Origin of the sequence: Desemzia sp. FAM 23989 (assembly GCF_045528345.1) — a bacterium.
GTDB lineage: Bacteria > Bacillota > Bacilli > Lactobacillales > Carnobacteriaceae > Desemzia.
This window is the reverse complement of the sequence record NZ_JBGQQT010000011.1, coordinates 1-57,671: the sequence shown is the minus strand read 5'-3', so window position 1 is coordinate 57,671 and position 57,671 is coordinate 1. Positions and strand designations below refer to the sequence as shown.

The window sequence follows — 57,671 nt, the reverse complement described above, 5'->3', positions numbered from 1 at the left end:
TGAACCACACGGATGAAGCACAAACTGTAGCAAATAGTTTTGTAGGATATGAGGATATTTTGTCCTCAGCTGAAGGAACAGAAGAGTTGCTGCTTGAACCTTTTGGAGTGCGTATTTATACGAAATAAACAATAGGAGACAAGAACTGGTATCGGTTCTTGTCTCTTATTTTGGCTCTTCATCTTCTGGCGTTGGTAAAGAACTCTCCTGCGACCAATGAGAGTTAGAGTAAAATCTGATTTGTGGGAGTGATTTTTTATGTCAAAGTATAGTGAAGAGAAGAATAGGGTTTGAACATCAAGGAAAAAATTGCCATGATGAAAAATGGAGTTTGAACATCAAGGAGAAAATTGTCTTGATGAAGAATGTAGTTTAAACATCAAGGGGAAAATTACCATGATGAAAAATGGAGTTTGAACATCAAGAGAAAAATTGCCATGATGAAGAATGGAGTTTGAACATCAAGGAGAAAATTGTCTTGATGAAGAATGTAGTTTAAACATCAAGGGGAAAATTGCCTTGATGAAAAATGGAGTTTGAACATCAAGAGAAAAATTGCCATGATGAAGAATGGAGTTTAAACATCAAGGGGAAAATTGCATTGATGAAGAATGGAGTTTGAACATCAAGAGAAAAATTGCCATGATGAAGAATGGAGTTTGAACATCAAGGGTAAACCCGCCATGATGAAAAATGGAGTTTAAACATCAAGGGGAAAATTGCCTTGATGAAGAATGTAGTTTAAACATCAAGGGGAAAATTGCCATGATGAAAAATGGAGTTTGAACATCAAGGGGAAAATTGCCATGATGAAAAATGGAGTTTGAACATCAAGAGAAAAATTGCCATGATGAAAAACGAAGATCTCTTTCACACTATTACTCTAGTAATTTCTCAATAGGATACATCTTAATTTTTACTTACCAACGTCAAATATTGCAGACACCCTATTTTCAGTTTTTTATGAATTGTTCGTACAAAGACTGAACCCGACCTCGGAAAAATTGCATTAAGAGATCTAAGAAAAAAGCGAGAATGAGGGTATTGATGACTAAACGTAGCATTAAAGACAAACCCGCCTATTGATACGTATAAGATATTTAGGACAATTCGGATTATTTGAAGGAAAAGCGTTCGTATGAGTTTTCTTCTATAATGAGGTGCTTAATGAACTCCTTATAGCTTAAACTGTTGCCAAATAGTAATCGGATACAACTTATTGCAGGAGATTTTATCTAAGGTGATAAGAAAACTAAGGACCAAACAGATTCATCAGGAACGAAAAAACAACTTGTAATTTTCCCCACCAGGTGGTATGATTCTATACATGCGATGAGTTGACCAGCAATCAGGTGATTTTGTCATTTCGCTGCGGCGACTAGTGATTGCTAAGAAATAGGCAGGGCACAAGTGCGTAAGCACACTGCGGGATGCAGGTGTTTGGATCCCTCTGTTTTGTGGAATTCATGGAACCTATTGAATGTAAATTCAATACTGTCGGAAAAGCTCGAGATATTGCTTCTTAGGAAGCGATTATCTCGAGCTTTTTTTGTTTTTTTATGTAACCGTTAGATTTTAAAAATGTAGATTTCCCATACGGCACAGCTATTCTTCTAATAGAACAGTATCTACTTTTCTGATTACATCAATAGCCAACTTAAGATCTCGCAAATTTTGTTCTGTAGGGATATTTTGGATGCAAAACACTTTTTTATCTAAAAGATAGTCAATAGAAGTGGTAGAAATCAAGATATCATAGTCCATATTTTTTAACAGCTTTAATGATAATCTAGGTTCCATATAAAGTTCTGAAACAACATCACCGCCATATTGAATGTTGATAAGGTCACGCAACATTTTTGCATGTTCTAAATCATACGTACTAATAATCAGTAATTTGGCTTTTCTGCGTTGCTTGTGTAACGCAACGAGTAAATTATCCCAGTGGATGACTAGGGTATATATTAATTCATCTATTGAATGACGACTGAAAATCAAATCCATTTCCTGTTGGTAATGACGGATCTGCTTTGTTGCTGAATGAATAAAAGTTGGAACATCTTTTTCAAGTGAACGGACAAAATATTCTTTTTGATCAAAAAGAATATAAGGTGTTTTTCGTATATGTTTATTTGGCCTCGAAACAATCTTCGAAAGGTTATAAAGATCAAGCAGAAGATGTTCTTTATTGGGTATGGGTACTTTAAATTGGTTGGAGAGACTATCTAACATATTTGATAGTAGAGCGATTGATTTTTTTAACACTGGCTCTGTTTCTGCTTCTTTGATGAGTTGGTCATATGTAAAAGCAAAACTATTCGTCAAAAATACAGCAAAAACTTGTTCAATAAACTCCGGTTGAAAAGAAATGTTCATTATATTTTCAAGAGGTTTCAAAATAAAACGAAATTTTGTTAAATCAGGGATATATTTTGCCAAGTTATTTGGTTTTATATCCATATAGTGTTCCTTTTGCGTTCGAATCAAACTAACAGCGATCCAGTGTTTTACACGTTCAAAATCTGAAAAATTCAAGGGAGTATGGATGAATTTAGCTGAGAGCACTATGAAATTCTCGAATATTTTTCTATCCATAGTAGGGTATGGCCAGTCAACATGAGTGCATTTCTCCATAAAATAGGAAATATAAAATGAACGTATAGTGGATTCTGGCCCCTCTAACCGGCAAGGATTCGTTAGGATTTTAAGGGGATAATCTTCAAACACGAGATTGATTTTTTTGATTGTCCTGGCTAGTGTAGAAGAACTGATGTATAAGAATTCAGCCATTTCATCAAGAGATTTTGTCTCATCATGAAATAAACTTTCAAGAAATAAAAAATGAGTACTCTCTTTTAAGATGAGACGATAAACCATTTCAATACTCATATTTGTAGGTAAAAATAAGCAAACCCCTCTGTAAGAAGTTTGAAGATAGTCTTTAGCTAACAATTCTTTTAAAGAGAGCACATCTTGTTTGAGTGTTTTCTCAGAGCAATGCAACGTCTTAGCAAGAACGGGGATCGGCATCCAATCTTCATTAGCATAAAGGGTTTCGAAAAGCTTCAGTTTTCGTTCTTCATATTTTTCTAAAATTTCACGCATGGGTATCCCTCCAAAGTTGTCGCTTACTATTGAAGATGCAGGTTGAATCAATGAGTCATTTATTATACCATTTGTTTTTATTTTTAATTACTGTATAAAAGAAACTAAGAAGATTAAAAAAATAGGAACGGTACAAGTCAGCATCTTTTGGATATATCGTTTTGAACGAGTAATTTTTTTATTGAGGCGCAGAGAATTCTTTTAAGGCACCTACTTGATAACTTAAATAAGTATAATTTTGTTTTACATACATATCTTTTGGGGTATCTTCCGCGTCAGCAACTAAAATAACCGTCCGGGATCCTGCCATGTCCATGACAAAATGTTGGATTTCTGTGCCGATGCCTTGACGTTGGTAGTCCTCTAACACAAAAAAGTTATCTATTTCTACAGTATCTTCCCCTAACAGCAAATCAACTCCGCCAACAGCTTGCTGACCTAGATAGGCGATGACTTGCTGCACCTTTGGATCATCAAAATCTTGTTCATAGAGTTCTTGTTTTTGACGAGCAAAGGTTTCACTGATTTGAATATCTTGAGTGCGATTGAGCTGCTTGAACACTTCTAGAGTATCTTCTGTAACAAGTCCAACAGTAACAGCAGAGTTTCTTTTTGTAGCTAAGAAATCTTTCGGATCGATAGCGTATAATTCTAAAATTTCTATTCCGTAACCATTACTGGATAGGTAATCAATAATGGGCTCTGTAAATCCATAGTCTTCTGGCCAATAGAATTTCACATGGTCCATTTTCATATCTTCATGGAATTCCAACAGTATTTTTTCAATTAATCGGAATTCTTCTAAAGTGGGCTGGTACTTTAAACGCATAAAATTATAATCATACATGAATAGTGCATCGTGATTGTGGTACAGCTTATAAAATTCATTTTCTTCAATTAACGTTGTTTTTGAAGTGATGTTATCAAAAGTAATCATAGTAGACCCTCATCCATTTATATTTTGTTATGTTTAGTATACCGCCACATGAGAAGTAGATAAAGACATAATTAGACGGCACAAAAAAATAAAGACGAATTAACCGTCTTTATTCAATCAATAAAAAAAAGATTTATTGTGGATTAGTTGCTGCATCGATAACTTCTTGTGGAATTGTCATATCGTTCGTTTCATTCAATTACCGTATTCATGCTCAATGTTCATCACTGAATCATGACCTTCTTGAACGCCGGATAAATGACTGTTCAATTCTTCAATAATTGAAGTCTTTCCTTAACAGAAACAAAATAATTAGTCGCTTTCTTTAATAGAGAAGCTTATGGCATAATATAAGAAAACAGGTTAGTGGAGGGAAAATATGAAGAAACAACGAATGTACATCATTTCTTTAGATGCTTTTGGTGCAAATGACTTAACATACGCTAGAACATTGCCTAATTTTAAAATGCTGTTGGAAAGAAGCGCACTAGTGGAGAAAGTAGAAACGGTGTACCCTTCTTTAACTTATATGGCTCATACATCAATTATGACGGGCGTTTATCCCAATAAACATGGGATTACGAATAATACATATGTACAACCAGGTCGTAAGTCTCCAGATTGGCACTGGTACGCGAAAGATATTCAAGTTCCAACTCTTTTTGATGCAGCACATGAAAAAGATTACAAGACAGCCAGTTTTCTTTGGCCAGTAACTGGAAGAAGTAAATCGATCGATTACAATTTAACAGAGATTTTTCCGAATCGTCCTTGGCAGAATCAAGTCTTGGTCTCTCTTTATTCTTCTACGCCTAAATTTATTCTCGAGTTGGAGCGGAAATTTGGCCGATTGAGAAATGGGATTCAGCAACCAGAACTGGATGAATTTTTAACTGCCAGTATACTAGAGACCATCGACACAAAGAACCCTGATTTAATGGCGATCCATTATGTTGAATTAGACAGTATGCGCCATCATTTTGGCGTACATTCCTCTGAAGCACAACAAGCGATTCGAAATATGGATAAGCATTTAGGACAGATCATTGAAGTGATGAAGCAAAAAGGTATTTTTGAAGAAACCGTCATAGCGATTTTAGGAGACCACTATCAGATAGATACCCATACAGTGATTCATTTAAACAGCTATTTCCAGCAATTAGGTTGGATCAAGACGGGAGAAAAGGAACAGCTTCTCGATTGGGAAGTTATGGCTAAGGGAGCAGAGGGAGCGACTTACATTTATACAAAACCAGAAACTGATTTAGAAAAAGTTCGTCAAGCACTTGAAGAGTTTCCAAAGGGAATCGAAACGATCTACACTCAAGCGCAAGCTGAACAATTGGGTGCTGACGGGTCTTGCAGTTTCTTGGTTGAAGCCGAAAGAGGGTACTATTTCGCAGACGATCTGGGATCTTTAATTGAACCAACGGAAGGCAGCGACTACCATAGAGCAACACATGGGTTTTCACCTACTAAAGAGAGTTATGAAACCATGTTGTTTCTTTCAGGACCAGGAATCGATTCAACAGCACTAGTGCCATTTGCACGTTTAGTGGATGAAGGTCCTACTTTCTTATATGCGATGGGATATGAATTCAATCATCCTACAGATGGAAGAATATTAACTGAGTTGTTTCTAGAAGGGAAAGGGGAGGTTAATCGTGCAAGAAACCAGTAAGAAGTTTACGTTTACTAAGCCGGAAAAAAGCTGGATTATGCAGGACTGGGCAAATTCTGTTTATTCAATTATGGTCACAACAGCCGTTTTTCCTTTGTACTATAAAGCTATTGCGGAGGGAGCAGGTGTTTCAGAAGCTGATTCAACCGCTTATTTAGGTTATGCGAACGCCATTGCTACACTGATTGTCTCCCTTTTATCGCCTATTTTGGGGGCGCTGGCAGACTATAAAGGGTTTCGGAATCCTTTATTTACTTTTGGGACATTGTTGGGGATTCTATCCACATTAGGTTTTGTCTTTGTTCCAGAAGGTCAGTGGGGAGTGCTGCTCGTATTGTATGCTGTTTCTTCTATCGGATTCAGTGCAGCAAATATTTTTTATGATGCTTCTATTATGGATGCTACCACATTAAATCGAATGGACCGAGTGAGTAGTGCGGGATTTGGCTTTGGATATATAGGCAGTTCGATTCCTTTTATTATTTTTATTCTATTTCAATTAACTGGCGTACTGCCTATTTCACAAACAGCATTGATAAAAGGCGGTTTTTTTATGACAGCTGTGTGGTGGTTTATGTTCACGATTCCGTATTGGAAAAATGTGGAGCAAAAACATTATATTGAAAGACAGCCTCATGTGGTGCGCAATAGTTTTAAACGACTATGGGACACATTTAAAAATATCAAAGAATATAAAAATGCTTTTCTATTTTTACTGGCTTATTTCTTTTATATCGACGGTGTAGGGACTATCATTAAAATGGCTACTGCAGTGGGTGCGGATATAGGGATTGCGGGTAATTCTTTGATTGTTATTTTATTGGTCGTTCAAATTGTAGCCTTTCCATTTTCAATCATATATGGAAGGCTGTCTAAAATATTGGGAAATAAAAAAATGCTTTATGTTGGGATTGCCACCTACATCTTTATTTGTATTTTTGCTTTAACATTAGATTCGTTAACTAAATTCATCATCCTGGCTGTTCTAGTTGGAACGGCTCAAGGTGGGGTACAAGCCCTAAGCCGTTCTATGTTTGGACAATTGATTCCAGGAGAAAAATCGAATGAGTTTTTTGGTTTCTACAATATTTTCGGCAAATTCGCTGCAGTTATGGGGCCTTTCCTGATGGGGATAATCACCCAGCATACGGGCAATTCTTTAAATGGTGTCTTTGCACTGATTATCCTCTTTATTATTGGAGGTGTTTTATTGTATTTCGTAAAAGACCCAAGAATAGCACAAGAATGAAAAGAGCGTGGAGCAGGGCGTTTAGCTAACCGAATATAAGAAAATCACTAACAGTTAGGTGGTTTTTCCTAACAGTCAGTGATTAGCTTATAGTCGCGTTAGCTGCCATGCGCAACGCGTCTAAAATCAGAGCGTGGAAAAAGTCGTTTAGCTTATCTTAAAAAGCAAAAAAATAAGCGCAAGGACGATTTATCCCCGCACTTTTGTTTAATTTGCTTCTAAAGCTAATTCTTGTTGTATGCGTTGGAATTCTACTTTACGGACGTCTCTTGGTAAGAAACAACGGATCTCATCTGAATTGTATCCCACCTGAAGTCGTCTTTCATCAGTTAAAATAGGTCTTCGTATAAGTTCCGGATTTTTATGTATCAAATCCAAAAGACATTCCAGCGACAATTCCTCAATATCAACCGTTAAATTTTGATAAGCATGGGAACGATAAGAAATAATTTCTTCTGTTCCTTCTTCGGTTAATCTTAAAATATTTTTTAATTCATCAATAGAAAGCGGACTGGCAATAATGTTTTTTTCAATATATGGAAGATGTTGTTCATCTAACCATGCTTTTGCTTTTCTACATGAAGTACAACTTGGGGTAACATAAAGATTAATCATATTTATCTCTCCTTTTACTATGTAGCAATTAGGGATAAAGCGATTTCACACTTAATGATAACTAGTTTATTAGAAAAAAGCAAGAAAAACGACTTTTTTATTTATTTTTTCTCATAATGAGTGTAGAAATGTTGACTTTCGATGGTTGTATAGGTAATGAAATTAGGTGAATAGATTGTGGTTGTTAGTGGATTTAAAAAATTAAGAGAAATACGGATTTGTTCTTAAGATGATGTTCAAGGGAAAGCTAAAAGGCGTCAGGGTGTATGGGAATAATAGTGATGGTTGTGGGATATGTCTAAGAGAAGGATGAACAGAAAAAATCGAAGATGCAACAAAAGGTGTCTTTATAAAGGTTAAGATCATTTTATCTTATTTAATACAAAAACACAATGGGGAAATCGTCATTGTGTTTTTGCTGAGTTAAGAACAATTATTTATTTCCAGACATCCAAGTATTTCTTTTTATATTTAGGTTCGTCAACCGATTCAATGAGTTCAAGAGAAAGATTCTTCAAGTTTTCATCAGATTGAACAAGGTATAGTTTTTTTAAATCCTCGATAATGTCAAATCTTGTTAAGGTATAGTTCTTTTCAACAACACAATCTCTAAAACGATTAGTTAAATATTGTAAAACAAGACCCTTTTGTTCTTTACCCGCTAAAGCAATTTTCCAAATGGATTGTAGGGCATGACGAGCAGTAACAAATTTTTCGTCATAAGTTACTTTCCACACATCAGAAAAATCTGTGAGCATACGATTTTCGGGATCACTAATGGCCAAACTAGCTAAAAACTGAGCCGCTCTGGATCTTCGATGATTGTTTTTATGCTTCAAATCACTTTTTAGATTCTCCCATACTTCGTATGCCCAATCTACAGGTTCTTCAGTTATTTTGAGAATAGCGTGATAAGCTGACAATTGTTTTTCTTTGTCAGTAGACGATAAGTCTTTAAAGTAAGATTGAATGGTTGTATCCATATTTGTTTCCTCCTCATAGAGATTAGAATGGTAGAGATGTATATAGAAGATAGATAGCGTTGTTTCTTCTCTTCTGTAGGATAACATGTTTTTCTTCCAGATTGATCACTAATTAAAAAAAGTTGATGTAATAGAATGAAAAAAGCAGAGTTGTTGTAATAGGAACCTAAAACTATAAGGAATAAGTGTATTTTTTTTACTTCGTTAAAATTCGCGTTATAATGAATGCAATGAAAATAACCCTATTTCATTGCATTCATTTAGAAGGAAAGGAAGTGTAGAGATGGCGGACACAGAATCGCTCTTTGAGTATCTTTCTTATTTTAAGGAGACCGATCAATTATTCGCAGAAGAGATTCCGCAAGAAGAAATAGAAGGGGAAGTCATCCCGGGTTTCATTAAATACGATAGCAGAATCATTGATTTTGCAAAGAAGTATAGAGACTTATCTCTAGAAAAAGGAGATTATACGGATTATATTCATGATTTTTTGGTCTCTGAGCCTTCTAGTGAAGAATGGGAAAATTTCATTGCACATGCAGACTTGGAAACCATTCAATCTTTCCTAACATATTTTATTCGAAAAGAGCATTTTAAAAACGGTAAAATGAAATGGGCTGTTGAAAATGGTGTGATGTATCAATTACTTTATCGTTTAAAAAATGTTCTTTAAAACGCTTTCTCAATTTAGTGATATAATATATCTAAAGAATTGATTCATTAAAAAGCAGTTCAATTTGAAAGGAGAAGATAGAGATGAATGATTTGAAAAAAATGATATTAGCAGGTATTGGCGGAGCTTCAATGTCTTATGACAAAGCAGAAGAAATGGTTGAAAAATTAGCCACTAGAGGTCAGATCACTGTTGATCAAGGAAAGAAATTGAGTGAAGAATTGATTCGCAAAGGCAAAGGGAAAATGAAAGACGACACTCTTGATAAAGATGAGATACAAGCAATCTTACTTCAAATGAATGTGGCTCAACGAAAAGACATTGAAGATTTAGAGTTAAAGATTGCTGCTCTAAATGCTCAAATGCATGAATTGATAGAGAATAACAAATAGGGGTGATTTTGTGCCTTCAAGTGGAGAAAGATTACGGGAAATAGTGAGTATTCTGGGCAAGTATGGTTTTGGTCATTTATACAATACGCGCGTGCGCTCACAAAAAAAAGAACAAGACCCTAAAAATTTACGAAGAGCATTTGAGGAACTGGGTCCCGGATTTATCAAAATCGGCCAAATTTTGTCTACCCGTAGAGATATTTTGCCGATGGAATACATTGCGGAGCTATCCAAACTGCAAGATGAAGCACCTTCTTTCCCATTTGAAGAAGCAAAGGCGATTTTTGTGGAAGAATTTGGTCAAGATATTGAAACAGTTTTTGAAACCATTGATGTAAAACCGTTAGCTAGTGCTTCGGTAGCTCAAGTCCATCGAGGAAAATTAAAAACCGGCGAAGAAGTTGTGCTGAAAGTTCAACGACCAGATATCGAGACCAGTCTGTTGCAGGACATTGAATTATTCATCCGCATCGTTGACCGGGCTCCAAATGTGTTCAAAGATTTCTTGGTGAATCCCAAAGAAGCCTTTGAAGAAATACGGCAGACATCTAAACGAGAGTTGGATTTTCGCAATGAAGCCAATGCTATCATGCAATTTCGGGAGTTGAACAAAGAAATTGCTTGTGTCAGTGTTCCAAAATTGTATTTACCGTACCATTCAAAACGTGTCATTGTGGAAGAATATATTGAAGGGTATAAAATTTTAGACTCTGAAGGGTTAACAGCAGCTGGGTATGTACAGGAAGATATTGCCCAAAAATTGTTGTTGTCATTTTTATCGCAAGTTTTTCGAGACGGTTTTTTCCATGCAGATCCTCACCCAGGTAATTTGATTATTAAAGAAGGCCAAATTTATTTTATTGATTTTGGGATCATGGGCTACCTTTCTGTTGAAAATAGAGAAAGTTTAAATCATTTGTTAAAAGCGATCGTCTTTAAAGACTTAAATCAGTTGATGAACACTCTTTTAAAAATGGGGGTACAACGGAAACGAATCGATCGTTCGCGTTTTTACGAAGATTTGAGTTATCTGGTTGAAACCTATTTAGCAGCTAATTTCAGCAGTATTCAATTTGGGACACTGATTGCAGATGTTTTAGATGTTACACGCAAACACGGATTATCTATGCCGAGTGAATTCACGTTATTGGTTCGCGCATTGACGGTATTGGAAGGACTGATAACAGAATTAGCTCCCAACTTGAATATCGTACAAATTGCAAAAGGGTATTTGATCGAAAGCGATAACTTTAAACTGTTTGAGCCCATAAGCAAAGAAAAATTATTATTATCTTCGCTGCAAATGACAAAAAGTCTAGTGGGTTTGCCTAATCAAATAAGCACATTGTTTGAGAATTTGAACAATGGTCGAACGAAAGTAAAATTAGACTTGATTAATATGGACGATAAATGGACCGGTTTAAACAAGATGGTTAACCGCGTTGTTTTTGCCCTTATTGTTTCTGCACTAATATTGGCGTCAGCATTGATTATCTTTGCAGCTGAAGGAACTGGCACATCGTGGTTAGGGATTATATTTTTCCTGGGAGCGGGTTTTTTAGGAATGTGGTTGCTGATTTCTATTATCCGATCAGAGAGGTTATGACAGGCTATTTGCCAGATGGATTTTATCTGGTCAATAGCTTGTTTTTGTCTTCTTTAAATTTGGGCTCTTCATCTTCTAACGTTGGCAAAGAAATTTCCTCCGGCCTATGGGGTTGCTTATGGAAAGCCATGGGACCCCTGAGCCAACCATGTCTCAAGGCTTACAAGCGTCAAACTAAGCGTAACGGCTAAAGCCTAACGCTTAATAATTCTCATTGCATCCTTTTTCATGGCTATAAGCAGCCCCATATTCCTCCTGAAATTTCTAGAAATGCGTTTCTAAAAGGTTTAGCATTAAAAAGAAATGTATTTTCTACTTACCAACGTCAAATATTGTAGAACCTAAATTTGTGTTTAGTGTGATCGGAAAGTCATTTTCTAAAATGAACGGAATCAAAAGATGTCTTTTTGGATACCTCGCTAAACTCCCATAATTGTGTATAATAAAGAATGAGAGTGAGGAATTAAAAAATGAAAAAGATATCTAAGAACACAAAGAATGTAAAGAACACAACAAAGAGCAAACAAACGGCTATGCAATTTGTCATTAAAGAAGAAAAAGAATTATTGGATTTTCTATTGGAGAACAAAGTGAAAAGCAGCCGAAACTCCATCAAATCTGTTTTGAGTAGAGGCCAAATAACGGTAGACGGTAAAACTGTGAAACAATTCAATTATCCTTTGAAGCCTGGTCAAACCGTTAAAATAGCGGACAATAAAACAGCTCAAATCCAAAGTGAATTGATGGGAATTTCTATTTTGCATGAAGATGAGGATATTATTGTGATCGATAAAGAAGCTGGCGTTTTATCTATTGCGGCTGGCCGTCAACAAGAAATGACAGCTCATAGACAATTAAAGATTTATGTCCAACAAAAAAATCCAGCTAACCGTATTTATGTTGTTCATCGTTTGGATAGAGACACTTCTGGAGTCATGATCTTTGCTAAAAGTGAAGAAATCAAACAAAGATTGCAAGACAATTGGAAGACGATGGTTAAAGAAAGAATCTACACTACGTTAGTTGAAGGAGAAGTCAAAGATGAAACAGGAACAATCGAATCTTGGCTGACGGAAAGTCCTAAATCGTATAAAGTTCATTCGAGCCCTAGAGACAATGGCGGGCAACATGCAGTTACTCACTACAAAAAAATTAAATCCAATGGTGTGACCAGTTTATTGGAAGTACAGCTAGAAACCGGAAGAAAAAATCAAATTCGCGTTCACATGTCTGACATTGGGCATCCTGTGGTAGGAGATAGAAAATATGGTTCTACTACAAATTATTTGAAACGGTTAGGATTGCATGCTACAACAATTGCTTTTCATCATCCAACTTCGAGAAAATTAGTCCGATTTACTTCACCGGTACCAAAAGTATTTAATACCAAAATAAAATAATCAGTCTAAAGTTGGAAGAAATAATTCCAGCAGTTCGCTAAACTAAACCAAGGAGGTTAGAAAACATGAAACATACATTAAAAAAACTTGGAATGGGTCTACTTGTAACCACGGGATTGATTAGTGGCACATTAGCCGCATCGGTTCCAGTACAAGCTGCTGAAACTGGTATAGATACAACAGTAGTTAATGAAAAATGGGGTAAGCCAACCTTTGTTTATGGTGGAGGTTTGTCTGAATCTGAAGTAGCAGAAACAGAAGAGTTGATTGGGATAGAGAACCCTGAAAATGTGGCTAGTGTCAATGTCACAGGAGAAGAATTAGTAGAGTATTTAGGATCCGGTTCTGCGAATACTTCCAGTTTGATTTCATCTGTATTAGTAGAAAAAGAAGATGAAGGACATGGAGTTGTAGTCAATATTCAAACACCTGAAAATATCACACAAATCACTCAAGAACAATATGCCAATGCAGCTATCACAGCAGGCGTTGCAGATGCCACGATCGTTGTTGCTAGTATTCGACCAGCTACAGGAGAAAGTGCGCTGTCTGGTATTTATAAAGCTTTTGATGTCAACGGTGAAGATTTAGACCAAGAGCGCATGGAAGTAGCGCAAGATGAGTTGGAAACGACCAATGAGATTGCTCAAGAGAATGCAGAAAATGCGGACTTTGATACTTCCAAATTAGATCAAGCTATTATCGAAATTAAACAATCTCTAGCGGAATTAAAAGAACAACAAGGTGAGTTAGCTACAAAGGAAGACATTGAACGTATTATCAATGAAGCATTAGCTAACAACAATTTAGAAAATGTAGTTACACAAGAACAGATTGACCGCTTAATGAGTCTGTTTGAAAAATATCAACAAACAGCAGCGATTGATTCAGAAGCTGTAAAAGAACAATTAAACAATTTATCAGAACTCGTTCAAAACAAGATTGGTGATTTTATGGATGATGCAGAGGCAAGCGGCATATTAGATCGAATCAGCAGCTTCTTTCAACAAATCTGGCAAGCTATTACGGGTCTATTTAACTAGAAAATAGGGAGATGTTTGTCATGGCTAGGGTCGCAGATCTACTATAAGATGCGAAGTACTTTATCTTGACCATGTCTCGAGTAGAATAAAAAAGCTGTTTCGGTTTGAATCCGAAACAGCTTTTTTATCATTTTACAGACAGATTATAAGTTCACGTCAATTTTGATGAAGTTTTTGAAACGTCCAATGATTGCATTGATAAATTGAGCAGTCAATTCATCCGTCAATTTGCCGTTTTCGTCAAATTTTTCGTGAACAGCGCCAACAAATACATCATTACCACCAGCAGCTGGCATAACGTATGCAGCAACTCCTAATGTATCTAAGATATCACGTAAGTGAATTTGAGCTTTAACTGTTCCTAGGTTACCCATTGAAGCACCCATAATCAAAACTTTTTTGCCTTCCATTTCTCTACCTGCACGAGAAACCCAGTCTAAAGCATTTTTCAATACTGCTGGAATAGAAGCATTGTATTCAGGAGTAGCAATAACTACTGCATCAGCATCTTTTACTAAAGCTTGGAAGTCACGAACTTCTTGACCTGGATCAGCTTCGATTTCTTCATTGAAGAAAGGCAAGTTGCCGATTTCTGCAACCTCGATACCTAATTCTGGATATGTTGTTGCTAAGTGGTTTACTAATTTTAAATTGTATGAATCTTTTCTTAAGCTACCTACTAATGCTACTGTTTTCACTAAAACGACCTCTTTCTTAAGCTGATTTAAGTACATTAATAATATACCATCATTGTATTACTTTTAACAAGAGTTAATACTATCCTAAAAGAAGAAAACATAATAAAAGTAATTAGAAAAGTTGGATGGATAAAAAATAAAACTTGATAAAGATCAAGTTTTAATCAAAAAAGGACGAGTATACTAACAGAGTAAAAGAAATGAGTTATACTAATCTTAAGTACATAGAAAAGAGGGACTCTATTATGAATTCAAATTGTCATGACCATTTGTTTGGAACTCACAAAGCTTGTATTCAATTAGTACCGATATTTAATCATTTAGAAGATGAACAAATGGATGAAATTATGCAAACTACTCAATCAGTATCATTTAAAAAAGGAAGTATGGTTTATCGCGCAGAGGAAGAATCCGATACATTATACATTGTAAATAAAGGGAGAATCCGTATTTATCGTTTGGCTGAATCTGGGAAGGAACAAGTGGTCCGTATTTTGGAACCAGGAGATTTTACTGGTGAAATGGCTTTGTTCAGTCCCGAAAACACGAAACACGAGTCCTATGCTGAAGCTATGGTGGATACAAAAATATGTCAGATCAGACGCTCTGATCTGCAGGAATACTTGTTGAAATATCCTTCCATTTCTTTAAAAATTTTAAATGAATTGTCCCAGCGATTGGAGAAGTCTGAAGAACAAACGACACGATTTGCTACCGAAAAAGTGGAAACCCGTCTTGCTTTATTCTTAGCAGAATGCCTTGATTCAGAAACGAATACCACGGAATTTGTCTTACCTATGACTAAAAAAGACTTAGCTTCTTATTTAGGAACGACTCCAGAAACCATCAGCCGTAAATTAAGCGATTTAGAGGATTCGGGTTTGATCAAGCAGAAACCGAAAAAGAAAATCCAAGTTTTAAATTTAGACGGATTGTTGTTAGTCTAAAAATTATTGATTTACTTTAATGGAATTCTGTTTTATAGTGAAATAGTAAACAAGGAAAGGAGAATAAGATGCAGATATATACGAAACGCGGCGATTTTGGAAATACCAATCTCATTGGCGGCCGAACGATTCCTAAGGATTCGATAGGTGTAGAAAGCTACGGTACTATTGATGAGTTGAATTCATTAATGGGGTATATTGTTAGTCAACTGGATGATACTGACATTAAACAAGAACTCATCAAACTCCAATATGATTTATTCGACTGCGGAACAGATTTAGCTACTCCAGATGGACTGAAAGAATATAAAGTCCAAAAAGAACTAGTGGAGTGGATCGAATCGAGAATTGACATCTATGCAGAAGAACCACCTGCGATTGAAAAGTTTATTATCCCTGGCGGACACCCGGTTTCCAGTTTACTGCAAGTTGCACGAACAGTTACTCGAAGAGCGGAAATAATCATTGTTGCATTAAGTAGAGAAACAACTATCAATCCAATTGTGCCGATTTTCATCAATCGTTTGTCCGACTATTTCTTTGCTATTGCTCGAGTGGTCAATCATCGTAAAGGAATTGAAGAACCGTTTTACGAAAGAGGAGGAGTCGTTTTTCATACAGATTTGAAAAAAGAGGCTATTCCTAAAACTAAATACAACTCTTGAAAAATGGAAGTTGGTGTAAATCCAACACGGTCCCGCCACTGTGAAAAGCGAACAGCTTTAAGTCAGGTCTTTTTTTCAATTGTTTATACACAATGAGGCTTCGAGGCAAAGCACTCTATTGTTCAATTAGAAGTTCTAATAAGACATTTGCGCCTTGTTGGGGCATTTTTTTTGTCTTTAAAACTAATGGAATTTATCAGGAGGAATAAAAATGGTTAAATCATTCAAATTAATGCTTTTAGTATCATCAGCTGTTTTGGTCACTGCTTGTGGGAGTAACAATCAAGAAACTGAATCATCATCTGCAACATCTAGTGAAGTCAGCTCAGTTGAAACAGCTATTACTGTCTCATTTACCTTTGAAGAAGACGATAAGGAAATAGCTGATTTAGCACAAGAATTTGACATTGAAGAAGGCCAAACGGTATTGGAAGCTTTGAAAGAGAATTTTAAAGTGGTCGAAGAGGGTGGTTTAGTCAGTTCTATTGAAGAGCATGAGCAAGATGAGACAGAAAGCAAATACTGGTTGTACACAGTCAATGATGAACAACCAACTGTTGGAGCAGCCGATTATGTGCTCAAAGACGGAGATGAAGTGAAGTGGAGCTTGAATGGCTATTAAACGCTCTTCAAAAAGGTATCAAGTTCAACATATAGCGTTGTTGGGTATACTGACAACTTTATGCTATATCAGCCGCTTGCTGTTTCAGTTTTTGCCAAATGTACAACCTGTAACAGTCATCTTACTGCTGATTACTCTTACTTTAGGAACAAGGGATGGACTGATTGTAGCTATTTTGAGTATTTTGATATCAAATATTAACCTAGGTTTAGGTGTCTGGACAATAGCACAGATTGCCTCTTTTACCGTTATTATCTTGTTAACAGGATCTCTTACAATTCTAGTTCCTCGTATTCCGTTTGTAGGGATGATTCTTTACGCCGGATTGACTGGATATATCTATGGTTTTGTCATTTCAGCAGTACAAGCACCATTTTTTGGCATCCAAAATTTTTGGGCCTATTATCTAGCGGGTTTGCCGTTTGACACCATGCACGCATTAGGGAATAGTGGGTTCTATTTTATACTAGCTCCTATTTTGGTTCCTATTATGAACAAATTTCTAAAGAAGTATTATCGTTAAAATAGAAATAGGATGTTCTTTAAAGGAAGTTGAGGCGTCTCTATCTCAACTTCCTTTTTTACATTTTGTGAAATGAAATGAAAACTGAACAGGTTGAAAGACTAAATATCAACCGTATTAGTTGAAAACAATAAAGATGTAAAGATATACTTTGAATAAAAAATGAAAACGTTTTACTGATTTACAGATCGGTAAAACAAATTTCTAAACAATTATATTAAATTGGAGGAGAATAGGATGAAGAAAAAATTTGTCTTTTCTGGTTTAGCCATTCCTTTAGTGTTTGGTCTAGTAGCTTGCGGTAATAACGATAATGCCGAAGACACAGACGGAGCAAGTGGGCAGCAAGTCTTAAAGGTGAGTTATCCGTCTTGGTGGGAGGATTGGTTTGCGGACTTAGAAGCTGATTTTGAAGCCACGCATGACGATGTCGATGTGGAATTGATACCATTATTTGATGACACAACTACTCGCCAAGCATTAATGATGCAATCGGCAGAAACTTCCCCAGACGTAGCTGTAGAAGATACTTTTATCTTGAATTCAGATGTAAATGCTGGGTATTTGGAATCTATGGACGATGTGGTAAATGGATGGGAGGATTGGGATTTAATAGAAGAGACTGTTAAACAAGGGGTTACTGCTGAAGATGGACAAATTTATGGAGTCCCTTTTAGTACTGATGTCCAAGGTCTCTGGTACAACAAAAATATTTTTGAAGAAGCAGGTTTGCCTGTTCCATTTGAACCTGCATCTTGGGAAGAAATTTTAACGGCTGCTGAGACTATTAAAGGCAGTAATAGTGAAACCATACCGTTATTTATGTATTCTACCAAGGCAAATGGAGAAGCAACAGCAATGAGAACTTTCCAACAATTGTATTTTGGTACAGGATCTGAATTGTACAATTGGGATGAAGGAAAATGGGTCGTAGATGAACAGGCTTTATTAGACACGTTTACTTTTATTGATAACGTTTATCAGAATGACTTAGGACCAGAGTTAAGCGTAGCCTCAAATAGCCAGATTTCTACTGTATTAGCAGAAGATTTGATGATAAATGATGGAGTTGCCATGGTAATGGATGGTAATTGGGTAGCAGCAAGTTGGCGCGAAGGGAGAGCAACTCCTTGGCCTGAAGCTCTGGATACTTGGGATTTTGTGGCCTTTCCAACTCAAAATGGTGAAGATCCAGAATACACTTCTATGTCTGGAGGTTGGGCATTATCTATTCCATCTAATGCTCAAAATAAAGATTTAGCTGCTGAATTTATTAAAATGGCAGTTGATCAAGAACACCAAACCGACTATGTTCGCCAAACAGGAGATATGACAGTACGAACTGATGTGGCAGAGGATGAAGAATATTTAAACCAACCTATCAGTAATTATGAGGAAGCTGGAGAAATTTTATCTTATACTAACTTCCGTCCGGCAGTAGATGACTACCCAACTGTTTCAACTCATATTCAAGAAGTTGTGGAGTCGCTTGTATCAGGGAATGTTACTCCTGAAGAAGCTGTTCAAAGCTATATTGAAGGATTAGAACGGATTGTTGGTACGGATAATATTATAAATCAATAAATTCAAATAAGAGACCAATTTAACAAGTTGGTCTCTCATTTTTAAAGAAATAAATTAAAACGAGGAGGGAGTATAATGCAGAATGAAAATGCACTAAATAGAACAGCAAAAAGGAAAAATAATAACAAAAAGAGGCAAGCAATACTCTTTTTAAAACCTTCTCTCCTATTATTAGTAGTGTTTTTTGTAGGACCTATCATGATGACTTTCTTCTTTTCTTTTACAAACTTTTCTTTAACAGGGGCAGCTGCACAGGATATTCAATTTGTAGGATTTAAAAATTTTAGCAATTTAATGAGAGACCCACGATTTGAACAATCGTTTTTTACTACCATTGTTTTCTTAGTATTATCAGGAATTATGGGTCAGCAGTTGTTTGGATTCCTATTAGCTTTTTTAATGAAAAATACAAATCGGACCTTTCGAAAAGTAGTCGGAAGTGTATTTATGGCAGGGTGGGTTACTCCAGAGTTGATTGTAGCAATCATGTTTGTTTCTTTCTTACATGATGGCGGAACATTGAACCAGATTTTAATGAGCTCGGGAATTGAACCTATATCTTGGTTATTCACTTTTCCTATGTTCTCAATAGTTGTAGCAAATATCTGGCAAGGTTCTGCATTGAGTATGCTGATGTTCCAATCTGCTTTAGATAATATTCCGGATAGTATAGAAGAAGCAGCAAAAATAGATGGAGCATCTGCTTGGCAAAGGCTATGGAAAATAACGATACCTATGATTAAAAATACGATTTTTACGAATCTAGTTATCATTACGCTAAGTACGATGGGGGTATTTACTTTAATTTACACTATGACAGGGGGTGGTCCTTCTGGAGCCACGTCTACACTTCCAGTCTTAATGTATGAACAAGCTTTTGTAAATTATCAATTAGGGTATGGAACAGCTATCTCATTAATTATTCTTTCTATAGGAATTATCCTTAGTTTGGTGTATATCAAATTATTAAAAACAGAAGAGTAGGAGGCAAAAATGATGAAACCGATAAAATTACGAAATATCATTCCATATATAATTTTACTCATTATTGCAGCAATGTTTATTTTACCGTTGTTTTGGATTATTTTTGCTTCTTTTGATGAGTCTGCTACACAAGTGTTAAAAGTTCCAGAAGAACTATCTTTAGCTAATTATTCAACTGTACTGACAGATTCAGGAAATCAAAGTGCTTTTATAAATGGCCTTTTCTTATCTGGAGGACAGACGATCTTAGTTGTTGTTTTATCCTTGTTAGCTAGCTATCCACTATCCAGATTTTCATTAAAGCACAAACAAAAATTATTGATGACAATCTTATTCATGACTTCGTTACCTATTACAGCAGTGATGGTACCTGTTTATCAGCTATTTGTTTTCTTTAATTGGGTAGACTCTCTTTGGGCAACTTTATTATTTTTAACCGCTTCAGGATTACCATTTGGCATATGGATGATGAAAAATTTTATGGATGGTGTACCAGTTGAACTAGAAGAATCGGCCTGGATAGATGGAGCCAGTTCATTTGATGGTCTGCGAAAAGTGATTATTCCACTTATGAAACCGGGGATCTTTACAGTAGCCATATTTACTTTTATCGGAAGCTGGGGCAATTTCTTTGTACCTTATATCTTGTTGCAATCTCCTTCTAAATTACCTGCCTCAGTAACGTTGTACCAATTTTTTGGGCAGTATGGTTACGCTGCTTACGGACAACTTGCAGCATATTCGATTATATATATGCTGCCAACTTTTATACTGTACTATTTCGCACAGAACCATATGTCTAAAGGATTTGCTTTAGGCGGAGCAGCAAAAGGCTGAAAAATCGTGCAAAAAAAGGACCGAAACATCGGTCCTTTTTTTGCACGATCGATTTTCCCTATCTAATAGGTCTTTTACTTCTTGGTTTATCCAGTATTTCTTTGTAAACCACCGCATGAACGATATTTTTTTGCAAATGAGTTTTACCTATTTTAAGACTAGGTGCATATGCATCGCGCGAGACAGCTGTTTTTTTTAGTGATTTCTGCTTTGTGGTATGACCTTCAGGATGAAATTCAGTACCTTCGTAACTGGATGATCCTTCAAGACCTCTAGTACCTTCTAAACTGCCCATACCTTCCGAACTTCCAGAACCTTCGCGGCTATAATCACGTTGCCGTTTAGTAGCAGAAGGATTTCTTTTAGGATTAGGTTGGTTCACAGTAGTTCTTTTTTGAGTATTGGCTTGTTTCGAACTGGAAGAATCTAGTTCATTCAATGCTTCTTTAAACTCAGAAGCAAGTTCTCTCCAACTTTGTTGTTTATTTGCATTTCGATTAGCCGAAACTGACCTACTTGGAGTTCGAGGAGTGGTCGTTCTTCTGGCAACTTGTTGTTGGTTCCGGTTGCTGCCTGCTCTTGTTATATCTGAGCTTTTCTTTTGCCGAGTGTTTTTCGGTATCAGCGCACGGATAAAAAATATGAAAATGAATATACCGCTATAAACAAGGAGACCCAACATGATGAGAATGAATATAGAATTCATTATTCATCACTTTCTCTCTTAGAACTATCTGAAATAGAACTTCTCATATCTGTATCAGCATTGATATTTTTCATGTTGTAGTAATCCATAACGCCAAGATTTCCTGACTTCAAAGCATCTGCTAAGGCTAATGGAACTTGAGATTCGGCCTCCACAACTTTAGCGCGCATGCGTTGTGTTTCAGCTTGCATTTCTTGTTCTTCTGCAATAGCCATAGAGCGACGTTCTTCTGCTTTAGCTTGAGCAATATTTTTATCTGCTTGGGCTTGTTCTGTTTGCAATTGAGCACCAATGTTACGTCCAACATCAACGTCTGCGATATCGATCGATAGAATCTCAAAAGCAGTACCGGAGTCTAAACCTTTACTTAAGATAACTTTTGAAATACCGTCAGGGTTTTCTAGTACGGCACTGTGATTTATGGAACTACCTACAGTTGTAACGATACCTTCACCAACACGGGCAATAATCGTATCTTCACCGGCACCCCCAACTAACCGTTCGATGTTAGCACGAACCGTTACTTTAGCTTTTACACGAACTTCGATACCATTTTTAGCTACTGCAGCAATAAATGGAGTTTCAATAACTTTGGGATTTACGCTGACTTGAACAGCTTCAAAAACATTACGTCCTGCTAAGTCAATAGCCGCAGCTTGTTCAAATTTTAAAGGAATATTTGCTCTTTCAGCAGCGATCAAAGCGTCAATAACTTGGTTGATATCTCCACCAGCTAAATAATGAGCCTCCAAATCATTAATGTTCAATACTAACCCGGCTTTTGTAGCCTTGATCAGCGGGCGAACGATATGAGAAGGAGTAACACGTCTCAAACGCATTCCTACAAGAGTTCCAATACCTATTTTAACTCCTGAAAAGTATGCAGTTACCCATAAACCAACGGGTACAAATCGTAAAAATAAACTGATAATAACTATTACTATAACCGCAATTATAGCTATACCAATAAAACTACTCGTTTCATTCATTTTCTACCACTCTCCTAACTATAATTTTAGAACCTTCCACTTTAATAACTTCTACTAGAACATTTTCTTCAATTCTTTCATTTTGACTCAATACATCTAAAGTAATTTCCTCAAATAAAGCTTTTCCAGTGGGTCTTAAAGCAGTAAGTGTTTTACCGGTTTGTCCAAGTAAAGAAGAATAATCAATACTACTCAAAAAACCTCTCTCGGAAGTTAAGTCATTATTTAAAACCAACTTACTGAAATTATCAAAAGAATAGCCTTTCTTGGCCAAGACAATCACTAAGCCAACGGATAAGAGAACAGCGATACTTAAATCTCGAATAGCTTGACCAAGATCTCCTAATGTTTGATACAAACCAAAAATAATCAACAGGATTCCTATAATACCCGCTATTCCAAAATCCGGTATAAAAACCTCAAAGATTAATAGAGATATACCTAAAATAAAAATGATAATTGTGTACCATTCATCATTCTCATTCATAAAGAAATAAGCAGCAAAACTTAGCAGCGAGATAGCTCCACCTAGAGTTGAACGAGGGGTTATTGCTGCAATAACTAAGCCAAGAAATCCAATTGAAAGAAGTGCAATGTTTAACATAGATTTACCTCCTTTCGTAATGAGTTATTTTTCAAAACTAAGTGTTTCAAACAAAATTGATCATGAAAAAAGTTTATTAAAGAAAGTGTTCTTATGATTATTTTACCATTAAAGTATTCTAATAGACACCACTTAGACAAAAAGAATAAAAGAAAGTAAAAAAAGTTAAAAAGAATTATTTAAAAAGAAAAGGGTCTTTAAAAGCATTTTTAAAAACGAAATGGTATAGTTTGAATAAGATGAAAAGATCAAAAAAAGTGGGTTTGTATTAAAAAAAGATGTCAAAAATTAGAATTCAATGATAAAATAAAACGAATAATTGTTTTTAACTAGAATGAGGTGGAGGAAATGGAAAAACAAATCATTAATTCATTCAACATGAAAAAATTTGAAGAAATGAGTTATCTGTTTAATACAGGGAATTATTATGACTGCTATTTAACTTTAGGAAGTCATAAAGAAGTTCAAAATGGAAAAGAGGGGTTTCGCTTTACTGTGTGGGCGCCCCATGCTGAGGCAGTTTCTTTAGTCAGTGATTGTACTGACTGGTTTGAAGGGAAAAGAATGGAAAAAGTAGGTCACACAGAAATGTGGTCTGTTTTTTGTGATAGCGCTAAGGAAGGACAACCCTACAAATACCGTATCCAACACCAAGATGGAACCGTCAAACTAAAAATCGATCCCCAAGCTCTTGAATACGAAGTACGGCCAAAAGATGCTTCAGTCATCAAAGAACTGCCACAGAAAAAATGGCGTGATGGGCTTTGGATGGCATCCAAAAAAAGATTCCCTGTTTACGAACGTCCATTGAATATTTACGAAGTACATATGAGCTCTTGGAAACGCCATGAGGATGGAACTTGGTATAGTATTCCAGAATTACAAAGGGAGCTTATTCCTTACGTAAAAGAGATGGGCTATACACATATTGAATTTTTACCTCTTATGGAGCACCCTCTTGACGCTTCTTGGGGGTACCAAGCGACCGGCTATTTTGCCCTTTCTTCAAAATTTGGAACATTAGAAGACATGCAAGATTTTGTTGAAGCTGCTCACTTAGCCAATATTGGTGTTCTGATGGATTGGGTACCGAGTCATTACAATAAAAATGATTATGGCATGGCTTATTTTGATGGCACACCGCAATATGAATATCAAAATTACCATCAAGCTCAAAACTACCGTTGGGGAACGTTGAACTTCGATTTGGGAAAACCACAAATCCATAGTTTCTTGATTTCAAATGCTTTGTTCTGGATTGAGCAACTTCATCTAGATGGACTACGAGTGGATGCTGTTTCCAACATGTTGTACTTGGATTACGATGAAGGAGAATGGATACCCAATGATGACGGAAGCAACCACAATCGAGAAGGCGTAAAATTTCTTCAAAAAATGAATACAGTTATCTTTGAACGTCATCCAGAAACATTAATGATTGCGGAAGAAAGTACTGCCTGGTCAAAAGTAACTAAACCTGTGGAGCAAGGTGGTTTAGGGTTTAATTACAAATGGAATATGGGCTGGATGAATGATACATTGAGATTTTTTGAAATGAATCCTGCACTTCGGAAACAGCATTTTAATTTACTGACATTTTCGTTTATGTACATGTTCAATGAGAATTATGTATTGCCTTTTTCACATGACGAAGTAGTTCATGGTAAAAAGTCATTGATGCACAAAATGTTTGGAGATCGGTACAATCAATTTGCCGGTCTTCGAACGTTGGAAGCTTTTCGGATGACACACCCAGGTAAAAAATTAGGGTTTATGGGAAATGAGTATGGTCAGTTCCTTGAATGGAAGTTTGATTCCAGCCTTGAATGGAACAGTTTGGATGACGCAGCGAACAATAAACATCTACAATTTAGCCGAACGTTAAATCAGATCTACAAAGAGAACAAAGCTTTATGGGAATTAGATCATGATCCTAAAGGAATAGAAATTTTAGACGCCGATAATGCTTCGGAATCGATTATGACTTACATTCGAAAAGGAAAAAAACCGCGAGATTTTCTTATTATAATATGCAATTTTGTACCTGTGGAACGGCAAAATTATCGAGTGGGAGTTCCGTTTGAAGGGCAATACGAAGAGCTGTTAAATACAGAAATGGAAGAGCTTGGGGGTACTTGGACCGAAACACAGGGAACATTAAAAACAGAGAAAAAACCCCATAATAATCAGGAATACTCTATTAATTTGATTGTTCCAGCTATGAGTGTGATTATTTTAAAGCCTAAAAGAATTTTTAAAGTACCAAAAGTATAAATATTCATTCTAATAGTCAAATTATTTTGTTTTATAGCTGTTTGAAGTTATTATAAAAAAGAGGAGGGTAGAGGAAGGTTACAGAAATTGTATCTTCCGTATAAAAATGAAAAATGAAATAGTCTCTATGATATTAGCTGGAGGACAAGGATCTCGTTTAGGAAAATTGACTAAAGAAATCGCCAAACCAGCCGTTCCATTTGGTGGGAAATACCGCATCATCGACTTTGCATTGAGCAACTGCGCAAACTCAGGAATTAAGAATGTTGGTGTTGTTACTCAATACCAACCGTTGGATTTAAATGCTCATGTAGGTAATGGAGAAGCGTGGGGGCTGAATACTCATAATGGAGGAGCTACCATTCTTCAACCTTATACCAATGTAGATGGAGAAAAATGGTTTAAGGGAACAGCTCATGCTATCTATCAAAACATTGGCTTTATAGACAGATACGATCCTGAATATTTATTGGTTTTATCTGGAGATCATATTTACAAAATGGATTACCAAAAAATGTTGGATTACCATAAAGAAAAAAAAGCTGCTTTAACAGTTGGTGTTATTCCTGTTGAGTGGGAAGAAGCTTCTCGATTTGGACTGATGAACACAGATAAGTCAGACAGGATTATTGAATTCCAAGAAAAACCTGACAATCCAAAAAGCAATCTGGCTTCAATGGGAATCTATATCTTTGATTGGCCTAAATTGAAAAAATATTTAATCGACAACCAAGCTAAAAATCGTCAAATGGAAGATTTCGGAATGCATGTTATTCCAGCTTATCTTCGAAATAGTGAAGATATTTATGCCTATGCGTTTAGAGATTATTGGAAAGATGTTGGAACAATTGAAAGTTTATGGGAAGCAAATATGGAGTTTCTCAACCCCGAACATGCCTTAAACATTCGAGATGAAAACTGGAGGATTTACTCTAATAATCCAGATTCTCCACCTCAATTCTTAACTGAAACTTCCAAAGTAACGAATTCAATGATAGTAGACGGCTGCTATATTGCTGGAGAAATAGAACATTCCATTTTGTCTCACAATGTCAAAGTTGGAAAAGGGTCAATGATTAAAGACAGTTTTATTATGTCAAACGTAACTATTGGTGAAAATGTAGTCATTGATCATGCGATCATTGGTGAAAATGCCAAAGTACACGATGGCGGAAAATTGATTGGTAAGGATAAAGATATAGCTGTGTTAGGCTACGCTGAAGAGATTGGAGGACTTAAAGATGATGAGAAGAAATAGTTTTTGTGCAATCGTTAATTTAGTTGAAGACGGTAGTAGGTTAAAACCTTTAACGAATAAACGCCCTGTAGCAGCCTTGCCTTTTGCAAGCAGATACCGCTTAATCGATTTCCCATTTACTGCTTTGCATAATGCAGAAGCTACATCTGCAGCATTATTCATTTCTGGAAGTGGACATTCACTATACGATCATATTCGAAGCGGGTTTGAATGGGGTTTAGACTCTACTATTGGCGGGGGAGTATTTACCCACTCTCAAATGGATTTAAAAGAATCTGCGGCTCTAGAAGGCGATAAATTGACTTATTATGAAGACCAACGAAACTATGTAAAAAAATCCGCAGCTGAGTACGTGGTGATTACCGGCAGTAAAATGTTGTGCCACATTAATTTACAATCTATTTTACGCTACCATAAAGAAAATTCTGCAGACATGACCGTTGTTTACAAAAATATTCCAGCTGCAGAAGTACCTGTTGATACAGACTTGAAAAGTTACTCTCTTAATCCAGATACTGGAGTGATTGAATGTCTTAATTCTGTTAGTGAGATGATGGATAAAGGAAATGAAAAATTAGCTATCCAAACAGGTATCACTGTGATGAGTGTAGAAAAATTCTTGTACTATTTGGATCTGCTTGAAGAAAGACAAGAAAGACACCATATGGGATTAATGCTGAACCTGGCTTTAGAACAAGGCAATAAAGTTTGTGGATTTGAATACACAGGATACTTAAAATATATCGATACTGTGTTGAGCTATTATGAAGCGAGCATGGATATGTTGGATGAAGACAACTACAATTCATTATTCTACCGTGACGAACCTGTCATTACACGAGCAAGAAATGGTGCACCAACTTATTATTCTCCTTCTAGCAAAGTTTCAAATGTTCAAATTGCAACAGACTGTTATATAGATGGTGAAGTGGAAAACACGATCATCTTCCGTAAAGTTCGTATCAAAGAAAATGCGGTAGTAAAAAACTCGATTATTATGCAAGGCAGTCAAATTGGTGAAGGAGCTCATTTGGAATACGTGATTTTAGATAAAAATGTCACTGTAGCTCCGGGAGCAAAATTAATCGGCACACCCGAACAACCTTTAGTAGTAGAAAAAGGCAGTGTACTGACTGAGAAGAAAGGGGCGTAAGCATGAAAGTATTATTTGCCGCTGCTGAATGTGCTCCTTTTTATAAAACAGGAGGATTAGGCGATGTTGCAGGTGCTTTGCCTAAAGAGTTGAAAAAAAAAGGAATTGACATACGTGTAGTGCTTCCTTTTTATACTTCTTTACCGCAGCAATACAAAGATCAATTAGAAGATGTTTGTCAATTCGAAGTAAAGGTAGGCTGGCGGAGTCAATTCTGCGGTATAAAGCAATTGGTTAAAGACGAGGTTACTTATTATTTTGTAGATAATCTGTATTACTTTAATCGCCCTGGAATCTATGGTTTTGATGATGATGGAGAACGTTTTGCATTCTTCTCTCAAGCTATCCTTGAGATGCTGGAAAAAATCGATTTCATTCCTGATGTGATTCATGTGAACGACTACCACACTGCAATGGTGCCTGTTTTGTTAAAAGACAAATACAATTGGATCGAAAGATATCAATCCATTAAAACAGTATTAACCATTCACAATTTACAATTCCAAGGTATTTATGACCAAGTAGTTTTATCAGATCTATTTGATATTGGCTACAATGCCTTTCATATGAATGGTCTAGAATTCTATGGAAACGTTAATTTCTTAAAAGGCGGTATTTATTACGCTGACTTAGTCACTACTGTGAGTCCCAGTTATGCTGATGAAATCCAAACGGAAGAATTCGGTATGGGATTAGATGGTGTTTTAAGAGACAATAAGAGTAAAATCGTGGGAATCTTAAATGGGATTGACTATGATGTGTTTAACCCTGAAGCAGATGAGCATGTTGCAGAACATTTCTCTGTGGATGATCCAAGTGGAAAAGCTATCAACAAAAGTGTATTGCAGGAAAAGGTGGGGTTGCCAGTCAAGAAAGATATTCCTGTAATGGCTATGGTAAGCCGTTTGACGGAGCAAAAAGGCGTTCATTTACTCATTGAAAAAATGGATGAATTGATGCAGCGAGAAGTCCAAATCATCCTCTTAGGTACAGGAGAAAGCCATCTTGAAGATGCTTGTAAACATTATAATTGGGCCTATCCTGAGAAATTTAAAGCGATCATCGACTTTGACGTTGAATTGGCTCAACTGATCTATGCTGGAAGCGATCTGTTTATTATGCCGTCTGCTTTCGAGCCGTGTGGACTTTCTCAACTAAATTCTTTGCGTTATGGAACGTTGCCGATCGTCCACGAAACAGGCGGATTAAAAGACACCGTGCAAGCCTACAACACATTTACGGGAGAAGGAACTGGATTCAGCTTCTCAGGCTATTCTAGCCAAATCATGTTGGAAACCATTGATCGTGCTTTACAAGTATATTTTGATTACCCAGATCAATGGAAAAAATTGGTACGACAAGCTATGAAAAAAGACTTCAGTTGGGAAAAATCTAGTCAATTGTATCAAGACAGTTATGACAGAATTACAGATCAAACAAATTAAATGAGCAGTATGAAGGATTAAAGGGCTAGACCAAATTTTTTTGGCCTGGCCCTTGTCGTATAACGCGCTAAGTACATAGAATGGTTATACCTATGAGGAGGATTTGGAATGACATTACAAGTAGCAGAGTTTAAAAAAGACTATGAGAGATTGTTGAAAGGACTATATGGACTAGATGTAAAAGAAGCTTCTCCTATTCAGTTGTACAGTGCACTTGGAACTTTTGTCAAAGCCTATGCAGGGGAAAATTGGACGCAAACCAAAATAGAGTACGAAAAAAAACAGGTCAAACAATTATATTATTTTTCAATGGAATTTTTACCGGGAAGAATGTTGAAAAGTAATTTACTGAATTTAGGGATCTTAGATACCATTCGCAACGGTATTGAAGAAATCGGTCTGGATTTTCAATCAATAGTGGAAGCAGAAGAAGATCCTGCGCTGGGAAACGGAGGATTAGGCCGATTAGCTTCCTGCTTTATGGACTCTATCGCTTCTTTAGGTATTCCTGGTGCTGGGAGCGGTATTCGGTATAAGTACGGCTTGTTCCAACAGCGATTTATTGATGGACATCAAGTTGAAGTTCCTGATAATTGGCTGCGAAATGGAAACGTATGGGAAGTCCGAAAAGAAAATAAAACCATCAATGTCCGATTTGGAGGTCAGGTTTATTTAACGGAAGAGGAAGGACGATTTGTACCGATCTACGACAATACCCGAAATATTTTAGCCGTTCCGTACGATACTGCTATGATTGGTTATCAAAATAATTTGGTCAACAATATGCGATTATGGTCAGCTGAAATCCCTCCAGAAGATTACGTTCACTATTCTAGTATCACCGCTCAACAAGAAGTGAATCAATTGACGGAAGTTTTGTATCCAGATGATTCTAATTATGAAGGCAGGATTTTACGGTTGAGACAAGAGTATTTCTTGTGCTCAGCAGGCGTTCAAAGTATTGTTCGTTATTACAAAAAATTACATTTGCCAATGATCCACATTGCAGATAGAGTTGCTATCCATATCAATGATACACATCCAGCTTTATGTATTCCTGAATTCATTCGCATTATGATTGATGAAGAAGGATTGAGTTGGGAACAAGCTTGGGAGATAGGGAAGAAAGTGATGAGCTACACCAATCATACGATCATGCAAGAAGCAATGGAAAAGTGGCCCATCGAAATGTTGCAAGCTGAGATCCCAAGAGTGTATCAAGTGATCGAAGAGATCAATCGCCGACATATTGAAAAGAAATTGCCTATCTATGGGGAAGAATTGACTTATCAAACAGCTATTATCAAAGACGGTGTGGTGAATATGGCGCATTTGGCTATTATTGGAAGCCACAGTGTTAACGGAGTTGCACAACTGCATACAAATATTTTGAAAAATGATGTATTGAAACACTTCTTCGAAATGTACCCCATTAAATTTAACAATAAAACGAATGGTATCACTCAAAGACGGTGGTTGCAAATAGCTAATGAGGACCTGACGAAATTTATTGATGACAGAATCGGTACGGAATGGAAAAAGAAACCATCAGAATTAAAGATATTGAAAGGGTATGCCAATAATGTGGCTTCTTTGAGAGAATTAGCAGAAGTAAAATTGAGAAATAAACAGCGATTTGCGCAGCATGTAGAAAGCAAAATGGGCTTAATTATTGATCCAAATGCTCTATTTGATGTTCAAATCAAACGATTGCATGCTTATAAACGTCAACTGTTAAATGTGTTGCACATTCTTTCCAGATATCTAGATATCAAAGAAAACCCAGAATTGGATATTCAACCAAGAGTTTTTATTTTTGGAGCTAAAGCAGCACCAAGTTATTTGTATGCTAAACAAATCATCAAAGTGATCAATGCTGTTGCTGAGTTAGTAAATAATGACCCAGACATTGGAAATAAATTGAAAGTAGTATTTGTAGAAAATTATGGTGTTACGTTAGCTGAATTGATTATTCCAGCTGCAGAAGTAAGCGAACAAATTTCTTTAGCCAGTAAAGAAGCCTCAGGAACAAGTAATATGAAATTAATGCTCAACGGTGCATTAACTGTAGCTACACTAGATGGAGCTAACGTAGAAATACGAGATTATGTTGGAGAAGACAATATATTCTTGTTCGGCCTAACTTCAGATGAGGTGTATGACTATTATGAAAATGGAACGTATTCTTCACGCACAATTTATGACTCTAGTCCAAAACTGAGAAAAGTATTAAACACTTTGATTGATGGGACTATTCCAGACATTAAAGAAGAAGGAAGAGTGATTTTTGATTCCCTAGTGAAATACAATGACGAGTATTTTGTACTGAAAGATTTTGAGGAGTATATTACCGTGCAACATCAAGTAGATGAACTGTATCAAGATAAACAATTGTGGAATCAAAAATCATTATTGAATATAGCGAATTCCGGTCCCTTCTCAGCGGACTTTACGATTATGCGTTATGCAGAGGAAATTTGGAAAATAGATTCTGAAATGCCGCAAAATGAACAAACCATTCACCTCAATGAACCAATTTAAAAAGAGCGTGGAGCAAAACGCTTAGATTTTCGTGAGGTTCACTTTTCTCTTTTAGTTGGTTGAACTTTCCCAACAAAAAGAGAAAGTGAAACTACAGGAAGTCTGTTTTGCGCAACGTATTTATAAAGAGCATGAAACAAAACATTTAGACTGTAAGACTCAAAATGCAGTATAGGTCCCAAATGATGGAATCTATACTGCATATTTTCATTGGTTTATCCGTTAAGCATTTTCTGCTTGTATCTCTGTTAAGACTTGCTTAAAGGTATCTATCGGTTGTGCTCCACTAATACCGTATTTTCCATCAATCACAAAGAAAGGCACGCCTTGGACACCGATTTGTTGGGCGGCAGTTACGTCTTGTTGCACAGCGTCTAAATAATCCTCTGAATGAAGAATTTTCGCAGCAACTTCTTTATCTAAGCCGACTTTTTCAGCTAACTCCACCAATGTAGGGTCATCATTTAACCATTCTCCATTGATAAAATAAGCTTCCTTTGCGACTTCCATGAATTCAGTACCTTTACCTTGTGTTTTAGCATACTGGAATAGGCGATGAGGTTTTACCGTGTTCCCGTGTTGAATTTTTTCATAGTGATAATCCAAGCCGGCATTTGTGGCCATTGTAGTCACCTGTTGGATCATATCGTCAGCTTGTGAAGAGCTCATACCCTTGATTTCTGCAAAATATTCTTGCATAGGGCCTTCGTATTTTTCAGGAGCCGTTGGATCCAACTCATAACTATGGTATTCAAAAGTGATATCTTCCATACCTTTTGTTGCTTCTTCAATGTGTCGTTTACCTATGTAACAAAAAGGGCAAACAAAATCTGACCAAATATCTATTTTCATTGTATATTCTCCTTTTAACTTACTATTTACAAGTCGATCATCTCTATCCTACAGGAAGGTGAGATTTATTTCAATGATTTTTCTAAATGAGGATGGTTTAGTAAAACTAATAAGGAATAAAAAAACAACAACGTAAGTTTCTGACTTGCCAGAAATGCGTTGCTGCAGTGAAAGGTTTTATTCTTCAATGTATTTATTTTCTTCTTGTTTACGGTATTTATCCATTTTACGTTTAAATAATTCTCCATTAGAAGGCGGAGTGTACGTAATTGCGTTAGCGCCAGCTTCAATAGTTTCTAAAATACTTTCGTCAGTTGGACCACCAGTTGCAATAATAGGAACATTCGGATAATTTTTGCGAATGCTGCGGACGATGGAAGCCGTTTTTGAACCTCCACTGACATTAAGGATATCTGCTCCAGCATCCAATTTTTCTTGGATATCTGTAAATTCAGAAACAATAGTGATCACGATTGGGATATCGATCACGGTGTTGATCTGTGTAATAGTTTCCAGCGGTGTAGGAGCATTAACGACGACACTGATGGCTCCTAAAGATTCTGCAAAAAGACTAATGTTTGCAGATCTGAGTCCATGTGTCAAACCGCCACCTACTCCAGCTATAACGGGTATAGATGCTACGGAAGAGATAGCTTGTATGATAGCAGGGTAAGGTGTGAAAGGATAAACTGCTATTACAGCATCCGCATCAGTATTGCAGATAATAGAAATATCTGTTGTAAAAATAAAGGATTTCAGTTTTCTTCCATTAATATTGATGCCGCTGCATTTAGTGATTACTGAAGGAACATCAACTGTATCATGTCTTAATTCAGTAATAACGGAAGGAATATTGTCTTTGTATCGGGCCATACTTTGTTGCCTCCTTTTTGTCTAACGAATTCCTTTTAATTAAAACCGATTTTAACTAAAAGAGCAATAAAAAAAACAAAATGTTAAGTCTAGTTGAGGGAGGTTAAAGACAAAGTATAGGTTTTGTCATCGGCAGAATCAAACAATGTGATTGAATTTTTATCGATTGGTTGAATAATCAGCTCATATCCATAATGATCTGTAAAAGTTAATTTTTTTTGATCTAATAAAGTTAACGAGCCTTTTACAGGTTTTTCATTTATAAATAATCGAGCTTGATCATCAATTTTAAGAGTTTTAGTTTCTGGATACAAAGAATCATCAAACGTCCATGTCCCGGCAAACCTGGAGATGGCAGAAGTTTTATGAAATCGAGTTTTTTTGTTTTTCTTACGCAGAGTTTCTCGTGCAATTCCTGCAACAAAAGAAACACCTAATAGATATGTAAATGCTTTGCGCCGACTCATTAAAAAATCTCCTTTTGTCTATAAATAATTATCCCAACAGTAGAATGAACTTGTCATTTCATGGTACTATAATAAACAAATTCCAAGTTTCCATATTTGTTTATATTATAATCTTTTTTTTCAAGAAGATATAGGGACTTCAGACGGATTTATGAGGAATATCCTAATTGTAATCATTTCTTAAACTATTCAAATTAAATTAAATAAAGGTTGTGAAATAATGAATGTAGTTAAATTTGGGGGCAGTTCATTAGCATCAGCTCAACAATTAAAAAAAGTAGTTCAGATCGTAAAAGAGAATAAAGCGCGTAAAATCGTCGTCGTATCCGCACCAGGAAAACGATTTCCACAAGATGAAAAAGTGACTGATTTGCTGATTTCCATAGCTGAAAAATCATTATTAAATCAAGATTTTTCTGATGAAATGAACAAAGTTGTACATCGTTACCAGGAAATAGCAGAAGATCTTCATCTTGATAAAAAGGTTATTGAAATGATTCGAATGAATCTGAATGAGCTGACAGCTGGAGATAAAACAACTCCTGACTATTATATCGATGCTTTTAAAGCAAGCGGGGAAGACAATAACGCTAAATTAGTCGCAGCTTATTTGAATCAAGAAGGATTGCTATCTAGTTATATCAATCCACAAGAAGCAGGATTGCTTGTAACAGATGAGCCGAACAATGCACGTATTCTTCCAGAAAGCTATGATGCATTGGAAAAGTTGCGTAACAGAACTGAAGTACTTGTTTTTCCTGGCTTTTTTGGGTACACCAAAGAAGGTCAAATTTGTACCTTTTCAAGAGGTGGATCAGACATCACAGGAGCCATATTAGCCAACGGAGTAGGGGCGGAATTGTACGAAAATTTTACGGATGTGGATGCTATCTTTGCGGCCAATCCGTCTGTCGTCAAAAACCCTTATCCAGTATCTGAATTGACGTACCGCGAAATGCGCGAATTGTCTTATGCAGGTTTTTCCGTATTACATGATGAGGCACTTGAACCAGCCTTTAAAAAAGGAATCCCAGTGGTGATAAAGAATACCAATAATCCTGAGGCTCCAGGAACGAAAATCGTTAAAGAACATACAAAAGAACATGCTCCTTTAATTGGAATTGCCAGCTCAAGTGGATTTATAAACATTTATATTGAGAAGTATTTGATGAACCGTGAAATTGGTTTTGGGCGTAAAGTTTTACAGTTATTGGAATCATATGGATTAAGTTATGAACATACCCCCTCTGGAATCGACAACTTGACAGTCATTTTACGAGAAAACCAAATGACCCCTGAGATTGAAAAAAAGTTGATTAGTGCATTAACAGAAGAGCTGTCTGTGGATAGTGTAAATATAGAAAGAGGTGTTGCATTGATTATGTTAGTTGGCGAGGGAATGCGTAATCAAATCGGAACGATGGCGATAGCAGCACAAGCTCTGAAAGACGAGCACATTAATATCGATATGGTCAATCAAGGAGCATCAGAAAATAGTGTCATGTTTGGCATACAGAAAAAAGATGAGGATAAAGCTGTAGAAGCTCTCTACCATGCTTTCTTTGATGAGGTCAAATAGGCAGCAAAAAAAGGGTTGAGATTTTTATAATCTCAACCCTTTTTTTAATTGACTAGTCTATTATGCAAAAAGCATGAAATAACCTAAGACTAAAATACCTAAGACAATACGATACCAACCAAAGGCTTTAAAGTCATTATTTTTAATGTATTTCAATAAGAACTTAATGGCGATAATAGAAACGAAAAAGGCAACGATCATACCTGTTAATAATATCGCTACTTCAGAACCAGTAAAGTTAAATCCAAAGCCCAAAAGTTTCAATAAGCTGGCCCCAAACATAATTGGAATAGACATAAAGAATGAATACTCAGTGGCTACAAAACGAGACGTTCCCAGTAAAATAGCTCCTAAGATAGTCGCTCCTGAACGAGACGTTCCTGGAATCAAAGAAAGTACTTGGAACATTCCTATTAAGAAGGCTGTTTTATAGGTTAAATCAGCAAAAGTTTTCGTCGATGGTACTCGATCTTTATTGCGGTTCTCGATCACTATAAACAGTATTCCATAAACAATCAGCATAATTGCTACGGTTTGATAATTAAATAAATGTTCCGTCAACCAATCATCAAATAAAAATCCCAAAACTGCAGCTGGAATGACCCCAACCACTACTTTATACCAAATAGACATCGTATCTTTTTTCTCTTGCGCAGATTTGCTAGGAGCAAATGGGTTCAATTTATGAAAAAAGATAAGAACAACTGCTAATATAGCTCCTAATTGAATCACAACTAAAAACATTTCCATAAACGCAGCAGAAGCATTAAGCTTGATAAATTCATCCACTAAAATCATATGACCTGTACTACTAATGGGCAACCATTCTGTAATACCTTCGACAATACCTAAAAATACGGCTTTTAAAAGTTCGACTAGAATACTAATCTACTCCTTTCCATTCAAAAAAATTGCATAGCAAGGATTAGTATAACGAATTTTAAAAAAGTAATCCATAAAATCACAGAAAATTAATATTTTTTAAGTCGTTTTGACATAAAACTAGGAATAGTAAAAAGCTGGGATCACCTAATCCCAGCTTTTAGTTAGTCCAGCTTCAAAAAGGAGCTATTGATTCATTAAAGTTCATTTGACGAAGAGAGTTTACGATTTGAAAGGACCAGGGCACCTAATCCGGTTAAAATAACGATTAACCCGATGATGAAACGGATAAAAGGCATCAATCCAATGAGTTCTAAAAGAAGTACGCCAAGGAGAATAAGCCAAATCTCGTTTTTTAACTTGTGCCATTTGAAAGTATTCACTAACCAAAATCCTATGAAAACAGCTGTAACGATGTGAGAAAGGTACACTAATATGGTGTAAGTGACAATAAGGATGAGTCCGAATGGTATTCCAATAATAGTCAACATGGACAAAATGGCGGCTATAGGAGTTAGGATCATTGTTACTAAGCCGATAGCAATTGTTTTAAGTGGGGCTGTAGAAATGGATTGGATAGGGTGCATCCAGAAATTTGGACGCCATAACTTGATCATAAACCAGACGATTAAAGTACTGAGGACACTCCAAAGAAACCCAATCAGGACCTTTACTGCTCTTGCCATTGGACGAGTAGAGCGGTTAGACATTGTTTGAGTGGATTCTTCCCAATCAGTCGTTCCATTGATTGTTGCAGTTGAATTTACAACGGCTGCATTAGGGCTTTCATAATGCAGATTTCCATCGATCACTGCAGATGACTGTAAAGTTAATTGTTGGATATCTAAATAAGCATTTCCAGCTACAGATCCATTTAAGGTAAAGCGCTGCCCCCCTCCATATAAGTGACGAGAAATCGTCCCTTCCTGCATTAGCGATGCTGCTGCAACAAAAAGATCTCTTACAATCTGAGCTTGAGAATCTATAATAATGTTTGCGCCCACTAGAAAAACATCCTGTCTGCTTTGAGCGGTGATAGTGATATTTTGACCAGTAGCATAAATATTGCCGGTTACTTCACCATTGATAAAAATAGTTTGAGCTACGACAAATAGCGAACCATTAATCGTTCCATTGATATGGACTTCTTCACCGACAGCAAAGGTCGTCCCTTCTACAGTACCATCAATTTGGACATCATCACCAGAGAAGAAACCAGGACCATCTAATGTTTCACTTTGATCTAATAGTTCAGTTGAATTCCCTGCACCATTCATATTTTGTGCTAACACATGTAAAGAGAAAAAAGGAAGGGTTATAAAAATCAGAGACAGTAGATAAAACAGACGCAAGGAAATCCGGCGAGAATACCTGCTCTTTTTCATGTTACACCTCCAATTGAATCTAACAATTATCGATCGCTTGGTAGTGAGTGAGCCTGTTTCTTGTAGGTGGAGTAGTTAAAGAGAGAGAAAAGGAAATTAAAGAGGGAAAGACACGGATGCCTGAGCTTTATTTGGATTGTAAGCCTTACTTTTCACCACTATATTACCACTATTCTAAAGAAGGGAGAAACAACAGGTTTGTCAGTTGCATCACCCTCAATACTTTGCACGATTACTGACAAGAAGACATTGATAAGAAACCGGTTTTTTGCTATACTGTATACTGTTGGAAGCACTTAAATACTTAATTTTGAAGAAAACTGGTGAGAGTAAGATGTTTGAAACAAAAGAAGTTGTTCCTGATAAACGAAAGAAATGGCTCTATAATTTATTGATGATCTATTTAATTGCTGGACCAGTAATTTACTTTGGATCTTTACTGCTGCTCAATATTGGAAGCGGGCAAAGTTATGAAGAACTGCTCAGTGAAAATTTAGGAGTTGCCCTTACTATACTGAAGTTAGGTATCAATTTGATTTTAGCTTATGTGTTGTACGCTACACAGATTTCTGAACGTAAAAAAGGTGGAGTCGCAGACAGCGTATTAAAATTGACTATGCCTCAACAGTTCATAACAGGTAATATCATCGGTGTGATTCTCTCTTTTTTAGCTTTCAATGAACTAACCGATAATCCTTTGATCACAGAGGACGAGATGAGAGCAAAAAAACCTATCAGAGATGAAAATAAAAAAGGCGTAATCATTCTCTTGATTGTACTAAATGTGTTATCATTAGGTATAGCATATGCCAGTTGGCGCATGAGTTAAAATGCATTATAAAAAAAGAAAGCAGGGATTTAAATGGGATTATTTGATTTCTTAAAAGGTAAAGATAACAGTTCAAAACAAGAAACGAAAGAAGCAAAAGTTTACGCACCAGTAAATGGAAAGTTAATCTCCATTGAAGAAGTGGCTGATCCAGTATTCTCACAAAAAATGATGGGAGACGGATTTGCAGTTATCCCAACTGATGGAGATATTTATTCTCCTGTTGACGGTAAAGTAATGAGCGTTTTTCCTACGAAACATGCTGTTGGAATCGCCATGGAAAACGGAGTTGAAGTTCTAGTTCACATGGGATTAGATACAGTGGAATTAGATGGGAAACCATTTACAACTACAGTAACAGAAGGACAAGAAGTAACAAGCAGCACTAAAATTTCTACTGTCGATTTACAAGCCTTAGCAGCTGCAGAGAAAGATAGTGCTATGGTAGTTGTCTTTACGAACATGGATCAAGTAAATGCTTTTGATATGATCGACTCAGGTGCAACAGTTTCTGCATCAGGAGATATCGGTTCTGTAACGGCAAAATAAATCATCTGAATCACAAAAAAAGGAAGACAGTGAGTTATAAAAACTCATTGTCTTCCTTTTTTTATTGTAATGGGCGCTCTAATTGGAATTCTTCATCTAAAGTAGCGTAATTGCTTCCAGCCAGTCGGGCAACAGGATTCAATTTGTCTGTTAGAATGTAATGATTTGAAGTATCCACTACTGTTTCATCAAAGAAAAAGTCAGTGACGCGAATGATAAATAAGTCAGATACCACTGAACCTTCTTCGTCAGTCACCGGCACATATTGATGCACTTTACCTTCAAAACGGATTTTAGCTTCTTTGATGGCGGGCACACTGACGGTTTTACTATCTACTAATGTTAAATTTGTTCGATCGATTTCACTTTCATGAGGCAGCAGCGGAGCAGAAGTTTTATTCATTTCTTCTACCAAGGGCAAATCAACAATGTGGATTACGGCTTCTTTCCGTTGCAGCATGTTGCGCGCCGAATCTTTGATCTCGCCATCTTTTCTTAAAATAGCTACTGTGATCAAAGGCAAATCATTTGATGCAGCACTAAAGAAACTGAATGGCGCAGCATTAACTACCGTGCCGTCCTTGGATAAAGAGGTTACCCAGGCGATAGGACGTGGGATGATACTGCCGCTGATAAACTTGTATTGTTGTTTTTTAGTTAATTCTTCAGAATTGTAATGAATCAAAGTATCACTTCCTTTTCATTTTCATGTGTAAATAGAGAGAGGAGTAAAATTCCTCGCAGATGGAAATACAAAAAATAAATATTCGTCCACTTTACCGTGAAAGAGGACGAATACTTACTTAACTTTTGGTACTGTGGACGAATCTTTCGCTTCAGCAAAAGATTATTTGCTGAAAATAGAATAGATTTTCTATCGGAGCTAAGCGAGACACTCCACACACTTTAGTAGAGCTACAAGGCCTAGCAATTTTGCAAAAAAGATAAAACTTGATTGGAGTAAAAAGAACCTCATTCAAATTTCCCTATTTTCTTGTCGTGTCTACCAAACAACCTCCGCATCCTTCAGTCCAGTTGCAGTCGCTTGACTCTCGGTAAAATCATTCTCTTTTTTGAGGACAAAAAAGCGTCCTCTAAAAAGAGAATAGATTTTCCTGTCGAGTCAGAGCAGCGACTTCCACATGCTTAATTAAAGTATTCTTTTTCGAATGTTTTGGTGCTTCTTACTGTGTCGATAGGGCGGACTAATTTTTCGATTTCTTCGCGGTTGTTCCTGAATTTAGGAGGTAACGCTAATGTTTCTCCTAAAATTTCTAATGATTCTTCATCATCCACGAATCCTGGTTCGTCAGTCGCTAATTCGAATAGAACTCCAGGGTAGATATTTGTATACGTTGATTCAAAGTAGAAGCGGTCTACATAACCTGAATTTGGCAAGTTGAAACTTTGCATACGTTCTGTCCAAGCGTCTAACATGTCGCGATCTTTTACACGGAAGGCCACGTGATGGACGCTACCGTATCCTTGTTGAGCACGTGGTAAAATAGTGCTTGGTTCTACAATGATTTGAGCACCATTCCCGCCAAATTCGCCTACTTCAAACTGATGGTATTGGCCTTCTTGAGCGATTTCTTTAAAGAACATTACTTTTTCAAGAACTTCTTTCATATAGGTAAAGTTAGAAACTCTAAAGAAGATAGGACCTAACCCGGTAATTCCGTATTCATTTGGAACAGGACCTTTTTGCCAAGGAGTTCCTGAATCGATTCCGTTGTCGTTTTCATCAGAAAGCAATGAATATTGTTGTTCATCAAAATCTTCAAACCATAAAACTTTCACGCCAAACATTTCTTTGATTTCATCGTGTTTCACATTGTAATGATCGAAACGTTTTACCCAGTAATCTAAAGCTTCATCGCTGGGGACACGTAAAGATGTGCGGGAAATAGTATCTGTACCTTTAGAGCCTTTTGGAATTCCTGGGAAATCAAAAAAGGTCATATCTGTACCTGCAGTACCTTTATCGTCTGCAAAAAATAAGTGATACGTTTGAATATCGTCTTGATTGACTGTTTTTTTCACTAAACGCATACCTAATACGTTTGTAAAAAATGCATAGTTTTTTTCGGCACTACTTGTAATAGCTGTGACGTGATGGATGCCATGAAATTGTTCCATGTTAAAATTCCTCCAATTGAGCTTCGATTTCAGCTCGTTTATTTTCTAAAAAGCTTGGTAAAGCTAGTGTTGCTGCTAATGATTCAAGGGATTCATCTATTGTAAATCCTGGTCCCTTAGTGGCGATTTCAATTCTTAGACCATTTGGATCGGTGACATATAAGCTCTTGAAATAGTCTCGATCTAGATACAATTCAATCGGTAAATTCATATCTAAGGCTTTTTGATGTAATGTCTCCAAATCTTCAACGGTGTTTATACTATAAGCAATGTGATCCATTGACCCATGTCCCAAACGCGACTTGTTGGTACTGCTAGAAGCTTCTACAGTTGTTGTGAATTGATTGGAAGGATTATAGACATAATTACATCCGCCTTCTCGTTGTAACCCTAAGAAGGAAGTCAAAAAGTCTAAAGTTGCTTCAGGATTTACTACACGAATCAAAACTTCACTTAATCCGATGATCTGCATTTCTCTAGGGATAGAAGAATGAGAAACAGCATTATCAGCAGTAATCACACTTTCGGATTCTCTCAAGGCAAGAGGCATACCATCCTCATCTTTAAAGAAGAGAGAGGCCTTATCGAATGAGTGCTCAATAGATACTTCATGTTTTGCCAAACGATCTTTCCAGAAGGATAAACTGCCTTTTGGTATGTCTAATGTGATAGTGGAAAAATAATTGTCTTCGTTATAAGCTCTTCCAGAATTCTTAAGTTCAAAAAAGGTTAACTGAGTACCGGGATTAGCGTTGTAATCTCCATAGAATAAATGTCTCATAGCTATATTTTGTTGATTAACGGTATTTTTTACAAATCGCAAGCCTAATAAATCTACATAGAATGCATGATTTTTTTTGGATGATTTGGTAATCGCTGAGATATGATGAATGCCAGTAATCAAGATAATTCTCCTTTCAAAAACACAATCGAACTTAACGACAAATGAAGTATAGCATAATCAAAAACATGCTTACAATAAATAAGTTTAAATTAGAGATATTCTATTTAGTAATTTTCAAAAAATGTTCATATATTAAAGGGAAATATACAAAGAAAAGAACTAATCAAGCTTTTCAGCAAAATTAGTTCTTTTTAAGGTTATTCCTTTATGCAAATGTCACGCCAACAACTTCAGGAGCGTAAATGTCTTTTTCAAGCAACGTTAATTTACCAGTTTCGCTGTTTCGTTCAAATAAAGTCAAGTTGTCAGAATCTTGATGTCCGACGACTACGAATTGATTGGTTGGGTCTAAATTAAAATCACGCGGCGTTTTTCCTTCTGTAGGAACATACTCTACGATTTCCAAAGTGCCGTCATTTGGCGACACAGCAAAAACAGCAATAGAATCATGTCCACGATTCGAAGCATACACAAATTTTCCATCGTTAGAAATACGGATAGCTGCTCCCCATTTGAATTCTTCTCGATCTTCAGGAACACTGGAGATTGTTTGAATATGTTCAAAAGACCCATTTGAACTATCGTAATCCAATACGACTACTTCACTGCTCAATTCTCCAAATACATAAGCTTTAGTGCCATCTTGAGAGAAGATGATGTGACGCGGACCAGTACCAGGCTTGGTATGATAGCGGCTGACTTCTGTTAATTCACCTTCGTCACTGATTGAGTAAGCGTAGATCTCATCTGTTCCTAAATCACAAGCAACAACGAATTTTTTATCCGGTGTTAGATCGATAAAATGAGCATGAGGACCATCTTGATTTTCGTGAACACCAGAACCTTCATGCTGAACTCTGTCTGCCAGAGAAATAGAGCCATCATTGGATGTGTGGTAAACGGATAACGTTCCGTTTCCGTAATGCGCGGCATAAACTAATGAACGTTCTTTATCATATGAAACGTAGCAAGGAGATGCAGTATCGTCAGTAGCAGCGGATACTCTTTCTAGAATACCATCGTTTGCAACTTTGAACATACCGACACCATTTCCGCTATCTTCTCTTAAAATTCCATATAAATATGAATTGTCATCATTTAAAGCAAGATAAGTAGGGTTTCCAGCCTCTGCCAACAACTTCAACTGTCCTAATGTTTTAGTTTCTGTATCTAAGACGATTTCATAGATCCCTTTACTTTCCTTTTTTGTATAAGTACCTAAATAAATGGTTTCTTTCATTGATAATCCTCCTATTAACTTACATTTCACATACAAAATCAGTATAGCATAAAACTAAGAAAACGGAATCAAAAACAGTTTAAGAAATCAGAACGTGGAGAAAATAGTCTGATTTTCGTAGACGACACTTTTCCCATTTAACTGAGTGTCTTTTTCCACCTGTAAAGATCGGTTCTGTAAGCATAATCTCAAAAAAATACCCAGAAACTGAAATTTTGATTTCAGTTTCTGGGTATTCTTCGTTTTACTATAATAATTCAGTGACAGCCTTAAAGATGCGTTCGCTAGAATGTGTATCTGGGTAATAGAGCAAAGCATCTGCTTTTTGACGGTTTTTACGAGATTGTTTGAAATCCTGTTCTGCAAGCTGCTGCATCAAATAAAGCAAGCTGTTTTGTGAAGTAGCTATTTCTCCAGGCAATTCATTCAAATAAGCTTGACGCAGAAAAGCCGACTCTGTATTTTTTTTGAACGGTAATTCTGGTTGATAAAATAAGACTGGAATACCAATAAAACTAGCATCAAAAGCGAGTGGATGTTGATCTGTAATAAAGATCCTGCTTGATTTCAATAAGTCCAAGGTATCCATTTGACTTTGCAAAACAACCTCGCAATTCAACTGTTGAAATTTACCCGTAAAATCTTTCATAGCATCTGGCAGTGCGATGACAGGAGTAAGATAGTGTCTGTCAACAAAATCCATAAACTCAGATTGTTGTACTAGAGTAAGCAGAGCTACAGCTGTTTCGCCTATAAGTTCTTTTTGACCGTATTTTCCAATGGGAAATTCTTGTGGGCAAATCACTACATTAGAAGCTATCTCTAAAGAAGAGCTTTTGCTTAACAATGCGTCAAACCGAGCTAACCCAGTTAATCGAATACTATTTTCTGGATAACCGAGTGTCTGTTGCAAATAGCGTTCCTCTATTTTGGAACTGGCTAAAACTAAGTCTGTTCGGAAATTTTTAGTGCTGTATCCTAAAGTTTCACTGACATCTTCTAGACCAAGGACATTTTTTTGTAAAAGTACTTTTTTAGCACGAATAAAATCTAGCTGCATTGGGCTGCGTGAAGGATACAAGTCATAAGGAGAGTCTGTAAATAATAAGACCTGTGCCGCCAACAATGTGTCAATGTAGGCTTTAGATTTAAATTCTATTAAATGCTCAGCATCGTAAGCATAAGCTTTTTCATAATCTGGTGAGTGGATGTCCAGCACATAGTACACCGCTTGATCAGGATGATTTTCTCTCAGATAGCAGAAGAACGCCCAGCCGTTATTTTTAGCTTGCATTGGTTTTTCACCAATCACCCAAATGTTTTTCTTTTGATTGATTGGCGACTTGACTAATGAGAGCGGCGCTATTTCCTTATAGTAAGCGTAAATATCTTTCTTGTATTTGGTGAAAGCGAAAGATAAGGCTTGCTGAGAGCCTTGGAGTTTTAGTGCCCAGATAAAAGTAGTTCTGCCATAAGAGATGGCGAGGTCTTTGTAAATATTTTTAGGAAGAGTGACGCCTTGAGTGGTCAGCGGAATGCTCACTGGGCTGTAAAGACCGTTTAGATACAACTCAAGATAAAGATCGAAGTCTTCATCGTCAAATTTTTCAACCAACAGCTTTCGTACAAAAGTTTGCATATTTAGAGAAAAAGAGTACTGGTAATGATTTAAATGAGTGCTTTTTTCTTGTTTTTCTAAAGTGTGATTAGTTGAAAAGGGGTATTCTTTCCCAGAACGTTTTCCAACTAAAACAACACCTACCTGATTGAGCGTAAAAGCTTTTAAAGCCAGCTTTCCAGTAACTGCAAATTCTGTTTTAGCTAATTTGATGATGTCCAATTCATGATGAGCAAAATATTGACTGCTCGGAACAGGGATATTTAATGCGATGCTAAAGACTTCATCTGTTTCTGTGAAGTACGGAATAAAGACTTGTTTTCGATAGATCGTTTGGCTTAGTCCAAAAGCATCAAATTGATCAAAAAGGGACAAAGCTAAAGGAAAGTCTTGTTCAAATCTTTCTTCGTCAACTTTCCAGCTTAAGGTAAAATAAAAACGAATAGTTTCATTCATAGCTGATTCACTGACCGGAGCCAATAGTTCTGCTAAGGGAAGCAGCAGACGATAAGTATTCTGTTGGGTTTTTGTTGCTTCATATACAACTGTTTTATCAGACGAATTGTAATGAGCGGAAAAATTTTCAAATGCATAGGTTAATTTATTCGAAAGAGACATAGTAATTTCATAAGCTTCTTCTTCTGTACGAACAGAAAAAGTAGGGTGTTTGATGTTTTGAAAAATCGGTAAATTTTTGGATTGGTTTGTTTCGTGCTGCGGATTATCTTGAGACATCTTTATACCTCCAGTAACTCAAATATTCTTCACTTTATCATACCAGTCTAGATTAATAGTTACAAACGGATTCATGCAAGTTTAAGGGTTAAATTTGAAAGAATAAAGATTTATACAGAAATTAAAAAAATAATACAGCTTCTTTAGTAAAGAAGTTGGGAATATGCTAAAATTGAACTATCAATATAGTAGATGGAAAGCGAAAGGATGAAGTGTATGTTAGTAACTAAAATTACCGCTATTGGTGAAAGTGCCATCAGTCAAAAAGATCCGTTGATTATTTTATTTGGGGAGCAGGCAACGGAGGAATTACGGAAAGTATCTGTGATTCAAAGTGCTATTTCTAACGAACAACCTGTTTCATTAAAACCAGAAGGAAAGATCTTATTTGGAGATCAGGAATATACGATCTTGTATGTTGGTACTTTGGCGAATGAGAATTTAAATTCAATTGGGCATGTTACATTAAATTTTGCTCAACCACCTGAAGCAAAAGAAAATCGTATTGAGAATGGAGTATATCTAAGTCCTTTTGAACTGCCCGAATTAATCATTGGGTCAAAGATCACTTACGCTGAATAGAATACAGTCAAAAATTTAGAAGTTGAGCTAGAGAGGATGATTGACTGTTGAAAAGAGAACCTAATATAGAAAATAATAAGGTTACGGTGAATTGGTTTAAGAGATGGTTTTTAAGCAACAAAGTAGTCGCTATTTTATTGGTCCTTTTATTGATTTTAATAAATATATTTGTTTTTAGTAAAGTTTCTTATGTGCTGGATCCGCTAAAAGGATTTTTTGAGATTGTGGGATTGCCGGTAATTTTTTCGGTGATTTTGTATTACTTATTAAATCCAGTGATTGATTGGCTGGAGGCTAAAAAAATCCCTCGTGTTTATGGCATTACCATTGTTTTCTTGGTTATCTTAGGATTGCTCATATGGGGAGTCACTACCCTCATTCCTCTGATTCGAAATCAGCTGTCTAGTTTAGTAACCAATTGGCCAGACTATTGGAACAACATCACTCTGCAAATAGAAGGGCTGATTCGAAGTGAAGAATTCTCACAAATTCAGAATCAATTCCAAGAGTTTAACGAGAATCTTATGAATACCTTATCTGCACAAGCAAACGTGGTATTGGATTCCACCTTCTCAGGGATAGGCAGTGTTGTAGGGACTATCACAAGTATTGTCATTGCTATTTTTACGATGCCGTTTATTCTATTTTATCTCTTAAAAGATGGAAAAAAAATCCCTGTGTATTTATTGAAATTTGTACCTACAAAAATTCGGACCAAAACGTACCGGGTGATGACTGAAATGAACCTTCAAATCAGCCAGTATGTTAGGGGCCAGCTGCTGGTAGCTCTATGTGTCAGCATTATGTTCTGGGCAGGGTTTGCTATTATTGGTTTGGAGTTCGCAGCTACTTTGGGAATCATAGCCGGATTTTTAAACATCATACCTTATTTAGGATCGTTCGTAGCTACAGTACCGGCTTTAGTAGTAGCTTTAGTGGATTCTCCCAGCATGTTGGTAAAAGTACTGATTGTTTTTGCGATTGAACAGATCGTTGAAGGACGTGTAATCTCACCGCAAATTTTGGGTTCTAATCTAAAGATGCACCCGATCACGATCATTTTTGTTCTGTTGACCGGGGGGAAATTATTCGGAGTTGTAGGTGTTTTATTTGGTATTCCAGGTTATGCGATTTTAAAAATTATTGTGGTCCATATTTTTCAGTGGTACCATGATTACTCCAGTTTATACGAAAATGAAGACAGTTATCGTCCTGCAGATATTATCCGACGGGAAACGATTCAAAATAAGGAAACTGAAGAATCCTAATAAAAAATGTTCTTCATTTTCTAACATGGGTAAAGAATCTTCCTCCGGCCTATGGGGTTGCTTATGGAACTCCTTGAGCCGAAACCCACGTCTCAAGGCTTGCGAGCGTTGCCGAAGCCGTTGGAGTGATAACGATGTACGGATATGGTATGCGTAGCGGAGAACAAACTCCGAGTAAAAGCTTCAGCTTTTACTCGGGATTAATTCCCATTGCATCCTTATTCATGGTTATAAGCAACCCCATACTCCTATAGAAATTTCTGAGAATGTGTTTCTAATAGGGTAAGAGTTAAAAAGAAGTATATTTTTTACTTACCAATGTCTAATAGCGTAGAACCAAAAAAATTATGTAAACACGCATCGTAAAAGGTGCGTGCTTTTTTATTGCAACGTGACAAGTTGTCATATATAATGGTTGGATGCTGTATGAGAGTAGGATAAGAATATAGGAAGAAAGGAGCTTTTGATGTGCCTACTAAAACATTTTTTAATCTAAGCGATGAAAAAAGAGAGCGACTGATAGTTGCTGCAACGAAAGAATTTTCAGAAAAATCGTTGAATGAAGCTTCTATTAATACGATTATCAAAAACGCCGCCATTTCTAGAGGAAGTTTTTATCAATACTTTGAAAACAAAGAAGATTTGTATTTTTATATTGTGAAAACAATCGAGTCTGATACGAAAGAACTTTTGAAAAGAGAGTTTGAAAAAGCAGACGGTGATTTGTTTATTGGTTTTCGTAATTATTTTCCGCAATTATTGACCAGAATGATGGAAGAATCACATACAAATTTTTACAAACAGTTATTTTTGCATATGGATTATCGGGCGACCAAAGAAGTGGCTCCAGAAGACTTCTCTAGTAGTGAAGAAGATTTCACAGAAACAAACCAAAGCGTTTGTAGTCTGATAAACACGGATCTATTACACGTTGATTCGATACAAGAATTAAACAAGTTACTGCGCTTGGTTCTTTCGATCATGATGCACGAAATCATAGAAGGATTTGCAAGAGACTATTCGCAAGAAAAAATCAGAATCAATTTTTGCCAAAAATTAAACTGGCTGGAATTTGGAGCTAAAAAGCCAAAAACGGATGCGGAGGAAATAAACAGTGTTAAAATTAGCCAAAAAAATGAATAAATGGTCAATAGCTGCTGCTGTAGTTTTTATGATCATCCAAGTTTTAGGAGATTTAATTCTTCCAACTTTAACGGCAGATATTATTGACAACGGAGTAGCCAATGGAGACGTTGATTATATTCTGAATGTTGGATTAAAAATGATCTTTATGTCGCTTATCGCTATTGCGGGTGCTGTAGCCAATGTTTTTGTAGCTGCTAGAGAATCACAAGGATTAGGTAAAAAAATACGAAATGAGGTATTTCGTAAAGTAACTCATTTCTCAAATGATGAACTGGATGAAGTGGGAACGGCTTCTTTGATTACCAGAACCACGAATGACGTTGTTCAGGTACAAATGGTTGTTCTGATGATGTTGCGGTTGATGATTATGGCTCCTATTATGATGGTTGGAGCAGGATTTTTTGCGTTCACTCGTGAGCCGCAATTAGCGAGAGCCTTTTTGATTTCAATCCCTTTACTAGCTGTTTTGATTGCGGTTATCATGCATTTTGCAGTGCCTTACTTCAAATCTATGCAACGAAAAACAGATAAATTAAACTTGGTTTTTCGAGAAGGTTTAACAGGCGTTCGTGTTGTTAGAGCGTTTAGAAAAGACAAGCATGAGCAAAACCGATTTGATGAAGCTAATAAAGATTATGCAGATACAGCTATTAAAGCCTTTACTTACATGGCTTTTTTAATGCCTGCAATGACCGTGGTTGTCAGTATTACCAATATTATGATCATATGGTTTGGTGGAGATTTAATCAGTACTGGACAAATGGAAGTTGGAAATTTGGTTACATTTATGACCTATGCTATGCAGATTTTGATCAGTGTGATGCAAGTGGCTTTTATCTTCATGTTTATTCCTCGTGGGCAAGTTTCGGCAGCTCGGATCAATGAAGTATTGGAATTAAAAAGTACGATAAAAGATCCATCTGCAGCTAAATCAGTTGCTGAACAAAAAGAAATTTCATTTGAATTTGATCATGTCAGTTTCCGTTACACTGGGGCTGAAAAATCAGCTTTAGAAGACATTGATTTTAAAGTTGAAAAAGGCGAGACCATTGCGATTATCGGAGGTACGGGTTCAGGTAAATCTACTTTGGCTAATTTGATCCCTCGTTTTTACGATGTGGAATCTGGAAGTATAAAAATCAACGGTACAGATATTAGAGATTTCACCCAACATGATCTGCGGACGTTGATGGGGTATGCCCCTCAAAAGGCAGTGCTGTTCACTGGTACTATCCGTGAAAATATGCAGTACGGAAAACCAGAGGCTACGGATGAAGAAATATGGCATGCCTTGGAGATCGCCCAAGCAAAAGATTTTGTGGGAAAAATGCCCAAAGGATTGGATGCACAGGTTGAACAAGGTGGAGGAAACTTCTCGGGAGGTCAACGTCAACGGTTGAGTATTGCTCGCGCACTAGTTTCTAAAGCAGATATTTTATTGTTCGATGATTCTTTCTCTGCATTAGATTTTAAAACAGATGCCGTTTTAAGAGCTGCACTTAAAAAAGAAACCATTGAATCAGTAGTGATCATTATAGCGCAACGAATCAGCAGTGTTGTTGATGCGGACCTTATTATTGTTCTGGATGAAGGGAAAATGGTTGGCAAAGGAACCCATGAACAATTAAAAGAAACGAACCCAACCTATCAAGAAATTATGGAATCTCAAATGAGGGGAGAAGATATATAATGGAAAACAGCAAGAGCAACAAAGAACGATTGAATCCCAGAAAAGCGAAGCATTTCTGGGGAACCTTGAGACGTTTAACGACTTATATGTCTACTCGTATTTGGGGAGTGATACTAGTACTCGTCTTAACTATTGCAGCGACTATTTTTACCACTCTGACGCCTAAAATTTTAGGTCAAGCCACCACTGAGATATTCAGAGGTTACCAAGAGGGGATGGCTCTAAGAGCTGCTGGTCAGACGGTTGATGTATTGCCGATTGATTTTGAATTGATTATGCAAATTCTGTTGACCGTTTTTGTCTTGTATATATCTGCCGGGCTGTTCAGATATTTCCAACAATTCACTATGGCTCGTATTGGCCAACGAACGGTATATGATTTGCGAAAAGATTTAAAAGCCAAAATGAGTCGTATGCCGATCAGTTACTATGATACACATTCAAATGGAGATATCATGTCTCGGGCTGTAAACGATATGGACCAAATTGCCAATACTTTACAACAATCGCTGACTCAATTCGTTCAAAGTATTGTTCAATTTGTCGCTGTACTCGTCATGATGTTGAGTATCAGTCTACAGTTGACTATTGTCTCCTTTATTATCGTAGTATTGAGTGCTGTTTTTGTGTCGGTCATTGCACCGAGAGCCCAAAAAATGTTTGCTAAACAACAAAAAGAATTGGGTATTTTAAATGATCAAGTAGAAGAGATTTATTCAGGACATGCGGTTGTAAAAATTTACAATCATGAAGAATCGGAAATTGAAAAATTTGAAAAGCAAAATGAGTCTTACTATGAGGCCTCTTGGAAAGCTCAATTTTTAACGGGACTTATGATGCCGTTGATTTCATTTGCTCGTAATATCGGGTATTTGGCTGTAGCGGTACTAGGTGGGATCAATGTCGCGAATGGGACGATGACATTAGGTAATGTTCAAGCTTTCTTACAATACGTGAACCAATTCTCACAGCCGATGAGAGATATCGCTAATTTATCGAACACTATTCAAGCGACAGTTGCTTCTGCTGAACGTGTTTTTGAGGTGCTAGATGAACCGGAAATGGATTTGGAACACTCTAATATTAAACCGTTGCAAGATTCTCCTTACAAAATCCAATTTGAGCATGTTCAGTTTGGTTATGGTGGTCCTAATGAGCCATTATTGATGAATGACTTTAACTTAGACGTTAAAGAAGGCGAAATGATAGCCGTTGTGGGTCCTACAGGTGCAGGCAAATCAACATTGATTAATTTGTTGGAGCGTTTTTATGATATCAAAGGCGGAAGCATCAAGTTAAATGGTGTAGATACGAGAGATATTACAAGAGAAGAATTGCGTTCGCATTTTGCGATGGTTCTTCAAGATACTTGGTTGTTTAATGGGACTATTTTGGAAAATCTTCGATATGGTAGTGAAGAATATGCCGATTCTGAGGAAAAGATATTTGAAGCAGCAAAAGCAGCTCACGTAGATGATTTTGTACGTAAGCTGCCTCATGGATACGACACGATTTTGAATGAAGAAGCCAGTAATATCTCTCAAGGCCAACGTCAGTTGATCACTATCGCACGCGCATTTTTTGCAGATCCTGAAATTTTGATTCTTGATGAAGCTACTTCCAGTGTCGATACACGTACGGAAGTTTTGATCCAACGTGCAATGGCAAAACTGCTGAAAGGAAGAACCAGTTTTGTAATCGCTCATCGATTGTCTACAATTCGTGATGCCGATAAAATCATCGTCATGGATCAAGGTGACGTGATCGAAACAGGAAATCATGATGAATTGATGGAGAAAAATGGATTTTACGCTGATCTTTACAATGCACAGTTTGCAAACTCTGCACCAGCTTAAGCTATAAGATAAGGCTCTTCCTCTTCTAACGTTGGTAAAGAAATTTCCTCCGGCCTATGGGTTGCTTATGGAACGCCATGGGAACGCCTTGATCCAAAAACCGCGTTTCAAGACTTACAAGCGTTGCCGAAGCCGTTGGAGCGCTAGCGACGTACGGATATGGTATGCGCAGCACAGCGGAGAACAAACTCCGAGTAAAAGTTGAAGCTTAACTCGAGATAATTCTTATTGCATCCTTTTCATGGCTATAAGCATCCCCATATTCCTCCAGAAATTTTTAGAACTGAGTTTCTAATAGAGTTAGAATTAAAAAGAAGTGTATTTTCTACTTACCAACGTCAAATGTTGTAGAACCTAAGATAAACTAAACAAAAACAAGAGCTTAGTCGTTTTTTTGGCTAAGCTCTTGTTTTTGTTTTACCTACTTTTCCATCTTGTATCCGACTATTTCCATACCACACATTTTTCCTTGGTCTTCATAAGTTTGTTGAGTGTGAAAATCTTCTAATTTAATGTAAATAGAATTAGAAAAACCTTCTTTGATTGGAAGAGACATTGATCCTTTTTTGGGGGCGATTAGTTCACCAAATTGAGAAGGTTGAGCGCTAATAGTCAGCCGAGCATGAGTATTCTCCAAAACAATTTTAATTTTTTGAGAAGTTAACTGCTCGATGGACATTTTGCTTCTATTATAAGTGGCAAACCTATATTCCCTTTGATGAACCAGTAGATTACAAATAAAACCTTCGAAAACAGCCTTCATAAATGGGATATCTGCTACAGAGAAAAACAAACTAGTTTCTGTATTTGTAAAGGTATTGCTTTGAAGCCAGAGATATTGTTTAGGAAAAGAAGTTCCCCAATCTTTTTCTATATATCCTGTCCCTTCTGTAAAATCAATTAAACGGTGATTGATTTTGACATAACCGCTTAAATGGTGCTTCATACTAATAACTCCATGATAACATTCCATAAATGGAACATAAGAGAATGGACCCATAATAGTTGGATTTAAGGTGGATTTCTTAATAGGGTATAAATGAGCTAACCTAAAAGACCCTTTGATGGTCAGTCCTTCTTTTTTTAACAATACAGAAACCTTGTCTTCGCTAAAAGTATTGGGACCGATTTGAACTTGAAATGGTTTATCTCGAGAAATAAATTGATCAAGAGGGTAACGAAAATAGTCTGTTTTTATAAGAGGATGATTCTCATTATCTTTTGTCACTGAAATGTATTGAACAAAACAATGTTTGTCATTATCATTTAAACTGATACCTGGAATAAAACTGATTAGTTCATTTTCGTCTTTAGTGACTTGTTTAAAATACCAGCCTTCAAAGTAGTGCTTTTTGTCTAAATTTCCTTGAAATAAAATAGGATTCATTGTTTTAAACATCTATACACCTCCAAACCATTGTCAATAGAAGACAACGTGACTTTTATTTAGTATAGCGTTTATTCCACTAAAAAGTCGATTTGAAAGCTCAGAGAGTCAGATGCAGGGTTAAACGAAATTAATTTATTTTCTCTCATTTAATATTGACTCAGACATGAATATCTTAAGGAAACTAAAGGCTTCTGGTTACCAAAATTCTTGCAAATTATGCTACGATAATAGATGATGAAATAAACTGAAGAGAGGTGCAAAGAGATGAGCAATGTAAAAAGACTTACCCAAGAAAATTTTGAAGAAGCCTACGATTTGGCTGCGTATGCATTTAATTTTGATTCAGACAGTACTTCGAAAGAAAAATTTCGTTCTTTTTTTGATACAGCGGATACATTTGGGACTTTTCACGATGAAGAGTTAAGCAGTCAACTGCAGGTTCTGCCTTTGGAAATTTATCTTCATGGAGCAGTCTTGTCTATGGGCGGAATTGGTTTTGTTTCCAGCTATCCTGAGACAAGAGGGATGGGAAGTATCAAAAAACTATTTGTAGAAGTTTTAAATGACATGAAGACTAAAGGGATGGTTCTCTCTTATCTTGATCCTTTTTCATACCCTTTTTATCGAAAGTTTGGTTACGAGGTCGCTTTCAATGAAGTCAGATATGAAATAGCTGCTGCAAACTTGCCTAGAACAGAAACGTATGAAGGCAGTGTCACACGAGCAAAATGGAATACAGCTAAAGAACAACTGAAAAAAATATACCAAGATAAATGTGCTGAAACGATTGGACCAATCAAACGATCAGACTGGAGTTGGGAGCGTAAAGTTGAACAGCATAAAATGCAAAAAATAGCTTTTTATGAAGATGCTGCCAATCAGCCAAAAGGGTATGTCATCTACCATTTTAATACAGCAGAACAGAATCAATTTGTTATTGATGAAATGATTTATTTAGATCAAGAAGCATTTGTTGGATTATGGCAGTTCATAGGCTCACATCAAACATCGTTTGAAAAATTTGTTTACCTAGCGGGTGAAGAGGAATATATTGCGGATATGTTCCCTGAGTTAACAATTAAAAAAGAAGTAAAACCCTTTATGATGGCTCGCATAATCAACATTGAATCCTTTTTGCTGCAATATCCTTTTAAAGAAAAAGCCCAAACCACTCTTTATTTGAGAGTGAAGGACGAAGTGGCCGATTGGAATCAGGGATTGTGGAAAGTGGAACTGAGAACTACCGGACGAAAAGTCACTAAGATGAGGGATGAAAAAAAAGTGAAAGATTCAGATATTTTAACAGCATCTATTCAAACATGGACACAACTCTTTATGAATTCTCGAACTATGGAAGGACTTCACTTTCATCAGAGAATAACTGGGAGTATTCCAGCTGCTGTTGATTTAGCCAACAGAATTCCAAACGGTACTCCTCAATTATATGATCACTTTTGACGATCAATTCAGGTGAGTTAGCTGATGTAAATCAGACAATAAAGAAGGTGGAAAAGAATTGTATCCTGAAACAAGAAAAATAATCCAGAAATTAAGAGAAGAAAAAATCATTCCTGGAACAAGTTACGGTTTTATAGAAGGGGAAAAACAGTATCGTTATAGAGAAGGATATGCTGCTGTTTATCCAGATAAAGAAGCCATTCAAGAAAATCAATTATATGATGTAGCTTCTTTGACAAAAGTCATGATGACGACAACGGTTATTTTACAATTGATCGAAGAAGGTAAAGTGAGACTTGATGAGGCAGTGCAAACTTATCTGCCTGATTTTTCTTCTCCTAAAGTAACGATCAGACACCTTTTGACGCATACCTCAGCCATCAAAGGCTATATTCCAAATCGCGATGCTTTAGCTGAAGAAGAACTGAAAAATTCTATTTTACAGCTTCCGGTTGAGGACACGATTGGAAAACAAGTAGTCTATACCGATACCGGAATGATTTTATTGGGCTTTTTGATTGAAGAGGTTGAAGGAGAAATGTTAACCAAGGTATTTGAAAAAAGAGTTCTCCAACCTTTAAACTTAATGGATTCATCCTTCCATCCTAATCATCCAAGACGTTGTGCTCCTACCGAGATTCATCCAAAGCGTGGTTTGATTCGCGGCGAAGTTCATGATCCGAAAGCTTATGTGCTAGGTGATCATTGTGGGAGTGCAGGACTATTTTCTTCATTAAATGATTGTTTGAAATTTGCTCAAATGATCTTGAATAAAGGCGAATTAGACGGTGTAAGGATTTTACAACAACAAACAGTGGAGAAATTAATGAAAGATTGGACGCCAACAGGTGATTTGAAACGCTCGCTTGGGTGGAATTTAAAAGGGCTAGAGGAGCGTCCTGTTTTATTTCATACGGGATTTACAGGAACGTTTATGCTGTTGGACGTTTATCAGAATAAAGCATTTATCTTTTTATCCAATCGAGTTCATCCTAAAAGTGATACACCGGTTTATTTAAAGAAAAGGGACGAAGTAGTAAATAGTTATTTGCTTGAAAGGAATAAAGTGACAGCAACAGAAGAAGCACCTTTTTGAAACGGTTGCATTGTGTTAAAATAGGAAAGAATAATATAAATAAAAATAACTAAGAATAGTTAAATCAGGATACAAGTAGGAGGAAAAAACGTGATTGAACCATTGTTTTTAGAAGCTGTTATGCAAGAAAAAATTTGGGGTGGATCAAAGCTGAAAGAAGAATTCGGCTATGACATTCCTAGTGATAAAGTAGGAGAATGTTGGGCAATCAGTGCCCACCCAAATGGACCTAGTACCGTGATCAATGGACCTTATAAAGGGTTGAAATTAAATGAAGTGTGGGAACAACATCGAGAAGTGTTCGGAAACGCAGACGGAGAAGTTTTTCCTTTATTGACTAAAATTTTAGACGCTGCTGATGATTTATCTGTCCAAGTTCATCCGGACGATGCTTACGGACTGGAGCACGAAGGGGAATTAGGAAAAACGGAATGCTGGTATGTCATTGATGCTGAAGAAGGTTCAGAAATCATTTATGGTCACCATGCAACCTCAAAAGAAGAACTGAAAGAGATGATCAATAATGGAGAATGGGACAAATTATTGAACCGAGTATCGGTTAAGAAAGGCGACTTTTTCTTTGTCCCAAGCGGCACGATTCATGCTATTGGCGGAGGGATCATGATTCTTGAAACTCAACAATCCAGCGACACCACTTATCGTGTCTATGACTACGATCGTAAAGGTGACGATGGGAAACCAAGAGAGCTTCATTTGAAGCAGTCGGTGGATGTAACAACAGTGCCTAGTATTGACCCTAACTCATCACCTGAAACAGAAACTTATCAAAATGTGAACATCACTACATTTGTAAAAAATGATTTCTTCAATGTGTATGAATGGGAAATCAACGGAGTAGCTACCTTTGAACATACAGCTCCTTATACTTTAGTTAGTGTGCTTGATGGAGAAGGCGAACTGATCATAGATGACTCCAAACTGTACGAACTAAAAAAAGGGATGCACTTTATCCTTCCAAATGACCTAAAAGCATGGTCAATAGATGGAACTTTACAAATCATAGCCTCAACGCCAGGAGAAAAAATATAAGCATGCAACTGAACTAAGCATGTGGAGTGCCTCGTTCAGCTCTGACAGAAACATATATGATTAAAGACAAAAGGCAAGCAAAAACCTGTTTATGGGTATTTGCTTGCCTTTTGAGTTATTCTACTGTGACTAGTAAGTAATAAGTTTTTCCATCTAATAAAGCGTAGACTTGGTGTTCGAATACGATTCATCATTCAGTTGGGCTTAATGATGATAAGAGACGTTTCTTTATCAAACAGGTTAGACATGTGATATTGTTAGCACCTCATATTCCTACAGGAGTATCTATAAGGTCTAGAATTAAAAGACAGTTATTTTTTACCTATCAACAGCAAAAAAATGCGGAAACAGTAAAAGTATTTTGTTTTAAATCGGTTGTTGATACTACATTTTGCTGCAGCAGATAATTGTCTTTTCCATATCCTGCCTGTCAAGCGAAAGTTAAAATGTCCTAAAACCAAGGCTCACATTAATGCAAGCTTTTACTTCGCAAAAGCTTGCATTAATGTGACCGAATTTGTTAAAATTAGTCTTAAGCTGTTTGTTCAGCTTCGTACTCTTCGAGTGTT

Annotated in this window: 50 protein-coding genes and 1 riboswitch (1 of these 51 running past the window's edge); of the genes, 31 read left to right on the top strand and 19 right to left on the bottom strand. The window is 36.5% G+C overall.

Annotation, left to right across the window (positions count from 1 at the left end):
* Positions 1-128, top strand: the final stretch of a protein-coding gene (locus tag ACEN36_RS07845; protein WP_407126316.1) for a beta-galactosidase. The gene continues 862 nt to the left of window position 1, outside the view; only the last 128 of its 990 coding nucleotides appear in the window; the start codon falls outside the window, past its left edge; it ends in the stop codon at positions 126-128.
* Positions 129-1,605: 1,477 nt separating this feature from the next.
* On the opposite strand, the gene ACEN36_RS07840 is transcribed toward ACEN36_RS07845, so the two are convergent.
* Positions 1,606-3,105 carry a helix-turn-helix domain-containing protein gene (locus ACEN36_RS07840; protein ID WP_407126315.1) on the bottom strand — a complete coding sequence of 500 codons (1,500 nt, stop codon included), beginning with the start codon at positions 3,103-3,105 and terminating at the stop codon, positions 1,606-1,608.
* 178 nt (positions 3,106-3,283) lie between these two features.
* Positions 3,284-4,042: a GNAT family N-acetyltransferase gene (locus tag ACEN36_RS07835; protein ID WP_407097545.1), complete on the bottom strand. Its 759-nt coding sequence runs from the start codon at positions 4,040-4,042 to the stop codon at positions 3,284-3,286.
* Positions 4,043-4,421: 379 nt separating this feature from the next.
* Here ACEN36_RS07835 and ACEN36_RS07830 point away from each other — a divergent pair, with 379 nt between their 5' ends.
* Together ACEN36_RS07830 and ACEN36_RS07825 are read left to right on the top strand one after the other, a co-directional pair.
* Positions 4,422-5,723, top strand: coding sequence for an ectonucleotide pyrophosphatase/phosphodiesterase (locus ACEN36_RS07830; protein ID WP_407097544.1), 1,302 nt, complete (start codon positions 4,422-4,424; stop codon positions 5,721-5,723).
* A 37-nt stretch (positions 5,724-5,760) separates the two neighbouring features.
* The gene (locus tag ACEN36_RS07825) at positions 5,761-6,972 is read left to right on the top strand and encodes an MFS transporter (protein WP_407126336.1); all 1,212 of its coding nucleotides are present in this window, start codon (positions 5,761-5,763) and stop codon (positions 6,970-6,972) included.
* Between the two features lie 207 nt (positions 6,973-7,179).
* Here ACEN36_RS07825 and spxA read toward each other — a convergent pair whose 3' ends face one another.
* Together spxA and ACEN36_RS07815 are read right to left on the bottom strand one after the other, a co-directional pair.
* The gene (gene spxA, locus ACEN36_RS07820) at positions 7,180-7,587 is read right to left on the bottom strand and encodes a transcriptional regulator SpxA (protein ID WP_407097543.1); all 408 of its coding nucleotides are present in this window, start codon (positions 7,585-7,587) and stop codon (positions 7,180-7,182) included.
* A gap of 437 nt (positions 7,588-8,024) precedes the next feature.
* Positions 8,025-8,570: a hypothetical protein gene (locus ACEN36_RS07815; protein ID WP_407097542.1), complete on the bottom strand. Its 546-nt coding sequence runs from the start codon at positions 8,568-8,570 to the stop codon at positions 8,025-8,027.
* Between the two features lie 283 nt (positions 8,571-8,853).
* On the opposite strand from ACEN36_RS07815, the gene ACEN36_RS07810 reads away from it, so the two are divergent.
* The 5 genes from ACEN36_RS07810 (at position 8,854) to ACEN36_RS07790 (ending at position 13,684) form a co-directional block, all read left to right on the top strand.
* Positions 8,854-9,243: a DUF6508 domain-containing protein gene (locus ACEN36_RS07810; protein WP_407097541.1), complete on the top strand. Its 390-nt coding sequence runs from the start codon at positions 8,854-8,856 to the stop codon at positions 9,241-9,243.
* 83 nt (positions 9,244-9,326) lie between these two features.
* Positions 9,327-9,635 carry a phasin family protein gene (locus ACEN36_RS07805; protein ID WP_407126314.1) on the top strand — a complete coding sequence of 103 codons (309 nt, stop codon included), beginning with the start codon at positions 9,327-9,329 and terminating at the stop codon, positions 9,633-9,635.
* Between the two features lie 10 nt (positions 9,636-9,645).
* Positions 9,646-11,241 carry an ABC1 kinase family protein gene (locus tag ACEN36_RS07800; RefSeq protein WP_407126313.1) on the top strand — a complete coding sequence of 532 codons (1,596 nt, stop codon included), beginning with the start codon at positions 9,646-9,648 and terminating at the stop codon, positions 11,239-11,241.
* 470 nt (positions 11,242-11,711) lie between these two features.
* The gene (locus ACEN36_RS07795; RefSeq protein WP_407126312.1) at positions 11,712-12,641 is read left to right on the top strand and encodes an RluA family pseudouridine synthase; all 930 of its coding nucleotides are present in this window, start codon (positions 11,712-11,714) and stop codon (positions 12,639-12,641) included.
* Positions 12,642-12,706: 65 nt separating this feature from the next.
* Positions 12,707-13,684, top strand: coding sequence for a DUF1002 domain-containing protein (locus tag ACEN36_RS07790; RefSeq protein ID WP_407097537.1), 978 nt, complete (start codon positions 12,707-12,709; stop codon positions 13,682-13,684).
* Between the two features lie 143 nt (positions 13,685-13,827).
* Here ACEN36_RS07790 and ACEN36_RS07785 read toward each other — a convergent pair whose 3' ends face one another.
* Positions 13,828-14,382, bottom strand: a complete 555-nt coding sequence (locus ACEN36_RS07785) for an NADPH-dependent FMN reductase (RefSeq protein WP_407097536.1) — start codon at positions 14,380-14,382, stop codon at positions 13,828-13,830.
* A 245-nt stretch (positions 14,383-14,627) separates the two neighbouring features.
* Here ACEN36_RS07785 and ACEN36_RS07780 point away from each other — a divergent pair, with 245 nt between their 5' ends.
* From ACEN36_RS07780 to ACEN36_RS07750, 7 genes are all read left to right on the top strand, one after another.
* Complete coding sequence (locus ACEN36_RS07780; protein WP_407126311.1) at positions 14,628-15,329, top strand: Crp/Fnr family transcriptional regulator; 702 nt, start codon at positions 14,628-14,630, stop codon at positions 15,327-15,329.
* Positions 15,330-15,397: 68 nt separating this feature from the next.
* Positions 15,398-15,994: a cob(I)yrinic acid a,c-diamide adenosyltransferase gene (locus tag ACEN36_RS07775; RefSeq protein WP_407126310.1), complete on the top strand. Its 597-nt coding sequence runs from the start codon at positions 15,398-15,400 to the stop codon at positions 15,992-15,994.
* A riboswitch (adenosylcobalamin (AdoCbl) riboswitch) is annotated at positions 15,974-16,118 on the top strand. (Overlaps the previous gene by 21 nt.)
* Positions 16,119-16,205: 87 nt before the next feature.
* Positions 16,206-16,616 (top strand): DUF4430 domain-containing protein, encoded by a 411-nt coding sequence (locus ACEN36_RS07770; protein WP_407102578.1) that lies wholly within the window; start codon positions 16,206-16,208, stop codon positions 16,614-16,616.
* Positions 16,606-17,139: an ECF transporter S component gene (locus ACEN36_RS07765; RefSeq protein ID WP_407126309.1), complete on the top strand. Its 534-nt coding sequence runs from the start codon at positions 16,606-16,608 to the stop codon at positions 17,137-17,139. The genes ACEN36_RS07770 and ACEN36_RS07765 overlap by 11 nt, the downstream gene beginning before the upstream one ends.
* A 237-nt stretch (positions 17,140-17,376) precedes the next feature.
* Complete coding sequence (locus ACEN36_RS07760; RefSeq protein WP_407102580.1) at positions 17,377-18,723, top strand: extracellular solute-binding protein; 1,347 nt, start codon at positions 17,377-17,379, stop codon at positions 18,721-18,723.
* Between the two features lie 75 nt (positions 18,724-18,798).
* Entirely contained in the window at positions 18,799-19,707 is a 909-nt protein-coding gene (locus ACEN36_RS07755) for a carbohydrate ABC transporter permease (protein ID WP_407126308.1), read from the top strand.
* A gap of 12 nt (positions 19,708-19,719) precedes the next feature.
* On the top strand, positions 19,720-20,544 hold the full coding sequence (locus ACEN36_RS07750) for a carbohydrate ABC transporter permease (RefSeq protein ID WP_407102582.1): 825 nt from the start codon (positions 19,720-19,722) through the stop codon (positions 20,542-20,544).
* 58 nt (positions 20,545-20,602) lie between these two features.
* Here the strand turns inward: ACEN36_RS07750 and ACEN36_RS07745 are convergent, their stop codons facing one another.
* Genes ACEN36_RS07745 through ACEN36_RS07735 form a run of 3 tightly spaced genes read right to left on the bottom strand, consistent with a single transcriptional unit; the run spans position 20,603 to position 22,843 of the window.
* A complete protein-coding gene (locus ACEN36_RS07745; protein ID WP_407126307.1) occupies positions 20,603-21,250 on the bottom strand; it encodes a hypothetical protein in 648 nt (215 codons plus the stop codon).
* Entirely contained in the window at positions 21,250-22,239 is a 990-nt protein-coding gene (gene floA, locus ACEN36_RS07740; RefSeq protein ID WP_407097643.1) for a flotillin-like protein FloA, read from the bottom strand. The genes ACEN36_RS07745 and floA overlap by 1 nt, the downstream gene beginning before the upstream one ends.
* Positions 22,232-22,843, bottom strand: coding sequence for an NfeD family protein (locus ACEN36_RS07735; protein WP_407126306.1), 612 nt, complete (start codon positions 22,841-22,843; stop codon positions 22,232-22,234). Before ACEN36_RS07735 ends, floA begins: the two co-directional genes overlap by 8 nt.
* 348 nt (positions 22,844-23,191) lie before the next feature.
* On the opposite strand from ACEN36_RS07735, the gene glgB reads away from it, so the two are divergent.
* The 5 genes from glgB to ACEN36_RS07710 all read left to right on the top strand — a co-directional run bounded on the left by glgB (position 23,192) and on the right by ACEN36_RS07710 (position 31,514).
* Positions 23,192-25,117, top strand: a complete 1,926-nt coding sequence (gene glgB, locus ACEN36_RS07730) for a 1,4-alpha-glucan branching protein GlgB (RefSeq protein WP_407097641.1) — start codon at positions 23,192-23,194, stop codon at positions 25,115-25,117.
* A 106-nt stretch (positions 25,118-25,223) separates the two neighbouring features.
* Complete coding sequence (locus tag ACEN36_RS07725; RefSeq protein WP_407126305.1) at positions 25,224-26,375, top strand: glucose-1-phosphate adenylyltransferase; 1,152 nt, start codon at positions 25,224-25,226, stop codon at positions 26,373-26,375.
* On the top strand, positions 26,359-27,528 hold the full coding sequence (glgD, locus tag ACEN36_RS07720; RefSeq protein WP_407126304.1) for a glucose-1-phosphate adenylyltransferase subunit GlgD: 1,170 nt from the start codon (positions 26,359-26,361) through the stop codon (positions 27,526-27,528). The genes ACEN36_RS07725 and glgD overlap by 17 nt, the downstream gene beginning before the upstream one ends.
* 2 nt (positions 27,529-27,530) lie before the next feature.
* Positions 27,531-28,973 (top strand): glycogen synthase GlgA, encoded by a 1,443-nt coding sequence (gene glgA, locus ACEN36_RS07715; RefSeq protein ID WP_407126303.1) that lies wholly within the window; start codon positions 27,531-27,533, stop codon positions 28,971-28,973.
* Between the two features lie 108 nt (positions 28,974-29,081).
* The gene (locus ACEN36_RS07710) at positions 29,082-31,514 is read left to right on the top strand and encodes a glycogen/starch/alpha-glucan phosphorylase (protein WP_407126302.1); all 2,433 of its coding nucleotides are present in this window, start codon (positions 29,082-29,084) and stop codon (positions 31,512-31,514) included.
* 222 nt (positions 31,515-31,736) lie between these two features.
* Here ACEN36_RS07710 and ACEN36_RS07705 read toward each other — a convergent pair whose 3' ends face one another.
* The 3 genes from ACEN36_RS07705 to ACEN36_RS07695 form a co-directional block, all read right to left on the bottom strand.
* Positions 31,737-32,366 (bottom strand): DsbA family protein, encoded by a 630-nt coding sequence (locus ACEN36_RS07705; RefSeq protein WP_407102586.1) that lies wholly within the window; start codon positions 32,364-32,366, stop codon positions 31,737-31,739.
* 177 nt (positions 32,367-32,543) lie between these two features.
* A complete protein-coding gene (locus tag ACEN36_RS07700) occupies positions 32,544-33,239 on the bottom strand; it encodes a hydrolase (RefSeq protein WP_407097677.1) in 696 nt (231 codons plus the stop codon).
* 89 nt (positions 33,240-33,328) lie between these two features.
* Positions 33,329-33,706, bottom strand: coding sequence for a DUF4828 domain-containing protein (locus tag ACEN36_RS07695; protein ID WP_407097676.1), 378 nt, complete (start codon positions 33,704-33,706; stop codon positions 33,329-33,331).
* A 220-nt stretch (positions 33,707-33,926) separates the two neighbouring features.
* Here ACEN36_RS07695 and ACEN36_RS07690 point away from each other — a divergent pair, with 220 nt between their 5' ends.
* The gene (locus ACEN36_RS07690) at positions 33,927-35,285 is read left to right on the top strand and encodes an aspartate kinase (RefSeq protein ID WP_407097675.1); all 1,359 of its coding nucleotides are present in this window, start codon (positions 33,927-33,929) and stop codon (positions 35,283-35,285) included.
* A 60-nt stretch (positions 35,286-35,345) separates the two neighbouring features.
* On the opposite strand, the gene ACEN36_RS07685 is transcribed toward ACEN36_RS07690, so the two are convergent.
* Together ACEN36_RS07685 and ACEN36_RS07680 are read right to left on the bottom strand one after the other, a co-directional pair.
* Positions 35,346-36,167 (bottom strand): undecaprenyl-diphosphate phosphatase, encoded by an 822-nt coding sequence (locus ACEN36_RS07685; protein WP_407097679.1) that lies wholly within the window; start codon positions 36,165-36,167, stop codon positions 35,346-35,348.
* Positions 36,168-36,364: 197 nt separating this feature from the next.
* A complete protein-coding gene (locus tag ACEN36_RS07680) occupies positions 36,365-37,552 on the bottom strand; it encodes a polymer-forming cytoskeletal protein (RefSeq protein WP_407097674.1) in 1,188 nt (395 codons plus the stop codon).
* A 334-nt stretch (positions 37,553-37,886) separates the two neighbouring features.
* On the opposite strand from ACEN36_RS07680, the gene ACEN36_RS07675 reads away from it, so the two are divergent.
* Entirely contained in the window at positions 37,887-38,381 is a 495-nt protein-coding gene (locus ACEN36_RS07675) for a hypothetical protein (RefSeq protein WP_407097673.1), read from the top strand.
* Positions 38,382-38,414: 33 nt separating this feature from the next.
* Complete coding sequence (locus ACEN36_RS07670; RefSeq protein WP_407097672.1) at positions 38,415-38,930, top strand: PTS glucose transporter subunit IIA; 516 nt, start codon at positions 38,415-38,417, stop codon at positions 38,928-38,930.
* Between the two features lie 61 nt (positions 38,931-38,991).
* On the opposite strand, the gene ACEN36_RS07665 is transcribed toward ACEN36_RS07670, so the two are convergent.
* From ACEN36_RS07665 to ACEN36_RS07645, 5 genes are all read right to left on the bottom strand, one after another.
* Positions 38,992-39,615, bottom strand: coding sequence for a flavin reductase family protein (locus ACEN36_RS07665; protein ID WP_407097671.1), 624 nt, complete (start codon positions 39,613-39,615; stop codon positions 38,992-38,994).
* Positions 39,616-40,076: 461 nt separating this feature from the next.
* Complete coding sequence (locus tag ACEN36_RS07660; RefSeq protein WP_407126301.1) at positions 40,077-41,069, bottom strand: ring-cleaving dioxygenase; 993 nt, start codon at positions 41,067-41,069, stop codon at positions 40,077-40,079.
* Position 41,070: 1 nt separating this feature from the next.
* The gene (locus tag ACEN36_RS07655; RefSeq protein WP_407126300.1) at positions 41,071-41,973 is read right to left on the bottom strand and encodes a VOC family protein; all 903 of its coding nucleotides are present in this window, start codon (positions 41,971-41,973) and stop codon (positions 41,071-41,073) included.
* Between the two features lie 205 nt (positions 41,974-42,178).
* The gene (locus tag ACEN36_RS07650) at positions 42,179-43,213 is read right to left on the bottom strand and encodes a lactonase family protein (RefSeq protein WP_407126299.1); all 1,035 of its coding nucleotides are present in this window, start codon (positions 43,211-43,213) and stop codon (positions 42,179-42,181) included.
* Between the two features lie 247 nt (positions 43,214-43,460).
* A complete protein-coding gene (locus ACEN36_RS07645; RefSeq protein ID WP_407126298.1) occupies positions 43,461-45,566 on the bottom strand; it encodes a CDP-glycerol glycerophosphotransferase family protein in 2,106 nt (701 codons plus the stop codon).
* 216 nt (positions 45,567-45,782) lie between these two features.
* Here ACEN36_RS07645 and ACEN36_RS07640 point away from each other — a divergent pair, with 216 nt between their 5' ends.
* The 5 genes from ACEN36_RS07640 (at position 45,783) to ACEN36_RS07620 (ending at position 52,108) form a co-directional block, all read left to right on the top strand.
* Entirely contained in the window at positions 45,783-46,148 is a 366-nt protein-coding gene (locus tag ACEN36_RS07640; RefSeq protein WP_407126297.1) for a PTS glucitol/sorbitol transporter subunit IIA, read from the top strand.
* 47 nt (positions 46,149-46,195) lie between these two features.
* Positions 46,196-47,416 carry an AI-2E family transporter gene (locus tag ACEN36_RS07635; RefSeq protein WP_407126296.1) on the top strand — a complete coding sequence of 407 codons (1,221 nt, stop codon included), beginning with the start codon at positions 46,196-46,198 and terminating at the stop codon, positions 47,414-47,416.
* 468 nt (positions 47,417-47,884) lie between these two features.
* Positions 47,885-48,559 carry a TetR/AcrR family transcriptional regulator gene (locus ACEN36_RS07630; protein WP_407096534.1) on the top strand — a complete coding sequence of 225 codons (675 nt, stop codon included), beginning with the start codon at positions 47,885-47,887 and terminating at the stop codon, positions 48,557-48,559.
* Entirely contained in the window at positions 48,531-50,252 is a 1,722-nt protein-coding gene (locus tag ACEN36_RS07625) for an ABC transporter ATP-binding protein (protein ID WP_407096533.1), read from the top strand. Before ACEN36_RS07630 ends, ACEN36_RS07625 begins: the two co-directional genes overlap by 29 nt.
* Positions 50,252-52,108: an ABC transporter ATP-binding protein gene (locus ACEN36_RS07620; protein ID WP_407126295.1), complete on the top strand. Its 1,857-nt coding sequence runs from the start codon at positions 50,252-50,254 to the stop codon at positions 52,106-52,108. The genes ACEN36_RS07625 and ACEN36_RS07620 overlap by 1 nt, the downstream gene beginning before the upstream one ends.
* 421 nt (positions 52,109-52,529) lie before the next feature.
* Here the strand turns inward: ACEN36_RS07620 and ACEN36_RS07615 are convergent, their stop codons facing one another.
* Positions 52,530-53,507 (bottom strand): tocopherol cyclase family protein, encoded by a 978-nt coding sequence (locus ACEN36_RS07615; protein ID WP_407126294.1) that lies wholly within the window; start codon positions 53,505-53,507, stop codon positions 52,530-52,532.
* Between the two features lie 255 nt (positions 53,508-53,762).
* On the opposite strand from ACEN36_RS07615, the gene eis reads away from it, so the two are divergent.
* The 3 genes from eis (at position 53,763) to manA (ending at position 57,102) form a co-directional block, all read left to right on the top strand.
* Positions 53,763-54,956 carry an enhanced intracellular survival protein Eis gene (gene eis / locus ACEN36_RS07610; protein WP_407102601.1) on the top strand — a complete coding sequence of 398 codons (1,194 nt, stop codon included), beginning with the start codon at positions 53,763-53,765 and terminating at the stop codon, positions 54,954-54,956.
* 58 nt (positions 54,957-55,014) lie between these two features.
* Positions 55,015-56,052, top strand: a complete 1,038-nt coding sequence (locus tag ACEN36_RS07605; RefSeq protein ID WP_407096529.1) for a serine hydrolase domain-containing protein — start codon at positions 55,015-55,017, stop codon at positions 56,050-56,052.
* 90 nt (positions 56,053-56,142) lie between these two features.
* Positions 56,143-57,102 carry a mannose-6-phosphate isomerase, class I gene (gene manA / locus ACEN36_RS07600; protein ID WP_407096528.1) on the top strand — a complete coding sequence of 320 codons (960 nt, stop codon included), beginning with the start codon at positions 56,143-56,145 and terminating at the stop codon, positions 57,100-57,102.
* The last annotated feature ends 569 nt before the right edge of the window (positions 57,103-57,671 follow it).

Bases quoted from the DNA above. Each gene is read 5' to 3' on its own strand.
- ACEN36_RS07840 (WP_407126315.1), bottom strand. From the start codon at position 3,105: ATGCGTGAAATTTTAGAAAAATATGAAGAACGAAAACTGAAGCTTTTC.
- ACEN36_RS07835 (WP_407097545.1), bottom strand. From the start codon at position 4,042: ATGATTACTTTTGATAACATCACTTCAAAAACAACGTTAATTGAAGAA.
- ACEN36_RS07830 (WP_407097544.1), top strand. From the start codon at position 4,422: ATGAAGAAACAACGAATGTACATCATTTCTTTAGATGCTTTTGGTGCA.
- ACEN36_RS07825 (WP_407126336.1), top strand. From the start codon at position 5,761: ATGCAGGACTGGGCAAATTCTGTTTATTCAATTATGGTCACAACAGCC.
- spxA (WP_407097543.1), bottom strand. From the start codon at position 7,587: ATGATTAATCTTTATGTTACCCCAAGTTGTACTTCATGTAGAAAAGCA.
- ACEN36_RS07815 (WP_407097542.1), bottom strand. From the start codon at position 8,570: ATGGATACAACCATTCAATCTTACTTTAAAGACTTATCGTCTACTGAC.
- ACEN36_RS07810 (WP_407097541.1), top strand. From the start codon at position 8,854: ATGGCGGACACAGAATCGCTCTTTGAGTATCTTTCTTATTTTAAGGAG.
- ACEN36_RS07805 (WP_407126314.1), top strand. From the start codon at position 9,327: ATGAATGATTTGAAAAAAATGATATTAGCAGGTATTGGCGGAGCTTCA.
- ACEN36_RS07795 (WP_407126312.1), top strand. From the start codon at position 11,712: ATGAAAAAGATATCTAAGAACACAAAGAATGTAAAGAACACAACAAAG.
- ACEN36_RS07790 (WP_407097537.1), top strand. From the start codon at position 12,707: ATGAAACATACATTAAAAAAACTTGGAATGGGTCTACTTGTAACCACG.
- ACEN36_RS07780 (WP_407126311.1), top strand. From the start codon at position 14,628: ATGAATTCAAATTGTCATGACCATTTGTTTGGAACTCACAAAGCTTGT.
- ACEN36_RS07775 (WP_407126310.1), top strand. From the start codon at position 15,398: ATGCAGATATATACGAAACGCGGCGATTTTGGAAATACCAATCTCATT.
- ACEN36_RS07770 (WP_407102578.1), top strand. From the start codon at position 16,206: ATGGTTAAATCATTCAAATTAATGCTTTTAGTATCATCAGCTGTTTTG.
- ACEN36_RS07765 (WP_407126309.1), top strand. From the start codon at position 16,606: ATGGCTATTAAACGCTCTTCAAAAAGGTATCAAGTTCAACATATAGCG.
- ACEN36_RS07760 (WP_407102580.1), top strand. From the start codon at position 17,377: ATGAAGAAAAAATTTGTCTTTTCTGGTTTAGCCATTCCTTTAGTGTTT.
- ACEN36_RS07755 (WP_407126308.1), top strand. From the start codon at position 18,799: ATGCAGAATGAAAATGCACTAAATAGAACAGCAAAAAGGAAAAATAAT.
- ACEN36_RS07750 (WP_407102582.1), top strand. From the start codon at position 19,720: ATGAAACCGATAAAATTACGAAATATCATTCCATATATAATTTTACTC.
- ACEN36_RS07745 (WP_407126307.1), bottom strand. From the start codon at position 21,250: ATGAATTCTATATTCATTCTCATCATGTTGGGTCTCCTTGTTTATAGC.
- floA (WP_407097643.1), bottom strand. From the start codon at position 22,239: ATGAATGAAACGAGTAGTTTTATTGGTATAGCTATAATTGCGGTTATA.
- ACEN36_RS07735 (WP_407126306.1), bottom strand. From the start codon at position 22,843: ATGTTAAACATTGCACTTCTTTCAATTGGATTTCTTGGCTTAGTTATT.
- glgB (WP_407097641.1), top strand. From the start codon at position 23,192: ATGGAAAAACAAATCATTAATTCATTCAACATGAAAAAATTTGAAGAA.
- ACEN36_RS07725 (WP_407126305.1), top strand. From the start codon at position 25,224: ATGAAAAATGAAATAGTCTCTATGATATTAGCTGGAGGACAAGGATCT.
- glgD (WP_407126304.1), top strand. From the start codon at position 26,359: ATGATGAGAAGAAATAGTTTTTGTGCAATCGTTAATTTAGTTGAAGAC.
- glgA (WP_407126303.1), top strand. From the start codon at position 27,531: ATGAAAGTATTATTTGCCGCTGCTGAATGTGCTCCTTTTTATAAAACA.
- ACEN36_RS07710 (WP_407126302.1), top strand. From the start codon at position 29,082: ATGACATTACAAGTAGCAGAGTTTAAAAAAGACTATGAGAGATTGTTG.
- ACEN36_RS07705 (WP_407102586.1), bottom strand. From the start codon at position 32,366: ATGAAAATAGATATTTGGTCAGATTTTGTTTGCCCTTTTTGTTACATA.
- ACEN36_RS07700 (WP_407097677.1), bottom strand. From the start codon at position 33,239: ATGGCCCGATACAAAGACAATATTCCTTCCGTTATTACTGAATTAAGA.
- ACEN36_RS07695 (WP_407097676.1), bottom strand. From the start codon at position 33,706: ATGAGTCGGCGCAAAGCATTTACATATCTATTAGGTGTTTCTTTTGTT.
- ACEN36_RS07690 (WP_407097675.1), top strand. From the start codon at position 33,927: ATGAATGTAGTTAAATTTGGGGGCAGTTCATTAGCATCAGCTCAACAA.
- ACEN36_RS07680 (WP_407097674.1), bottom strand. From the start codon at position 37,552: ATGAAAAAGAGCAGGTATTCTCGCCGGATTTCCTTGCGTCTGTTTTAT.
- ACEN36_RS07675 (WP_407097673.1), top strand. From the start codon at position 37,887: ATGTTTGAAACAAAAGAAGTTGTTCCTGATAAACGAAAGAAATGGCTC.
- ACEN36_RS07670 (WP_407097672.1), top strand. From the start codon at position 38,415: ATGGGATTATTTGATTTCTTAAAAGGTAAAGATAACAGTTCAAAACAA.
- ACEN36_RS07660 (WP_407126301.1), bottom strand. From the start codon at position 41,069: ATGGAACAATTTCATGGCATCCATCACGTCACAGCTATTACAAGTAGT.
- ACEN36_RS07650 (WP_407126299.1), bottom strand. From the start codon at position 43,213: ATGAAAGAAACCATTTATTTAGGTACTTATACAAAAAAGGAAAGTAAA.
- ACEN36_RS07645 (WP_407126298.1), bottom strand. From the start codon at position 45,566: ATGTCTCAAGATAATCCGCAGCACGAAACAAACCAATCCAAAAATTTA.
- ACEN36_RS07640 (WP_407126297.1), top strand. From the start codon at position 45,783: ATGTTAGTAACTAAAATTACCGCTATTGGTGAAAGTGCCATCAGTCAA.
- ACEN36_RS07620 (WP_407126295.1), top strand. From the start codon at position 50,252: ATGGAAAACAGCAAGAGCAACAAAGAACGATTGAATCCCAGAAAAGCG.
- ACEN36_RS07615 (WP_407126294.1), bottom strand. From the start codon at position 53,507: ATGTTTAAAACAATGAATCCTATTTTATTTCAAGGAAATTTAGACAAA.
- eis (WP_407102601.1), top strand. From the start codon at position 53,763: ATGAGCAATGTAAAAAGACTTACCCAAGAAAATTTTGAAGAAGCCTAC.